This is a genomic window from Mesorhizobium qingshengii, assembly GCF_900103325.1.
GTDB lineage: Bacteria > Pseudomonadota > Alphaproteobacteria > Rhizobiales > Rhizobiaceae > Mesorhizobium > Mesorhizobium qingshengii.
In genome coordinates this window covers 115,344-158,630 of the sequence record NZ_FMXM01000016.1, presented here as the reverse complement: position 1 = coordinate 158,630, position 43,287 = coordinate 115,344, and the positions used below count along the sequence as shown (strand labels likewise).

The following is a 43,287-nucleotide window of genomic DNA, read 5'->3' as shown; positions in this document are numbered from 1 at the left end:
GGCCGGTGCGCTGTCGCCGTCGGCGTCGGTGACGACCACCGCGAAGCTGGCGTTGGTGTTGTCGCCGGAGGTGTTGTCGAGCAGCGTATAGGAGTAGCTGATGGTGCCGGCGCCGGTGGCCGCGTTGTAGACGTAGCTTGCCGTCAGCGAGCCGGTGGCGTCGGTGAAGGTCTGCGCGACGCCGGTCAGCACATGGCCGCCCAGCGAGACCGTCTGGATGCCGTCGGGCGAGGTGAAGCCGATCGTGCCCGATGTGGTCTCCGAGTTGGCTGCCTCGTTCGAGCCGGCGGACTCGCCGCCGCGTGCCGGCAGGCCGGCCTCATAGACCGTTGCCGAGCCTATGAGATCAATCGAGGGAGTGGAATCTTTCTCCAAAGGAGCGACCGTCAACTCACGCCGGTCCAACAACCCAAACTGCAAGTCCGTCGGGGGCAGGAGTGCCGACAGACCGAACCCGTCGCCGATGCCGCCGGGGGGGACGGAGAAGTCCCCGCCCGCACTGCTTGTCTGGCCTCCCGGGCCGGCCGAGATGGAACCGTCGGCGCCGAAGGCAACATCGACGTGGCTAGCCTCGAGCGCCGCCAGCAAGGCAACGCGCGGCACCTCGACGTCGCCGATGATGAAGGTCGGCACGTTCAAGGCGCCATCCTTGATCACGATCACCGAGCCGTCGGCCTGTTCGAGCAGAAGGTTGTGGCCCTCGACGCGGATGTTGTCGATGGAAACGTTGGACGGAAGCTTCACGACGTTGCTGGCGTCAGCCACATATTCATGCGGCACCGCGCCTGCCGGGGCGTTTGCTGCTGCCGGTGCCGCCGGCGCTTCCGGCTTGGCAGGTGCACTGCCGCCAACATCGACCGGAACTGGTTCGGACGCTGCTGGTGCGGGTTGCTGCGCCGAAGTTGCTTGCGCCACCTGGATCTCCGCCGGCGATGTCTGACCGTTGTGGTCACTGAACGCGGAATGCTCGTCCGCCGAACCCGAAAAACTGTCCAACTCGATATGCGTCGTCATTGCTGAAACCCCTTCCGGCATTTCCCGGCAAGAGACAGCGGGCAGTTCTGCTTTGCAACACTCCCGTAGTTCGTTTCATATATTCCGATATGCATGAATCGGCTTTTTTTACACGTGGTAAACCACGATAATATAACCAGATATGTATGCGCTTCCCTGTGCCCGACCTGGCGGAGGGCGGGTCCCGCCTTCTTGGTAAATAGAAGTATAAAATTGAATAAAATTTTATAGAAAATAGATAAAGCCAATTGTGAGAAACTTATCCACCTTCCTTTCCAATAATTTGAGACAAGATTGGTAGCGTCCACAGTCAAAGGTGGGCGTTATGAAAAAAGAAAAATCAGCCCTGGGAAAAACCGGGTTCAAGGTGCTCTTGCTGGCTATCGGTCTTGTCGGCCTGGCAGGACCATCATTCGCGAATGTCGTTTCCACGGATCTCGCCGCTGCCGCGCCTCTGGAGACGATCCAGACGCCGCCCTGCCTCGGCGGTGTTTCGCTAGCGAGGCCTCGGCCTTGGCAGCCTGCGGCGCCTTACCGGATCGGTATGGTTTTCGGGAGCTATGGCCCGGCGGTTGCCGATCGCGGCGACGGCTCGTCAGTGGCGCAAGGAGATGCCGGGATAGATCCGGTGCGGACGGCGTCGATTATTCCAGGCGTATTCGGATCGGTTGCCTTGTCCATGCGCAATTTTCCCGTCTCGGTTCGCTGGGCCCCTGTCTATCAGGCAATCACCAGCTGCTCGGCAGGCAGCGCCTGCGAGCGCAAGAGCGCGCCTTTTGCCAGCCTGGTCTCCGCCGCTCAAGGCAAGGGATTCAGCGAGAAACTGTCCTTCGTCAACAGCAGCGTAAATCGCCTGATCGCCTACAGGAAAGACATTATCGTCTACGGCAAGCTCGACTATTGGGCGAAGCCTTCGGAAATTCTCGAGCGGCGAGCCGGTGACTGCGAGGATTTTGCCATCCTCAAGATGACCGCTCTGCTTAGGGCCGGAATTCCGGCGCAGAGCATGGCTCTGGTTGTTCTCCAGGACCGCAAGAGAGGCTTCTTTCACGCAGTCCTTTCGGTGAGCACGGGCAGCGGCACCTTCATTCTCGACAGTCTCAGCAACACCGTCGTGCGCGATAGTGATCTGCCGGACTACGTTCCGCTCTATTCGTTCAGTACGGACCGGGCCTGGATCCACGGATCGAAATCGGGCGGAGCCCAGATGGCTGACATCAAGGGCGGTTTCGCCACCGTCGCGCCTGGCGAAGGCTTTTAGCCATGGGTTCCGGCAAGGCTGTGCGTTGCCTGCCGGAAGGGTAAACGCCTGTCCGCGGGCCTAGCCGCCGAAGACGAACGCCATCAGCAGCTCAGGCTCGACCACCGGGGCCCGCACCGCGTTCAACTGACCGCGATACCGACGGTCACCGGCGCCGATGACAAAACCGGTGGCCACCGGTGCTTCGCCATTGGCATCAAGACGCGCGAATATGTCCGCCACATTGAGGTCCAGCGCCAGCTTGAGGTCGTGCCGCGCATCATCGCTCGGTGCTATCGGCAATTGACGCTTGACCAACTGCTGGAACGGCGCATTGAACGTCAGGATCTTCTTCGACGATGCCAGGGCAAAGGCCGGTGACGGGCAGGCGACCAGAATGGCGTTGATGGTATTGAGCGAAGCAAGCCTTCGCAAGGTCAGGTTTTCGTCCGCCAATCCACGTATGCAGGCCACCCGGATGGCGGATGTCAAGTTGCCTGTCTGTGTCTGGCTTTCGGCGATCTCATCGATGAGCATGCCGATCGTGCACTTCCTGCTTTCAGCCATCTGCTTCAGCGCCATCCAGAATGCCCGCTCCAGACGGATGCCGCGCCGTATGCCGCCACGCGCCACCACCCGAAATTCGAGCCCGCAATCGTCGGTCGTGGCTGGAGGGAGCAGCCGCTCGCGATCAGGATGATAAGTACTGACGCTACCGTTCACTCATCGCCTCCTCACGTGCCTTATTGATAGGCTTCAAGAGATAGGTCAGGATCGTCTTGCGTCCGGTCTTGATGTCGACCGAGCAGATCATGCCCGGGATGATCGAATAGGCCTTGCCGTCTCTTTCAAGTGTCGATTTATCCGTCGACACGCGCACTTGGTAATAGGGTTCCCCCGTCTTCTGATCGACAAGGCTGTCGGCCGTAATATTGGAGACCTTGCCTTCGATGCCGCCGAAGATCGAAAAATCGTAGGCGGTGACTTTGATCAGTGCTTCCTGGTCGGGGCGGATGAACGCGACATCGCGTGGCGAAACCCGCGCCTCTACCAGCAAGGTCTCCGAGGTTGGCACGATGCCAGCCACGACGGCGCCAGGCTGGACGAAGGCGCCGACCGTGTTCAGTTCCAGCGTGTTGACAATCCCGTCCACCGGAGACCGGATATCGGTGCGCGCTACCTTGTCGGTTGCCCCGCGGATGGTTTCATCCACCACGGAAAGATCCGCCAGCGCCTGGGTAAGGTCGTCCAGCGCTTCCTGCTGCAGTTGCAGGCCAAGCTCTTCGACCTGAAGCTGGGCTTCGGTGATCGCCGACTTGGCTTTCTTTATGGTTTCGCCAGCAAGGTTCAGCTGCCCACGCAGTTCGGTCTGCTCCCGCTCGACCCGGATCTGCTCAGTTCTGGCCATCAATCCCTTTTTTACCATGGCCTCGACCAGCTTTGTTTCCTGGTCGCTGATGTCCAGATTCTTGGTAAGCCGATCGGAATTCGCCACCGCCTCGTCGAGCTCCTTCTCGCGCTGATCGAGGCGCGACTTGAGAACGGACAATTTGTTGTCGAAGTTTCCGCGCCGGGCAATGAGGAGCTTCTGTTCGTTGTCGCAGATTTGCGGGGCGATGGTCTGAATGTCTTCCGGGCAGGGAAAGGGCCCGGAGAGATTACCGCTTTGCTCGTATTTCAGCCGTGCAATGCGCACTTCCAATGCCCGCGCCTTGGCCTGCTGCTCGCCAAGGCTGGACGTGTTGAGCGTGTTGTCCAGGCGAATGATGAGATCATTCTTCTTGACGACCTGGCCAATCGTCACTGCAATCTCCTGGACGACCCCGGCCTCGCTAGCCTGGATGATCTGCGTCTTGGAAGCGGGTATGACCTTGCCGTCGCCCCGTGCGATCTCATCGACCTCCGCAAAGGATGCCCAAGCGACAAAAGCAACGAAGAGCGCTCCTATGATAAATATGGACGCCGACGCAAAGAGCGGCGGCCGATCTTCCTTGGTAAGCATTTACTCAACCCCATTATATTGATTCATATCAATATAATCTGTTTTTCAGGCGTTCGTTTTCTGCAGCGCCTGTATGACTTGTTCTTTTGGTCCATCGGCGACGATCTTGCCCTGTTCGATCACGATCAGGCGGTCGGCCAGTTCAAGCATGCTGAAGCGGTGTGTGGAGACGATCAGCGTGGTGTTGCGGTCAAAGGCGACTTTGAGCTGCTTTATCAGCTGGCGTTCCGACGCGAGATCCATCGAGCCCGATGGCTCATCGAGAAAGACGATTTTCGGTTTGGTCAGCAACAGGCGCGCGATCGCTACCGTTTGCCTCTGGCCGCCTGAAAGATTGGTGCCGCGCTCGCCGACATTCATGTCGTAGCCACGCGGGTGGCGTGAGACGAAATCATCGACGCCGGCTGCCTTTGCCGCTTCGATGATTTGCTCGTCGCTCGCCTCGGGACATGCCATCAGGAGATTTTCCTTGATGGTGCCCGAAAACAGATCGCCAGCCTGGGCGACGATGCCGACCGCGGCGCGAACCTCTGACGGGTGATACTGGCGAATATCGATCCCATCCAGCAGCAACTCACCGGAGGTCGGCAGGAAAAGCCTACCGATCAGCCGACCCATCGTCGTCTTCCCCGACCCGATGCGACCGATGATGCCGATCCGCTCACCCGGCTTCACCGAGAAATTCAGACCGGTCAAAACCTCGTTTTCCGAGCCTGGATAGACAAACCCGACGTTCCTGAACACCATGGCGCCGTTGCGAATGGGACGGTTGACGAAACCCACCGTATCCGGTCGGTCTTCCGGTTGAGCCATGATCGAGTTCACCATTCTCAACGAGAGCATGGCCTGGCGAAACCGGGACAGCGTGATGGCGATCTGGCCAAGCGGAGCCACGGCTCTGCTCGCCAGCATGACCGTGCCTATGATTGCTCCCGTCGAAACATGCCCTTCCGAGAAGGCGTAGGCACCGGCCACCACAAGGGCGACGGTCACCAACTGTTGTATGGATTGGGTTATGTTGCCGGCGGCCGCCGAAAGCTGCTTGATCTTCTCGGAAGTGTTGGCGGCGTTCTTGGAGTGCTCTCCCCATTTTCGCAGCAGATACGCTTCGGCGCGCAGCGACTTGATTGTCTCCAACGTGGAAATGGATTCCACCAACAGCGATTGGCGCTGGGAAGCTTCGTTCATCGAGGCCGCGACCCGCTTGCCGATGCGTCGCTGGGTGATCAGGCCGACGATGACGGACATCACGAAGGCCAGTGCCGGGATGATCACCAGCCAGCCCCCTATCGCATAGATGACAAGAAGAAAGACGAAGACAAATGCCGTGTCGATGAACACGCTTATGGTGTTCGAGGTGAAGAACTCTCTGACGAACTCATATTGCGTGACCCTGTTTGCGTATTCACCGGTCGAACCGGGACGCGCCGACAGCGACGAGTTCAGCACTTTCTCGAACAGCAGATACGATATTCGAAGATCCGCCTTGCGCCCGGCATAGTCGATGAGGGAAGCCCTGGCGGTCTTCAAAAGCAGATCGAAGAGGATGACGGCGCCAATGCCAATTGCCAGCACCCACAGTGTCGATATTGCCTTGTTCGGCAGGATCCTGTCGTAGACGTTCATCGTGAAGATGGGCGAGGCGATCGCCAGCACATTGATGAACACCGCCGCCAGAACGACCTTCGAATAGGTCCGCCAGAAAGCGCCCATCGTTCCCGTAAGCCAGTGTCTCCGCTCGATCTTGGCTGCCGAGCCGACCGTCATGCCCTCGGCGACGTTGGCGTAGGTTATCGAGAAGGACACGCCACCACTGATGTGGCTGGCAGCGAGTTCCGATCTGTCGATTGCAGTGCGGCCGTCTTCCTGGGGCGCGGTGACAAATGCACCGCCTTCGGTTTGAGCGAGCAGGGCGATTGGCAACTGGCTGACGCGAAAGACTATGGCGGGAAGGTCGATGCGTCCCTTCAGAAAGTCGCGGTGGCTGAACTCCGTGACTTCCAAGCCGATGCGCTCGGCAAGATGCCTGATGTCGTCGACCTCAATTCGGGTGTCAGAGAGCGGCACGCCAGCGAACAGCACGGTCTCCGCGCTCGGCCTTCCGAGATACCCGGCAACGGCTGAGAAGCAGGCCTTGAACGCCTCTTTTGGGGACAGGATGTTTGGTTGCTGGTTCACGATCTGCCCGCAAGGGATCTCGCTGGACCTTGCTCCGCTTTACTTCTTCCTGACCGGGGCGAGGATATCGAAAGGCAGATCATTCTTCTGCTCCGACGGCGTCCGCGCATAGGTTTCGGTGTCAGCCGTCTCCGGCGCCGCGAACTCGGTGCGGGCATAGGCCGTGGCCTGCTTTGCCGGCTGAAGGTTCATCGTTTTCAACAACTGTCCGGTCGCGGCCAGTAGCCGGTATTGGGCGAACAACGATGCGTAGGATGCGGTATCCGCCAGCGTCGCCGTGTTGAACCGCGTGTTTTGCGCATCGAGCACGTCGAGCAGCGAACGCTGGCCAACCTTGAACTGCTCGCGATAGGATGAAACGAGCTTTTCGTTCGCGGCGGCCTGCTGCTTCAGGGTCTTTGCCAGATCAGCTTGCCGGAAGCGGCGATCCCATGAAGTGCGAACGGCTTCCTCGATTTCCCGCAGCACCTGATGCATCGCAAGACGCTGTTCGCTGGTGCGGCGAATCTGCTCCTGCTCATTGGCCTTGTCGATGCCGCCTCGATACAGGTTCCAGCGCAGCACGAGCCGCGCCTGCATGTCGCTGGCGTCGCCATTGTCGCCATCGATGTCATATCCGGCCCGAGCGCGGCCCTCGGCGACAACGGACGGCCCGAATTTTGCCCGGGCGGCGTCCACCAGGGACGCGGCAGCGTCGATATCGCTGTTGGCCATGTGAACGCGCGGATTGTTTTCACGTGCCAGGCCAATTGCATCGTCAAGCGACCGCGGCAACGCGGCGGAAACATCGCCCGGCCTCGAGGCGTTGACCAGTGGCTTGCCCACGGTCTTGAAAAACCGGATCTTGGAGGCTTCCAGTTCCTCTGTGGCTTCCTGCATGCGGGCCTTGGCGGCAAACAGCCGTTCCTCGGCCTGTTGCCGATCGGCTTCGTTCAGCGCTCCGCCGGCAATGCCCTGCCGGATGTCGCCCAGAATCGCCTGATGGAAGCCCAGATTTTTCTTGGCTTCGGCAACGATCGAAGCCTGTAGCATATATTCGAGATAGTCCTGGACAACCGACAGCCCGATAAATTCCGACCGTTCCAACACCCGGAACGAGGCTCCGTCAACGCGCGACGCTTGGCGATTGAGCTCCGCCCGCCGAGCTCCGTTGTCATAAAGCGTCTGTGTAACAACGACATCGGCTTCCGCCGGATAGAGTGCGTCATCTTCTATGGAGAGCGCTCGCCGGGACGAATTGTCGAGGCGGCGAACTCCGGCCGATGCCTCGACATCGACGCTGGGAAGATAAAGGCCCTTGGCCTGCCGCAACTCGAATTCGATGGCTTCGCGGTTTTCAATCGCCTGGCCAATCTCGGGATTGGATTCAACCGCAACGGCCATCGCCTCCTTGAGGGTGAGCGCATGAGCACTCCCGCAAGTCAGCACCGTAGCAGCCATCAGAAGACCAAGGCGCTTACCTATGGTCGACACAGTAGTCGTGTTCATTTACCCCACCCCAACGTTTCCCGCGTCTTGTTAAACGCCAACCCGAGTTTGACACCCCGGCCACCAGAGTTTGACACCCAGCTTTGACCAATTATGCAATAATTTCACGGAATGCGTGTACTTTTATTGATTTGGCCCAATCTCAAGGTCGAATCCGGGCGATAAGTTTCCGCAATGTGCCAAAAATATCACATAAATAAAACCCGCCACGGCTGCGCGTAGGGCGGACGGCATAAAAAGATAAAATGCAACAGAATGGCCTATGCAAGCAGAATTGCGCCGAGCTTGAATCGGGTAACTGGAAAATAACGCCATGAACATGGGGCCATGGGGCAATGCCCGCCTTGATCACGGTTTCTTGGCTACAATCACCTGCGCGGCTTTCACGATTGGCTTTGCGCCGGGGAGTTCAATCATGAGGTGTCGGGGCTGCTTCCGTTAAGCCCCTCGCCACCTCTGCAATCTATCTAGAGGAATAGATTGTCGAGGATCATGAAGCGCAAGCCGATTTTGCTTCTCCTTTTTGACTCTGGCAGGAGAGCGCTCGTCGAAACTCCTGCCGCGAACGTAACCAACCAGCCCCGCCATGGGGGGAGGACTTGAGTGAAATAGGCTGTCCGCGATATGGACAGCATACTCCATCATATGCTCGAATGTTGAACAAATTTCCATACCCTAAATTAGCAGACAAGAACATAAACATGTGGACGCATGCAGTGGCGGACGACTGATAGAAAGGCGCCAATGGCATCGCCGAAGGCGCGACATTGTCTCGTTTGGCTATGTCACTCCTTGCTGGTCCCAGTGGCAATGACGGCGGGCATGGCAACGGCTGCTTCGATCCGATCTTCGCCCGCTTCCTGGCAAACGTGGATAGGGCGTAGGATCGTCGGAAAGCCTGCAAGTCTTGCGGCCAAACCGCACTGACGCCAAAGCGCCGCATGCTGGGTTGATATGTGCCTGATTCTCACCAAGTCCGATCGCGGCTCACGCCCTCCCACTAGCAGCCCTCCCACTAGCAAATGTCATCGCGTCGCATGGCATCATCAAGGCACGATGTGCCAATATCCGCGTCTGCGCTGGTTGTCCGCCCGTGATCCAAGGCGGCGATAAATCCCAGCCGTCCTTGCAGTTGGAGCGCTAGATGACCGTACTCACGCGCCGCGGACTTTTGAAAACTGCCGCGGTCGCCGGAGCGAGTGGGATCGGGCTCTCGGCAATGAAGTTTGGCGGCTGGGCTGCCGCCGGCCCTGAGCCGGTTATGCTGCGGACAGCGAAGATCCAGGCGAAGCTGATGGATGTCGGCCAGACCAGGGACGTGCTGACCTATGGCGACGCCGGAATGCCCCCTGTGCTCAGGATGAGAAAAGGCGAGCCCTTCGCCGCGCGCCTTGTCAACGCGATTGACGATCCGACGACGATCCACTGGCACGGTATTCGCGTACCAAACAAGATGGACGGCGTTCCGTTCCTGGTCCAGCCTTACGTCTACACCGGCGATCATTTCGACTATGCGTTCACGCCGCCCGACGCTGGCACCTTCTGGTACCACCCGCACTGCAACACGCTGACCCAGATCGGTCGCGGCCTTACAGGCGTGATCGTGGTCGAGCATCCGGGCGATCCGAAATTCGATTCCGAGGTGGTCCTCAATCTGCGCGACTGGCGTCTCGGCGACGACGGCCAGTTCATCGAGCAGTTCCGGCCGCGCGATGCCGCGAGAACCGGCACATACGGCACGGTGCGTACCGCCAACTGGCTCGATCAGCCGCAATATGACGCGCTGGCTGGCGGCCTGGTGCGGCTGCGGGTCGCCATCACCGACGTCACGAGGATCTATGCCTTTCGCGTCGACGGCGCTGAGGCGACAGTCATTGCGCTGGACGGCAATCCGGTGCCGCAGCGTTTTTCACCCGATGCCTTGCTGCTTGGGCCCGGCCAGCGCATGGAACTCGCCATACGCATGCCCGACGACGAGGGGGCTATCGTGAGCCTGCGAGATGTCAGGGGTACCAAGCCAAAGGTGCTTGCGACCCTGCGCGCGACTGGAAGCTCGCTCAAGCGGGACATTCGTGACGTTGCACCGCTGGAGGTCAATCCGGTGAAGGAGGTGGATCTCGCCGCTGCCGAGCATATTCCCCTGGCGCTCAGCGCCACGGCGGAAAACATCCCGAGCGACGGCATCTGTGGTTCACTTGGCTACAGCTTCTGGGCGATCAACAAGGTGCCGTGGTCAGGCGATACATCGGATCCGACCGCGCCACTGGCCGAGTTGAAGCTCGGAGGCAGCTATGTCATCGACATGGAGAACCTGACGCCGCAATCCCATCCGATGCACTTGCACGGCATTAGCTTCAAGGTGCTGTCGTCCTCGACGCGCCCGGTTCAGCCATTGATCTCCGATACCTATCTCATCCAGCCCAACGAGAAGGTGAGCCTGGGCTTCGTCGCCGACAGTCCCGGAGACTGGCTGCTGCACTGCCACATCATCGAGCACCAGAAATCGGGAATGACCAGCTACTTCAGAGTGGTGTAACGCCTCGCTCGACCAATCGTACGATTGGCATGGGTTCGTGCGCCCCCCACAGTCAGGGGCGTTTGCGCCTGCTTTGACTGGCGAGAAATTGCCACCGACTGCCGGTTTAGTTGGCAAAAGGAGGCGATTCCCTGCTATTGCCGCCTCCAAATCAAGAACCATGGACGCTCCCGCATGACCAATGTCGCCCTGACCGGGCTTGCCCGCGATCTCGCCAGGCGTGCGGCCGAGGGCCGCCCGGTGCGCATTGGCGTCATCGGTTCGGGCGAGATGGGCACCGACCTGGTCACGCAAGGCATGCTGATGCCTGGCATTTCGGTTTGCGCGGTCTCGACCCGTCGCCCGCACACCGCGCGCGCGGCCATCCGCATTGCCTATGGTGACGAAGCCATGGCGGTCGAAGCCGACACCGCATCGAAGGTCACCGGCGCCATCGAGAGCGGCAAGATCGCCATCACCTCCAACGAGATGCTGGTGACCAATCCGCTGATCGACGTCGTCATCGACGCCACCGGCAAGCCGGGCGTTGCCGCCGATTTCGACCTGATGGCGATGGAGCACGGCAAGCACCTGGTGATGATGAACGTCGAGGCCGACATCACCATCGGCTGCTATCTCAAGCAGCAGGCCGACCGGCTTGGCGTCGTCTATTCGGTCGGCGCCGGCGACGAACCGTCAAGCTGCATGGAACTGATCGAGTTCGCCTCCGCGCTTGGGCTGACCATCGTCTCGGCCGGCAAGGGCAAGAACAATCCACTCAACCACGATGCCGTGCCGGACGACTATCGCGAGGAAGCGCTACGCCGCAACATGAACCCGCGCATGCTGGTCGAATTCGTCGACGGCTCGAAAACCATGGTCGAGATGTGCGCCATCGCCAATGCCACCGGCCTGGTACCTGATGTGCCTGGCATGCACGGCCCGAAGGCCGACCGCGACGACCTTGCCAGGGTGCTGATTCCGCGCGAGGATGGCGGTCTGCTCACGAAGAAGGGCGTCGTCGATTACACGGTCGGCAAGGGCGTCGCGCCCGGTGTCTTCGTCATCGTCGAGGCGACGCATCCGCGCATCATCGAGCGCATGGACGATCTGCATATCGGCCACGGACCCTACTACAGCCTCTTCAGGCCCTATCATTTGACCTCGCTGGAAGTGCCGCTGACCGCCGCCCGTATCGTGCTTTTCGGAAAGCCCGACATGGTGCCGCTGCCGAGGCCGGTGGCCGAAGTGTGCGCGGTCGCCAAGCGCGATCTCGCCGCCGGCGAGACCTTCGATGCGATCGGCGAGACCTGCTATCGCTCCTGGACGATGACCGTCGGCGAAGCCCGCGCCCAGCGCGCCGTGCCGGTCGGCCTGCTCGAGGGCGGCACGGTGCTGAAACCGGTCAGGAAAGGCGAATTGCTGACTGCCGACAATGCCGCGCCCGACCAGACGACGAGGCTGTTCGCCCTGCGCCGGCTGCAGGACGCGATGCTGTACGGAGCGAACTGAGGTTCTATTTCCCCAGTTCGATCGACCGCAGCCGCGCCGCTTCGACCGCTTCGGTCAGCAGATTTGTCAGCCGGTCCTCGCCCATCAGCACGCCAAGGGCCGCTGCCGTCGTTCCGTTGGGGCTGGTCACCTGCTGGCGCAGGACACCTGGTTCCTCACCACTTTCGGCGGCGAGCGAGGCCGCGCCGTAGACCGTCTGCATAGCAAGCAGCTTGGCGGTCGCTGTCGGCAGCCCGGTCTTCTCGGCGGCGACGGTCAACGCTTCGATGAAATGGAAAATGTAGGCTGGCCCCGATCCCGACACGGCGGTGACCGCATCCATCAGGCCCTCGTCTTCGATGGTGGCCACTTGCCCGCTCGCCGAAAGCAGATCGGCGACGAAGCGCTTGGTGTCGTCGGAAACCAGCCTGTTGGAAAACACCACCATCATGCCCTTGCCGATCGCCGCGGGCGTGTTGGGCATGCAGCGCACGATCGGCGCGCGGTTGCCCAGGATCGCCTCGAAGGTGGCGACGGGCGTGCCGGCGGCGATACTGACGAAGGTGGTGCGGCCATCGCCGAAACGTTTGTAGCCGGCGGTGACGTCGCGGATCACCTGCGGCTTCACCGCGATGACGACGAGATCAGGCACGGCATCGGCTGGAATATCGCTGGCATCTGCGGCCGCGCCGCAGCCGAGCGCTGCCGCGCGATTGCGTAGTTCTGCATTGGGCTCGACCACGAAAACCGACGATGGATGAAGCTTGCCGGATTTCAGCCAGCCGGCAAGCATGGCGTAACCCATATTGCCGCAGCCGGCGAGAACAAGCCTGATCGTCATGGAAACCCCTCCGAAGGAAGGCCTTCACATAGACGCTCGCGCAACCGTGGGGAAGCCCCGTCAGGACGGAGAAAATCGCTCCCCGCGATCGGGGTTGCGCACCGCGATAGGCCGCAGCGACACTTGCCTGAGGCCAAGCACGCCGAGCACGAAGAATAGCCAGACCGGGTCGCCGCGATGAAAGAAGAAGCTTTCGAGGAAAGCGTTGAGCGCCGTGAACAGTACGACCATCATGAAGAAGTCGCCGAGATAGATGTTTTCCTTGCGCAACGGAATGCGCATGTAATCGCGCAGCGGCGCGATGAGGAAGGTATAGACCGCGACGCAAAGTGCCGGAATGCCCATCAGCACGGCGATGTCGAGATAGCCATCATGGCCGTGGACGATGGTTCGGATGTCCCAGGGCCGGTCGAAGGGCTGGTCCTGGTTGAGCAGCAGCGGCGTGCCCCAGAAGCTTTCATAGCCGTAACCGGTCCATGGCTTCTTCGCCAGCATACTGCCGGCGAACTCCCACAGCGTCGTGCGGCCGGTATAGGTGAGGTCGGGGAAATAGATCGCCGCCAGCTGTTTCACCGGCGCCAGGAAGACGATCCCCAGCGTGCCGACCGCCGTGGCCATGATCGCCAGCGCAAACAGGATCGGGGTGCCGAGCCGCATGCCCACCAGGCTCGGAAACATGACGATCAGGATCGAGAACGGCACTAGGCCGGCCGTCGTCTTGGAGCCGGTGTGCAGCATGAAGATCATCGCCGCGCAGAAGATCCCCGCGCCCCAGAACCGCTGCCCGCGCCGGTAGAGATAGAGCCCGGCGAAGCTGAAACAGGCCATGATCGGCCCGGCGATGTTCTTGTGGGTGAACACGCCGCGCCACAGGCCCGCATGCTCTGGTTCCTGTGAGTCGGCCGTGTGCATTGCCTCGTGCGGAAAGACGATGAGGCCGAGATAGGACAGTCCCATGACCACGACGGCAGTGAAGATAATGACTTTTGAGAAAGCTTCGGCGTCGCGCGGCAGCACCAGGATCGTCGCCATCGTCAAAATGCCGATCAATGTGAACGAAGCGGCGCGCATGGCCGACGGCGGATCGGTTGCCATCACCACCGACAGGAAGAAGAAGCCCAGCATCAGCATCCAGGACGGGCTGAGCAGCGAACGCATGATGCGCGGATCGGCGAAGGCCATCAGCGAGAAGATCGAAACAGCACCGAGTGAGCTGAAACCGAGCTGATTGACGATGTCGCCGCCTTGACCGGTCAGTTCGGCGCCGGCCGGCTGGAACGGCCGGAAGGACACCATGATGACGGTGAACAGAAGCGCCGCGATAGCGGTCGCCACGCCTTCGCGCGTGAACGCGGCGCTGAGCGGCGCGCGCTCAGTTTTTCTCAGGCTGGCGGTACTGCTCATTGGCATATCCGAATTCGGCCATCACGCGGCCCAGCGCCACATGGACGGGGTAGATGGCGATGGCCGGCGATCCCGTTCGCGCCAGCTGGGCCATGCCGCGAAACGGCGAGGCGGCAAGCAACGCCAGGCTCTTCAGCAACACCTTGGCGCTGGCCAGCGGCGTGCCGGCGCGCTTCTTCTTTTCGACCAGCGTCGAGATCACGCCGTTGCGCAGGCTGCGGGCACGGATCCAGTCGGCTTCCACCCGCCGGGCCGGAACGGTTTCCTGCACCTTGGCCTCGGCGCACCAGCCCAGCACAAAGCCCTTCTGCGCCGACCGGCTGAGAAAATCGGAATCGCCGCCACCCATGAAGTTGAATTTCAGGTCGAGAAAAGGCGGCCCCATGGCGGTGAGCACGTTGCGGCCGATCAGAAGATTGCCTGATGAATAGAGCGCCGGCACTCGTCCTGTCTCCCGGTAGGGAGGGGCGAAGACCGGATGCTCGGCCCATCTCGCATGGGCGGGGTCGGCAAACACAGGCACCTGCGGGCCGCCGACGATATCGGCGCCCAGCGCCTCCGCTGCCCCGCACATCCGTTCCAGCCACTGCGGATCGGCGATCTCGTCATCGTCGATGACCAGCAAATGCCTGAAGTTGGGGAATTGCAGGATCGCCGTCTGCCAGCCGGCATTGTACGCGCTGCAATTGCCGCGCTCATGCGCGATGATCACCAGACCTGACATCTCGCCGCGCTCGAACAGCGGCAGCGCCGCCTTGGCGCCTGCACGGGCCTCGGCTTCGTTCTCCACGACGATGACGGCAAAGCGCCTGGTGGTTTGCTGTGCTCGCAGCGACGCCAGCGTTTCCAGGACCTGCTCGGGGCGCTTGAAGGTCGGCAAGGTGACGACCGCTTCGACGGCCTCCACGTCAAGCCGGGGAGACCGTCCCGCGATCGATACCGAACCGTCCGATGGCAAAGGGATCATCCGCGTCCAGCCGCATGGTGAGTTGGGTTCTGGTAGCATCACGATGATAAGGTTTCGTTAATCACCTTGCACGGAGAAGCCCGCCAGGCAGGGGCTTTCGGCCGTTGATTGTGCTCGCTTAATCAAGGGTTCACCGCGCTTTGCTACCCGCTGCACCACAGGATAGGTGAGATGCATCTGCTGTTCGCCACATCGATCGTGCCCGACGGCGCACTCGCCTCGGGCTACGAGATCGCCAATGCCGCGATCATAGCCGCCTTGCGGCGCGCCGGCGCGCGCGTCACCGTCATCGGCTTCACCTGGCCGGGAAAAGCCGCGGCCGATCCCGAAAACACCGTGGTTCTGGGTGCCATCGACGTACGCACGGAAAATGCTTCTGCACGGCAAAAGCTTGCCTGGGTCGGCAAGGCGATGCTTTCGGGCCTCACTTTCGCGTCGGTCAAATTGCGCGCGGTGTCTGACAGCGATGTTCTCGCCGCCATCGAACGCGCCGGTCCCTTCGACGGCTACGTGCTGAATTCCGTGCAGTTCGCCGGTGCCTTCGAAAAGCTGTTCGGTGACCGGCCTTCGATCTTCGTCGCCCACAATGTCGAGCATCTTTCGGCGCGGGAGAACGCCGCTGCCGCGGGCAGTATCTTCCAGCGCCTGCTGTTTCGCCGCGAGGCGAGATTGCTCGAGACCATGGAAGAGCGGCTCTGCCGCCGCGCGCGCTTCGTCTTCACGCTGGCCGAGGAAGACCGCGCTGCACTCGGTGTCGCCTCTGACGACCGTTCGGCTGTGCTGCCATTGGTAACCGGCGCCAAAGCGCCAGCGCACGAAGGCGTGCGCGATATCGACTTCGACGCAGCCCTGATCGGCACCTGGACCTGGCAGCCGAACCGCATTGGCCTCGACTGGTTCCTGGGCAAGGTGGTGCCGCATCTGCGGCCCGGCTTCCGCATCCGCATCGCCGGCCGGATGCCATCGGGCGTCACCTCCACGCATCCGGGTGTCGAATTTGTCGGCCGCGTGCCGGATGCGCAGGCCTTCGTGCGCAGCGCCGCCGTCATCCCGCTGATCAGCACCGCCGGCAGCGGCGTCCAGTTGAAGACGATCGAGACCTTCGAGCTCGGCCTGCCTTCCGTCGCCACCAGCCGCTCGCTGCGCGGCATCGACCACCGTCCGGCCAATTGCGTCGTCACCGACGATCCGGTCGACTTTGCCAAGGCGCTGGAGGCCGCGGCGGCCGACATCCGCGACGTTGACGGCAGCACGTTCCACCGCCGGCAGGTCAAGGCGCTCGACGCCGCCATCCGGCTCGGTCTCGAAAAGCTTGCGCCTGTCAGGCAGGAGGCGTTTGCATGAACATGCATGCCGCCCGCGCCGCGTCCGGACCCGACACGCTGAAGACGATTCTCGGCATCCCGGTGCTCGCCATTCGTTGGGACGATGCGATCGCCTTGCTGAACCGCCTGATTGCCGAGCGGCGCTTCACCAAGGTCAGTTTCCTCAACGCCCACAATGCCAACCTTGCCTACACCGACCCGGTCTTTGCCCAGGCGCTCGACGATTTCCTGATCCTGCCGGATGGCATCGGCGTCGATCTCGCCGCGAAGCTGCTCTATGGCGCGCCGTTTCCGGACAATCTCAACGGCACCGATTTCGTGCCGGCCTTCCTGCAGGCCTCGACAAAGCCGCTGACCGTCGGGCTGCTCGGTGCGACGCGCGTCAACGCCGAAGCGGCGTCCAGGAAACTGGCGGCGATTGCCGTGCAGCACAATTTCGTGGTCATCCATGACGGCTATTTCTCGGCTGCCGAGGAGGCGGGAATAGTCGATCGGATCGAAGAATTGCGACCGGATGTGCTGCTTGTCGCCATGGGTGTACCGCGCCAGGAATTGTGGATCGCGCGCCACATCGACGCACGCCATTGCACGCTGCCGATCGCCGTCGGAGCATTGCTCGATTTCCTGAGCGGTGCCGTGCCACGGGCGCCCTTGTGGATGCGCCGGCTGCGCCTCGAATGGCTGTTTCGGTTGGCTGTCGAACCGGGTCGCCTGTGGCGCCGCTACATGGTCGGCAATCCCTTGTTCCTGTGGCGCGTTGCCAGGCAGAAATTCTCGCGTGCGCCTGCCGGAGGTGCCAGGTGAACAGCCGGTTCGTGCCAGGCGCCGCTATCACCCCCAGCCCGCTTCGCGAGACGCCGACGGCGGCGGTGGTGACGGCAAGCTATGCGCCGGATTTCGAGCGTTGCCGCCTGTTGTGCGAAACCGTCGACCGGCATGTTTCATGTGTCGCGCACCACTATATCCTGGTCGAACATCGCGACGTCGCGCTTTTCCGTCAGTTGGAGACCAACCGCCGCACCGTCGTCGATGAGCGCGAATTGCTGCCGCACTGGCTGCGTGCCTTCGACGATCCGCTCAGCCTGTTCCGGCGGCGCATCTGGCTCAGCCTGAAGACCCAGCCGTTGCGCGGCTGGCACGTGCAGCAGTTGCGTCGCATCGCCATCGCAGCACACGCCAGGGAAGACGTGCTGATCTTCTGCGATTCCGACGTCGCCTTCCTCAAGCCTTTCGATTGCGGCGCCTTCTGGCACGACGGCAAGGTGCGACTGTTCCGCCGCGACGGCGTGCTGGCGGACGAAGGTTATGAGGAGCATCGCATCTGGTCGCGCAACGCCGGGGCGGCACTCGGCATCGACCCGTCGCGGACATCGACCCACGATTACATTTCGACGTTGATCGCGTGGCGGCGCGACACCGTGCTGGCCATGTGCGGCCAGATCGAGAAGGTCCATGCGCGCTGCTGGGTCGAGGTCGTCGGTTCGGCGCGCAAATTCTCCGAATGCATGATCTACGGCCGCTACGTCGACGACTTGCTGTCGGGGGCTGGCCACTTCCACGGTTCGGAAGAGTTCTGCCGCGTCCACTGGACCGGCGAAGCGCTGTCGGATGACGAATTCCGCCGCTTCATTGCCGCCATGGCACCGGAGCAGGTAGCGATCGGCATGCAATCCTTCATCGGCACCGATATCGGCCGCATCCGCCGCCTGATCGGGCTCGACTAAAGCCTGATCCCGGAAAAGATCATGCTCAAATGACGGGTCCTAGACCGGTTTGGCCGGCTTGCGCATCGCCGAATAGGTGAGCAGCGTCGAGGCGAGATACAAAAGCAGGAAGACGGCGTTGAGCGACAGCACCAGGTTCGGCGTGTCGAGGATGGTCGTCAGCACATAGGTCAGCAACACCGCCTTGAGCCCGGCGAGCAGTCCGAGATTGAGCGCCCGCACCAGTGTCTGGCCGCGCGCGAACAGGAGCTCGGCCTGGTATTCGACCAGATTGCGCAAGCCCGGAACGCAGACCGCCAGTGCCACCAGCGGGGCGGCCTCGGCGACATTCTTGCCGAGCGCATTGGGGAAGAAATGCAGCACGATGCCAAGCGTCGCCAGCGCCAGTGTCGAGACCGCGAACACGCCGCCCTCGATGCCGCTCTTCACCGCCAGCCGTGACAGCAGTTCGGGCGCCCGCATCATGCGCTGCACCAGCATCATGGAGAAGGTGCGGATTGGAATCGCCGTTAGGTCGACCAGCCGCATGATGATGGCGTAGATGCCGGCCAGATGCGGTCCGCCGATTGCCAGAACCAGAAGTTTGTCGAACTCCATCTGCAGGTAGAACAGCACCTCGGCGCCGGCGACGTAGATCGAATCGGCCAGCCGCCGCAAATAGAGCTCGACGCGCAGCCGCAGCCGCTGGCGCGGATAGAAGAAACCGAAAGCAATCAGCAGCGAGGCGGCATTGGCGCCGATATAGAACCACGACCATATCCAGACGCTGTCTTGCGCCCAGAACATGAACAGCACCGCGCCAAGCGCCCGCAACGCCGTCGCCAGGATCGCCAGCAGGGCGGCACGGCCGAACTTGCCGAGGCCGTTGTTGACGATCAGCGCCACCTCCACCGGTCGCCACAACAGCGCCTCGGCAAAGACGATTGCCGCAAACACCGACAGCGGCACGGTATCGGCGAAGAAGATCAGGTAGACGCCGAACGAGGCCGCGGCCAGCAGCGGCAGCGACAGCGCGCCGAGCAGCAGGAAACCGGCGGTGAAGGTGCCGATCAGATTGGGGCGGATGGTGGCGGTGCGATAAAGCGCCGAGATGAAACCGAAGGCGAGGATGCGCGACAGCATGACGCCGGCCGCCGAGGCGGTGGCGAACATGCCGAATTCGGAAATCGACAGCGTGTTGGCGAGAGCAATGAAATAGGCAAGTGAAAAAACCAGTCGCCCGCCGGCGCCGCTGATCGCCGAGAAATAGTCGCGAAGCAGCCCCCGTCGTTCGGCCAAAAAGCTGCCTATCCGGGCGAGGAGCCGCCTTTGCGGTATGTCACTGGCCTGCGTCATGTGTCGCTGAAAAGCATAGGCGGGAAAGCTTAACGTGCCGTTTTGGAGCCTTTGGATGTGTTGAGAAAACCATGCAACCGAAGAGGGAAAGTGCACGTTCGACCGCGAAAAATTAACCTTTTGTTTTCCATGCCTGTTTAGCGTGACTTAACGAATGGCCAACCGCCGTTCGCAGGCCGCCAAGGGTAAAGCTCCAGGACAATGGTCGACAGGGAAAACCGCGAGGACTGGAAGCGCGAGCGATCGCTGCTCGCACTGGGTCAGGCTGTGCGTGGCGAGGATGATGCCGAGGCGTTCCTGGTCTCGATAGGGGACCGGGCAAACTCGTCATGGCGCGAGGATGCCGCCACGCGCCATCGTCTTGCCCGTTCACGGCGCGAGGCGCGCGCAAACCCGACACCGTCTGCTGCGGCTGGAGCAGAGCGGTTCCAGCCTGGCGAGCAGCCAGCTGCAGCCGCACAAGGTCACGCCAGGCGCTCGCAGGAGGAAGTCGACACCGGCGATTTGCCGACAGCCGCGTCGCGCGCAAGGACGGCCCCCGAAGAGCCTTCCGGCACCGGTCGCCCTCATGGCGCGCCCGGGTCTCGCTATGCGGACGAAGTGGATGCATCCGTCGGCAATGGTGCGGACAGCCAGCAATGGAAGCCGCTGATCGATCCGATGCAGGTGGTTCGCGGCGTTGCCAGGTCGAAGCTGCTGATCATCACGACGACGATATTGGGCGCAGGGCTCGGCGTCGCCATCGCGCTGTCGACACCAAAGAAATACGAAGCCACCACCGAACTGATCATCGAGCCGGGCGACCTGAAGCTTTCCGATCGCGATCTCACCCAATCGGTGGGTCAGCCCGATGCCGCGTTGGCTGTCGTCGAAACCCGGATCAAGATGCTTACGTCCGGCAATGTTCTCAACAAAGTCGTCGACAAGCTCAATCTCGTCAACGATCCCGAGTTCAACGGCCAGGGTTCCGGCGGTCTCGGCGTCATGTCACTTATCCGCTCGATACTGTCGCGCCATGATGGGCCGGGCGGCGTCGATCAAGTCCGCCGCCGGGCGCTGGCGGTTGGCAACCTGGCCGAGAGCCTGTCGGTCGAGCGCACCGGCAAGACCTTTGTCATCTCCGTCAGCGCCACCACCCAGAATGGCGAGAAGTCCGCTCTCATCGCCAATACGATGACGAGCGTCTTCCAGCAGGAGACGGGGCAGTACCAGTCCGACATGGCCGGCCGCGCGACGGGCGAACTGACGTCCAAGCTCGACGAACTGCGCAAGGGTGTCGAAGCGGCCGAGCGCAAGGTCGAGGATTTCAGGGCCACGCATGACCTTGTCGACGCGCAAGGCCATTTGATCAGTGACGACCAGATGCTGAAGCTTAGCGAGCAGCTTTCCGTCGCTCGCGCCCGCACGCTGGAACTCAATGCCCGGGCAGCGTCGGCGCGTTCGATAGACGTCAATTCGGTTCTCACCGGCACCTTGCCGGAAGAGATCAACTCCAACACCATGAGCGACCTGCGCTCGCAATATGCGGCGCTGAAGCAGGAGGCTGACCGCGCCGCGATCCGGCTCGGGCCACGTCATCCCGAACTCCAGGCTCTCGACGCCCAGCTTGCCGGCGCGCGCGAGCGCATCGCCGCCGAACTGCGCCGCATCGCCTCTTCGCTGCAGGTCGACCTGAAGCGCGCGGTCCAGCTCGAACAGGACCTCGCTTCTCGGCTGGCGCAGGCGAAGGTCCAAAGCGGCGACGTCAACAGCGACCTGGTTACTTTGCGCGAACTGGAGCGCGATGCCACCGCCAAGCGTTCCGTCTACGAACAATATCTTCTGCGCGCCAAGGAAACTGGCGAACAGAAGGACATCAACACCGCCAACATCAATGTGATCTCCCCCGCCCAACCCCCACTCGAGCCAAACGGGCCGTCGCGAGCCTTGGTCGCGTTGGCCGGCCTGCTGCTGGGCTTTGCTTCCGGTGTCGGCCTTGGCGCCATGCGCGGCGCCTATGAGAGCCTGCGCGAGACCGCCACGTCGCGTTCGCGTCGCGCCCCCAGGATCGACGAGCGCCGCACACCTTACGAAAACAAGGCGTATCAGGCAGCACCCCCGCCTGCGCCACCACCGCCCGTGGCGCCGCCGCCTGTTGATCAGGCTGAGACCGCGCCGGCCGAAGGTTCCGGTCGGATTGGTGCGTTGCTATCGAAGGTGCGCAAGGCTTTGTCCCGCAAACCGTCCTCGGAGGAGCTTGTAGATACCGGCGAGTGGGTCTTGCCCCTCGCTGAAAACGGCGAGCCCACGGAAGATCCGAGGTACCCCGTCTATCCCGAGCCGGCGGCTGCCTTTGCTCCTCGGCAACCAGGTTCGGCGGGCCATCCGCCGTCACCTTTCCAGCCCGGCGCCCATCTCCCCTATCCGCAGCAGATGGCGCAGCCACTGCCCTCTCACATGGTACCGCAGCAGCGGCCACACTCGGCCGCGCAGCCCTATCCCTATGCGCAGCCAATGGGCTACCCGCAAGCGCAGCCCTGGCAGCCGCAGCCGCCGGCTGGCTACCCCTATGCGCGGGCCATGGCGCCCTATGCCGGGCAGATGCCTTGTCCACCTCAGCCCGCCGCAGCGGCCTATCCCCAGCAGCCCGCTTCGCCGCAGCAGGTCGCGCAGCCATCGGCGGAGGCACCGCGCTCCCCAGAGGACGTCGAGCAGCAGGCTCCGATCGAGGAAATCCGCGCCAGCCTGCGCGAATTCCGCGAAGCGGTCCGCGAACTCACGGAAAGCCGTGCTCGCCGGCGCTATTTCTGAACATCGAATAAAAGTCGCCGGTTTCGAGTTAACGGCATGGGACGGCGCTTTGACGAGATTGCCCGGCCGAATTTTCGTGAAGATGCCGCGCTGGGAGAGATCCAGAGCGCTCCGCTTCCAGAAGCGACGCGCTTGGGCATTATGGTGTTGAAGGTGGTTCATGGCTGAAGTGATTGACGGAAAAAGCGTCGCCGAAGACGTGGTGCGGACGGTCAAGACCCTGACGGCCGAACTCATTGCCAAAGGCAAGGCCAAGCCCGGTCTTGCCGTGGTCATCGTCGGCGAGGATCCGGCGAGCCAGGTCTATGTCGCTTCCAAGTCGCGCACCGCCAAGGAATGCGGCTTTCACTCTGTCCAGCACACGCTGCCGGCCGAGACGTCCCAGGAAGCGTTGCTCAAGATCATCGGCGAGCTCAACGCCGATCCGGCCATCAACGGCATCCTGGTGCAGCTTCCGCTGCCTGCCCATATCGATGCCGGGAAGATTATCCAGGCGATTGCGCCGGAGAAGGATGTCGACGGCTTCCACTTCATCAATGTCGGCAAGCTGGGCACCGGCGAACTCGACACCGCCTTCGTTCCCTGCACGCCGGCCGGCTCGATGCTCTTGATCGAGCGCGTGCGCGGCAAGGATCTGTCCGGCCTCAACGCGGTCGTCGTCGGCCGTTCCAACATCGTCGGCAAGCCGATGGCCAATCTTCTGCTCGCCGCCAACTGCACCGTCACCATCGCTCACAGCCGCACCAAGGATCTGCCGGCACTCGCCCGCACGGCCGACATTCTTGTCGCCGCCGTCGGCCGGCCGGAGATGATCAGGGGTGATTGGGTCAAGCCAGGCGCCACCGTCATCGATGTCGGCATCAACCGCATTCCGGCACCGGAGAAAGGCGAGGGCAAGTCCCGCCTCGTCGGCGACGTCGCCTATGCCGAAGCGGCCAAGGCGGCCGGCGCCATTACGCCAGTGCCCGGTGGCGTCGGGCCGATGACCATTGCCATGCTGATGGCCAATACGTTAGCCTCGGCCTACCTTGCGGCCGGATTGAAACGGCCCTCCTTCTGACCTCCTTCTGAGAGCGCCAGCTTTGCCGAACCCTCCTGTTCCTGTAGAACGGCCGGTCATGAATGATCCCGTTCAAGGCGGCCGGCAGTTCGCTTTCCTGCTGGTCGACAAGTTCTCGATGTTCTCGCTGGCCGCCGCGATCGACACATTCCGGTCGGCAAACCGGTTGCTCGGCCGCGACTTCTACGGCTGGACCACGGTGTCGGCCGACGGCGATCCGGTGATGGCCTCCAACGGCCTGCCGCTCAAGATCGACTACGCTGTCGCCGACTTGCCGCCGGTCGACATCCTTTTCGTTTCGGTCGGTCTGACGACGGAATTTCCCGGCAAGAGCAAGGTGCTGGCGGCGCTGCGCAGCTGGGGCCGGCGCGGCAATGCGCTGGGTGCGCTTTCGGTCGGATCCTACCTGCTGGCCGAGGCCGGCCAGCTCGAAGGCTATCGCTGCACCATCCATTGGGAGAACCGCGCCGGCTTCGTCGAGCGCTTTCCCGACATCAACTGCACAGGCAACGTTTTCGAGATCGACCGCAAGCGCTACACCTGCGCCGGCGGCACCACCTCGATCGACCTGATGCTGGAGATCGTACGCGGCGATTTCGGCTCCAACCTCGCCAATGGCGTCGCCAACCAGTTCCAGCACGAGCGCATCCGCTCGGCCGGCGACCGCCAGCGCGTCGGCCCGGAACGCGACCTGACCGGCAAGTCGGAGAAGCTCAGGCGCATCGTCGAACTGATGGCCGACCACCTCGATGAGCCGTTGTCGGCGGTGCAGCTCGCCAAATCCGCCGGCCTGTCGGTGCGCCAGGTCGAGCGCCTGTTCCTGCGCCATCTCAGCGTCACGCCCGGCCGCTATTACATGCGGCTGAGGCTGGAGCGGGCGCGTGAATTGCTGCGCCAGACCAACATGCCGATCCTCGACGTGGCGATCGCGACGGGCTTCACCTCGCATTCCTATTTTGCCCAGAGCTACCGGTTGCAATTCGGCAGGCCGCCCTCGGAAGAGCGCCGCACGACATACTGAGCGGGTTTTCGCCCCCGCCGCTGATGCCTGTCCTTCCATGCTCCGTGTCCCGGCTTGTGTCCTGACGCAGCGTCAAATAGCTTGCCTCGCTAAACCAGGGCGGACTCAGGAGATTGCGATGGCGGGACTAGCACGGAGCGTCGCTGCGGCGATCCTCCTTTTGTCGATGACGACGTTCGGCTTCGCCGCGAACAAGGTCATCATCATTCTCGATGCCTCCGGCTCGATGTGGGCGCAGATCGACGGCAAGCCCAAGCTCGAAATCGCCCGCGAGTCGCTGAGAACCGTGCTTCAATCGACCCCCGCTGATGAGGAAATCGGCTTCATGGCCTATGGCCATCGCGAAAAAGGCAGCTGCGACGACATCCAGTTGATCGTGCCGCCCCAGGCTGGCTCGGCAAGCGCCATTTCGGCCGCCGCCGACAGTTTGAAGTTCCTCGGCAAGACGCCGCTGACGGCGGCTGTCAAGCAAGCCGCCGAAGCGTTGAAATACACCGAGGACAAGGCCACGGTCGTTCTCATCACCGACGGGCTGGAGACCTGCGGCGGTGACCCTTGCGCGCTCGGCAAGGAACTGGAAGCGTCCGGTGTCGATTTCACTGCCGACGTCGTCGGCTTTGGCCTTACCGCTGACGAAGGCAAGCAAATCGCCTGCCTTGCCGACAACACCGGCGGCAAATATATCCAGGCGTCCGACGAGAAGGCGCTGCAGGACGCGCTTGTCGAGACAGTGGCGGCTCCCGCGCCAGCACCCGAACCGGCGCCTGCTCCGGCCCCGGCACCCGCACCGGAAAAACCGGAATTCAATTTTCTGCCGACCGCGGTGCTGGCAGAGGGTGGCGATCCGCTCACCGACGGTAATGCCTGGGAAGTCTACAAGGCGAAATCCGACGGCACGCGTGGCGACAACGTCACCACCGAATACGGAGCCTACAAAGCCAATCTGGAACCGGGCGACTACATCATCGTGGCGCGCGACGGCGAGGCCAAGGTTGAGCAGACGATCAAGATCGAGGCAAGCCAGGTCTACAAGCCTCTCTTCATCTTGAACGCCGGCACGCTCATCATCCATCCGCGACCGAGCGAGGGGGCGGATGTTGTCGATGGCGCGTCCGTCGTGATTGATTATCCGGGCGCTGACATGCCCGCGACCTACTATGGGACCACGAAAGCCGTGTTGCCGGCAGGTGACGAGAAGGTGACTGTCACGATCGGGCAGGGCGTGGTCACCGAGACGATACCGCTCGCTGCCGGCAAGACCGTGGAAAAGGACATGATCGCCGGCGTCGGCCATGTCGTTGCCAATGCCTATTACACCGCCGGTGGCGACAAGGCGGACGGTTCGGGAATCGGCTTCAAGATCGTGAAGGCGAAAAAGAAGATCGACGGAACCAGGGACGAGGTGACCTATGCCTATGGGCCCGACAGCAAGTTCGATCTGCCGCCCGACGACTATGTGCTGATTGCGACGGTCGATCTCGCCGTCGTCGAGCAGCCGTTCACCGTCAAGGTCGGCGAATTTCAGGATGTGAAGATCGCCATGAATGCCGGCGTGCTGGCGATCACCGCGCCCGGAGCCTCGAAGATCGAGATCTTCGAGACCAAGAAGGACATCAACGGCAACCGAAAGTCGCTTGGCTACGCATACGACCAAAAGTATCAGGCGGCGATACCGGCGGGCGACTACGCCATCGTGTCGGAGAAATCGGACAACAGCTCGAAGGAAGGCACCGTGACGGTCAAGGCCGGCGAGCGAGCCGAGCTGACTGTGCAATAGAATCGTATGCATGACCGCAAAAGGGCGGCCATAAGCCGCCCTTTTTCATGAATTGCGCGAACTGCCGTCACGCCGTTCCAAACGCGCTGGCGCCATGGTCGGCACGGCCGACCAGCTGCCGGAACCCGGCGAACAGTTCGCGGCCGAAACCGAATTCATTGCCGATCAGATCGACTTCCGCCGTGCGGCGCAGCGCGAATTCCGGAGCCGGCACAAACACTTCCAGCGTACCTGCATCGGCGTCCAGCCGGATGATGTCGCCGTCATGGATCCTTGCGATCGGCCCGTCCTCGACCGCTTCCGGCGTCACATGGATCGCCGCCGGCACCTTGCCGGACGCACCCGACATGCGCCCGTCGGTGACCAGCGCCACGCGCTGGCCGCGATCCTGCAGGATGCCGAGCACAGTGGTCAGCTTGTGCAACTCCGGCATGCCGTTGGCCTTCGGACCCTGGAAGCGGATGACGGCGATGAAATCGCCTGTCAACGTGCCTGCCTTGAACGCCTCGTTCAGCCCTTGCTGGCTGTCGAACACCTTGGCCGGCGCCTCGATCATGCGCCGCTCCGGCTTCACGGCCGAGGTCTTGATCACGGCGTGGCCGAGATTGCCCGACAATACTTTCAGACCGCCGGTTGCCTGGAACGCCTTGTTGAATGGCGCCAGCACCTTTTCGTCTCCGCTTGTCCGCGGCGAGGCCTCGCGTACCACACCGCCGTCGGCGCCAAGCTTTGCCTCGACGGCATAGGGTCGCAATCCTTCGCCCCACACGGTCTGCACGTCCTCATGCAGGATGCCTTCGTCGAGCAGTTCGCGGATCAGGAATCCGAGTCCGCCGGCGGCGTGGAAATGGTTCACGTCGGCAAGACCGTTCGGGTAGACCCGGGCCAGCAGCGGCACCGCTTCCGAGAGATCCGAAATGTCCTGCCATGTGATCGCGATGCCGGCGGCAGCCGCCATGGCGATCAGGTGGATGGTGTGGTTGGTCGACCCACCGGTCGCGTGCAGGCCGACGATGCCATTGACGATCGAACGCTCGTCGATCATCCGGCCGACCGGCGTATAGGCGTTGCCGAGCGCGGTGATCGCCAGCGCCCGCTTGGTAGCTTCCCGGGTCAACGCTTCGCGTAGCGGCGTGCCGGGATTGACGAAGGAAGCGCCCGGCGTGTGCAGGCCCATGATCTCCATCAGCATCTGGTTGGAGTTCGCCGTGCCGTAGAAGGTGCAGGTCCCCGGCCCATGGTACGACTTGGACTCGGCCTCGAGCAGTTCGGCCCGCCCGGCCTTGCCTTCGGCATAGAGCTGGCGGACCTTGGCCTTTTCGTCGTTGGGCAGGCCGGTGGTCATCGGCCCGGCCGGAATGAACACCGCCGGCAGATGGCCGAAGGTCAATGCCGCGATCACCAGCCCCGGCACGATCTTGTCGCAGACGCCGAGATAGACGGCGGCATCGAACATGTTGTGCGAAAGGCCGATCGCGGCTGCCATGGCGATCACGTCGCGCGAAAACAGCGACAGCTCCATGCCGGGCTGGCCTTGCGTGACGCCGTCGCACATTGCCGGCACGCCGCCAGCCACCTGCGCGATACCGCCAGCCTCGCGCGCCGCGTCCTTGATCAGCGCCGGAAAGGTCTCGAACGGCTGATGCGCCGACAGCATGTCGTTGTAGGAGGTGATGATGCCAAGGTTCGGTACCTTGTCGGCGCCCAGCGCCAGCTTTTCCGAGGGACTGCACACCGCAAAGCCGTGGGCGAGGTTGCCGCAGGACAGCACGGCCCGGTTGGCGGTACGGTTCGACGCTTCGGCGATGCGGCTAAGATAGCGCTCGCGCCCCGGTCTGGAGCGCTGGCGGATGCGCTCGGTGATGGCTTCGATGTCGCGTCTGGCGGTCATGGTGTCGGTCCTTTCAGGCGAGGTCCCGGAACACAATCCGGCTGTCTGCCGGGACCCACAGCAAGTTCAAGTCAGGGGGCCCAGAAAACCTCTACGGGCTTCGGTGCGGCATCGAGCACGGCGCGAATTGGCTTTCGCGGTCCGGGCGCAACCGCGCCGTCGAAGGCGGTTCGCTTGTCGTCGCCCTCTATGTGAAGAGCGATGAAGCCGGCATCGACGATGCGCGCCAGCGACAGGGTCAGCCGCGGTTCGCCGGCGCTGGCCGCGTGAACCGGCAGCACGATCCGGTCGGAGGCTGGATCGAGCAGCTTCGGCAAATCGTCGGCGTCGGGAAAGAACGAGGCGGTGTGGCCATCCGGTCCCATGCCAAGCACGACGACATCGAGCGGCCAGGGCAACGACCGGAGCGCCGCATCGTCCGATGCGGCGGCATCCTCGATGCCGACGGCCTCATGGTATAGCGGCACGAAACGGGCTGCCTTGGCCGCGTTCTGCAACAGATTGGCGGCCACCAGGCCTGCGTTGGAGCGCGGTGAGGATGCCGGCACGAAACGCTCGTCGACCAGCGTCACGATCACCTTGTCCCAGGCGATCGGCAAGGCCGAAAGCGCTGCGAAGAATTTTGCCGGCGTCGTGCCGCCGGAAACCGCCAGCAGCGCCGTGGCGCGCTCGGCAATCGCCTTGCTCAGGCGATCGGCAACGCGGCCGGCCAGCGCAATGGCCAGTTCCGGGCGGCCGGAAAAGGCATGCCAATTGTAGGCGGCGCTGTTCAGTTGCTCTCGTGCCATGTCCGCCCGTCACGTTCGATCAGTGCAATGGAGGCCGAGGGCCCCCAGGTGCCGGCCGTGTAGCCCTGCGCCTCCTGCCTGGCGCTTTCCCAGGCGTGCTGGATGGGGTCGATCCACTTCCATGCCGCCTCGACCTCGTCGCGGCGCATGAACAGGGTCTGGTTGCCGCGGATGACATCCATGATCAGCCGCTCATAGGCGTCCGGCGCGCGGCCGTGGAAGGACTGCGCGAAACTCATGTCGAGCGGGATCTGGCGCAGTCGCATGCCGCCCGGGCCCGGGTCCTTGATCATGATGAACTGCTTGACGCCCTCGTCCGGCTGCAACCGGATGACCAGTTGGTTGGCGAAGATAGGTCCCGCGCTGTCACCGAAGATGGAATGCGGGATCGGCTTGAACTCGATGGCTATCTCCGAAACCCGGGTCGCCAGCCGCTTGCCGGTCCTGAGGTAGAACGGAACGCCCGACCAGCGCCAATTGCCGATCTCGGCCTTGATGGCGACGAAGGTCTCGGTGTTGCTGTCGTGGCCGAGTTCCTCGACATAGCCCTTGACCGGCCCACCTGCCGAGGCCCCGGCGCGATATTGCCCGCGCACAGTTTGCTTCGGCGCCTCGTTGCCATTGATACGCTTCAGCGCGCGCAGCACCTTCAGTTTCTCGTCGCGCACCGCGTCGGCGTCCATCGACGACGGCGCTTCCATGGCGACGAGGCACAAGAGCTGCAGCATGTGGTTCTGCACCATGTCGCGCAGCGCGCCGGCCTTGTCGTAATAGGTGACGCGGTCTTCCAGCCCCACGGTCTCGGCCACGGTGATCTGCACATGGTCGATATGGGCGGAGTTCCAAAGCGGCTCGTAGAGCGCGTTGGCAAAGCGCAGCGCCATCAGGTTCTGCACCGTCTCCTTGCCGAGATAGTGATCGATACGGAAGATCTGGCTTTCGTGGAAGTCGTCGCCGACCAGATCGTTGAGCGCACGCGCCGAGGCAAGGTCGCGGCCGATCGGCTTCTCCAGCACGATGCGCGAGTTCGGCGTGATCAGATTGTGCTCTTTCAGCTTGTGCGAAATGTCGCCGAACAGCGCCGGCGCCACCGCCAGATAGAAGGCACGAATGCGGTCGCTGTCGCCAATCTCTTTCTTGAGTTTGTCGAATCCAGCACCGCTCGTTGCGTCGGCCGAGACGTAGGAAAGCCGTGCCAGGAAGGTCTTCAGCTCCTGGGCGTCGATATCGGCCGCCTTGACGTGCTCGGAGATCGCCTGCTTGGCGAAAGCCTGGAATTCCTCGTCGCTCATTTTCGAGCGCGACGTGCCGATGATGCGCGTCGGTTCGGAGAATTGATGGTCGCGCTGGCGATGGTAGAGCGACGGCAGAAGCTTGCGTTCCGACAGATCGCCGGTGCCGCCGAAAATGATGAAGTCGAACGGGTCGACGGGGATGATCTGGCTGGTCATGGTCTGTCCGCTTTGACGCCGGTCGCAAGAACGCGGCTGATATAATCTAATCGATTTAAATATTCTAGTGCCATGGTGTCACATCTGAGTGTTTGCACCTGCCCCTTGACAGTCCGAGACCTCGGAGGCTTGTCGACAGCGCGGCTTCGGAAGCCTTCGCAGCTGCAGCATAGAGCGGGATCGAGGCGAAAGCCAAAGGAGAAATCGACGATGGCCGCACATCTTTCGACCGCCTTGGCCAGAAGCCGTGGCGTTGCGCCGGTGTGCGTCGCTGGCGCGCTGGACTATCCTCACCAATCATGAGCGGGAAAAACATGCGTCTGCAAAACAAGGTCGCCGTCGTCACCGGTGCCGCGTCGGGCTTCGGTGAGGGCATCGCCAGGTGCTTTGCCAAGGAAGGCGCAAGGGTCGTTGTCGCTGACTTGAACGCCAAGGGCGCCGAACGCGTTGCCAAGGAGATCGGCGAAGCGGCGATCTGGACCCAGACGGATGTTTCGCTGCGGTCCGAGTTCAACGAGATGGTCTATGCCGCGAAAAGCGCCTTTGGCCGCATCGACATCATGGTCAACAATGCCGGGTTTACCCATCGCAATGGCGACATGCTCGAGGTCGATGAGGAAACCTTCGACCTGATCACCGCTGTGAACATGAAGGCGATCTATCACGCAGCACTTGCCGTGGTGCCGATCATGGATCGGCAAGGCGGAGGCGTCATCCTGACCACGGCTTCCACCGCCGGCATCCGGCCCCGGCCCGGCCTCACCTGGTACAATGCGTCGAAGGGCTGGGCGATCACCGCCACCAAATCGATGGCGGTGGAACTGGCGCCGAAGAACATCCGCGTCAACTGCCTCTGTCCTGTCGCCGGCGAGACCGGCATGCTGGAAAAATTCATGGGCGCCGACACGCCGGAGATCCGTGAAAGGTTCCGCGCATCGATCCCGCTCGGCCGGCTTTCGACGCCGTTCGATATCGCCAACGCCGCACTCTGGCTGGCTTCGGACGAAGCCGCCTTCATCACCGGTGTAGCGCTGGAGGTCGACGGCGGACGCTGCATCTGAGAGCGCTTGCCATCCGGCGTCGATTTGACTTGGCCGATGGGCTGGCGGCATAAAGCCTTCTTCGGGCTTTAGGGACCGTGCCGTGAGGAACGCCAGACTGCGGAAAGTTCACGAAGACCTGCGGCAGTATGTCAGGGCCTTCAAGGCAAGACGCGCCCGATCCAAAAGCAAGGCGGTCTTCATCGGCGTCACCGGCAGTTCCGGCAAGTCGACGGTGACGGCATTGCTTGGCCACATACTGGCCGGTCATGGCTCGGTCTACCCGCAGATTCTCGCCAATACGATCAAGTCTCTGGTCGCCACGCTGTACAAGCGCATGAAGAAAAATGGTGAGGTCGACTACGTCATTTTCGAAGCTGGAGCTTCTGGCATCGGGTCGATCAAGCCGATGGCCGAAATGCTGCTGCCGCATGTGGCCGTCGTCACCATGGTTCGCCTCGAGCATTTTGGTGCATTCAAGACGCTGGAAAACGTAGCCCGGGAAAAGCGCGCCCTGGTCGATGCGCTGCAGCCGGGCGGCTTTGCTGTCCTCAACGCCGATGACCCTCACGTGCTTGGCATGGCTGCCGGCACTCGGCATCGTAGCGTTACCTTCGGCCTGTCGGAGCGGGCGGACTATCGTGCGAGCGATATCCGCGCCGCCTATCCGGACCGGCTCAAGCTTTCGATCCATTGGCGCGACGGCGTCCTTGAACTCGAGACGCCGTTTCCGGCGGAACATTTCTGGCTGCCGACCGCCGCGGCCGTGGCCACCGCGCTTGAGCTTGGCGTACCGGCAGAGACGATAGCGGCCAGGGTGGCGACGTTCCAACCGTTGGCCAGTCGCTGTGAGGTGCTGGTCATCGACGGTGGCCCGCAGTTCCTCGTCGACGCCGCCAAGGCGCCCTGGCATTCGATCAATCTTGCTCTCGACATGATGGCCAAGGCCACCGCCACGCGAAAACGGATCGTTCTCGGCCAGATTTCCGACTATGCGGGTTCAACCAGGAAGTACCACTACGCCTACAAGACGGCGCGCGAGATCGCCGATCAGGTCATCTATACCGGCGACAATGCGCATCGCTCGCGGGCCGGGCAGGCTGATCGCGACAGCGGCCGGTTTGTTGAGTTGCGCACTCCCCAGGAAGTCTCCGACCATATCAAGCGGACCGCCGTGGCCGGCGAGCTGATCCTGCTCAAGAGTTCTGCCAATCTGCACCTGGAGAGAGTGGCGCTTGCCTGGACGCACGATGTCAAATGTTGGGTACCCGTTTGCGGCAAGCGGGAGGGCTGCGGCACCTGCGGCCTGTATGAAGTGCCTTTTGAGCAGCATCGCGACTATGTCAGGCAACGCAGGCGCGCCAGAAGGTGGCGGCGTTTGCGACGCATTTTTGGCGGCAGGTCGCGGTAGAGCTTCTCAACACCTCCGACGCATCAGGCGCCGGTCTTGATGTAGGTCTTGTAGATCCAGCCGGTCTTTCCATTGTAGACGATCTGGCACCATTTCTGGCAGCTCATCACCTGCACCGAGGTTTTGGCGGGCACCGTGCTGATGGCGGCCGCGTTCTTCTTCGGGCCGCTGCGCATGGTCACGGCCCTCAGGATGCGGCCGGTACCGGCGGCCACCACTTTCGGTGGCTTCGCCTTGGCTTGACTGTTGTCATTCCGGGTTGCCTCGGGCTGCTGTTCCGACGCTTGCGGCTGCACCGCCGGGATGGCGGCGGTTTGCGCGCCATCGGGATCGCCGCCCGCCGCGCTGGTGGGTGCGGCAACCTTGGCAAGTTCGGTGGTGGCGTCGGTATCGGCTGCCGGCTGCGCGAACGCCGCCGGTTTGTCCGGCGCTTGTTCAGTCTGGCTCGCCACCTGGCTGGGGGCAGGGGCGGCCCTGGACTGCGAATTGGTCCAACGCGGATCATTGGCCGCGAGCGCTTGCATGGTGGCTTCCGCTCTCGCCACCGTCGGTGAAACCTTATTGGACTTGCGTGCCGCCTGCGGCACGGCGGCGGTGGCCACCGCAGCCCCCACAGGGGCGATTTTCGTCGTCTTCACCGGAATGGTCGGAATGGTCTGCTCGGGGCTCGCCGCCCCTTGCCTCTCACTGGCCGGCATTGCCAGCCACAACGCCACTGCGGCAACGCCAAGCAGTGCGGCGGTGCCGATCGCGGCGATCACCAGATGCGAGTTGGAACGGACTTCCTGCCAGAAGGACGGCCGCATGTCGTATCCGAACTGCATGGCAAAGCGCCGACGTTCCGGCGTACCGAAACTGAAGGGCTCTCTCACTCTTGCCACCTCCATAAGCGGGCCGATGTTCTTTCGATCGGTGCCGGAAGTCCGGCGTCTGATCGGCATCGGTCCCAAAATCAACGCGGGCAGGCCCGCAGCAATCCCCGAACAATCGCCCAGAACCGGCATCCTTCGCCCGCGATTGTGGCATCAGTGCGCCAATGCCAAGGATTCTGCCCCTTTGCCGAGTATTGCGCAATGCGTCGGCCGGGCAACAAATATTACAATATTACATCAGACCGGAGCGGCTAGATCCGATCCCGCAGCGCGAACCAGTTGAGAGCGAGGAAAAGCAGCGGCGCGCGGAAGCGACGGCCGCCGGGGAACGGCGGAATTTTCAGGTCCTCGATCAGTTTCAGCCGGTCGCGGTTGCCGGCAACGGTTTCGGCATAGAGCTTGCCGAAGAAGTTCGACAGCATGACACCGTGGCCGGAATAGCCGCCGGCCGAGATGACATTGGGCATCACTTCGCGCACGAACGGCTTTCTCGGCACCGTGATGCCGACGTAGCCGCCCCAGCCATGCGTGATCTCGACATCCCTGAGTGCCGGGTAGAGTTCCGTGATCTGACGGCGGATGTGGATGTGGATATCCTTTGGATCGTTGACGCCATAGATTTCACGTCCGCCGAACAGCAGTCGCCCGTCCTTCGATCTGCGAAAATAGCGCACGACGAAGCGGGAATCGTCGACGGCCTCGCCGCCTGGCAGCACTTTCGAATCCGCTCCCAGCGGCACTGTCGCACCGATGAACGAACCGATCGGCATGATGTGCGCGGCACTCACCGGCTCGAGCGCGCCGCCATGGGCGTTGACCGCGATCAGGCATTTCTGCGCCGACACCGTGCCTCTCGGCGTCGAGACCTTCACCTTGCCGCCGCTGGAAATGATGCCGGTCGATGGCGTCCCTTCGAACAGTTGCGCGCCGGCTTGCGCCGCCACCCGCGCCGTGCCGATCACCAGCTTCATCGGGTGTATGTGGCCGGTGCCAGTGTCGCGCGTTCCGCCGAAATAATGCGTCGACCCTAGCCGCTCCGCCGTCTCCTTCGCATCCATGAACGAGATATGTGGATAAGAAAACCGGCTCGCCATGATCTCGGCATGCGCCTTGTAGTCATCGACATAACGCGGCTTGTGCGCCACGGACATCTGGCCGGGCATATATTCGATATCGATCTGGTTGGCGGCGGCGAATTCGATGAGATGCGTCTTCGCCTCTTCGGCAAGATCGAACAGCGCCTTGGCGCGGGTGAAGCCGTACTCGGTTTCCAGTTCTTCGGCCCAGGCGCGCTGGCCGGTGCCGAGTTGGCCGCCATTGCGGCCCGATGCGCCATCACCGAAGCGGTGGGCCTCGATCAGCACCACATTGGTGCCTGCCTTGGCAAGGTGGGCGGCTGCCGACAGGCCGGTAAAGCCGCCGCCAATGATGACGACATCGCATGTCAGATCGCCGTCGAGCGTCGGGTATTCTGGCCGTGGGCCGACGGTGTCCTCGTACCAGGAACGGCCGGGGGAGATGGGGGATTGGTATGGCATGATCGGCAAAGACTCGGGGATTTGGAAGGGGGTACATAGCGAGTAGTGAGTAGGGAATAGGGAATAGGGAAGATTTGAAAGTGGAGTGTTGATCCGAGCGAGGTCACCTGCCTCATCATTTCTATTCGCTATTCGCTATTCGCTATTCGCTATTCGCTATTCGCTATTCGCTATTCGCTATTCGCTATTCGCTATTCGCTCCTGGCGTCACACATTCAGCAGCAGATATTCCCTCTCCCACGGGCTGATCACTTCCATGAACGTCTCGAATTCCGCCCGCTTGATCGCCGCATAGGTCGCGGCGAAGGACTTGCCCAGATGCGCGCGGAGTTCCGTATCGCCCTCGAACAGGTCGACGGCTTCGAGCAGGCCGCGCGGCAGGTCGATCTCGTCGGCATTGGCTGTGGTCAGGACGGGAGGCTCGGCCTTGATCTTGTTGGTGATGCCGATCAGCCCGCAGGCCAGCGATGCCGCCAGCGCCAGATAGGGATTGGCATCGGAGGAGGGGATGCGGTTTTCGACGCGCCGTGCCGCCGGATCCGAGCGTGGCACACGAAACGCAGTGGTGCGGTTGTCATAGCCCCATTTGTTGTTGACCGGAGCCGACGCCGCTTGCGTCAGCCGGCGGTAGGAATTGACATAGGGTGCGAACATCACCAGCGCGTTCGGCACATGCTTCTGCATGCCGCCGATAAAATGGAAAAAGTCCTCGGTTTCCGACCCGTCCTCCGCCGAAAAGATGTTCCTTCCGGTCTTCTTGTCGATGATCGACTGGTGGATATGCATGGCGGAGCCCGGCTGCCCCTGGATCGGCTTGGCCATGAACGTGGCGTAGATCTCGTGCTTGAGCGCCGCCTCGCGAATGGTGCGCTTGAACATGAAAACCTGGTCGGCCAGTTCGATCGGGTCGCCGTGCCGCAGATTGATCTCGAGCTGACCGGCGCCCTCTTCATGGATCAGCGTGTCGATCTCGAGGCCCTGGCTTTCGGAGAAATGGTAGATGTCGTCGATCAGTTCATCGAACTCGTTGACGCCGGCGATCGAATAGCCGGCACCACCGCCGATTGCGCGCCCCGAGCGTCCGACCGGCGGGGTCAAGGGATAGTCCGGATCCGGGTTCTTGCGGACCAGGTAGAATTCGATCTCGGGCGCCACCACCGGCTTCAGGCCACGCTTGTCGTAAGCGGCAACCACGCGCTTCAAGACGTTGCGTGGCGTGAACTCGACCGAGCGGCCATCCTGGTGGACGAGGTCGCAGATGACCGCGGCCGTCGGGTCCTCTTCCCAAGGCACAACCGTCAGTGTCGACAGATCGGGCATCAGCTTGAGGTCGCCGTCGTCCTCGGGATAGTGAAAGCCGTTGCCATCCTCGGGATAGCCGCCGGAAATCGTCGTCATGAAGACGGCCGACGGCAATGCCAGCGACGTGTTGGAGGTGAATTTCTTCGACGGCATCATCTTGCCGCGCGCGACGCCGGCCTGATCAGGTGTGATGCATTCGATATCCTCAATGCCGCGCCATTCCAGCCAGGCGCTGACTTCCTTCCAGTTCTTGACGCCGCGGTGGTTTTTCACGAAGGCAGGCGTACGGGCGCGTCCTCCGCGGCTCGACGGACGGACTTCCTTTTTTGCAGGCGGCATCATTCACCAGATTGGGTTGCGGATTTCGGAGTATAGCCGTGCCGGGTGATGGAAGGGAAGGGGAAGCGCCACGACAGAACCGTCAGAAGCGGTCGATAGCGATTGTATGAGTCATATGGGCTTCCCCGACAGGGTATCCAGCCACCGGTGCAAGGCTGCGGCATAGAGCCTGCGCCACCCGCGTTGCGGCGTGCTGAGAAACCAGGACCGACGCAGATCCCAGGTCTCGCCGCATAGGTCCCGGAGCCTGGTATTGATGATGCCTTTCCCGGACAGTGGATAGACGGAGAACTCGGAAAAGAAGATCTCGCCGTCCTTCTCGTAGAAATCACAGCGCATATGGTCGAATGGCGCCGTCAGCGTTTCGGCGATCTTGCGCATGTGCAGGAATGAGGCCGGCAGGTCGATCCGCACCCATTGTTTGCCGCTTCCAGCGGGCGGCGGAGCATAGGTGCCATCGCGGTCGAAGTGGCACTTCTGTTCGTTGCCATCCTCATCCCGGCGCGCGGCATAGACATAGGCCGTTGTCCCGTTTGAGACATGGAACTTGTATTCGAGGCGGATAGGCTGCCCCTCCTCAAGCAGCATCTCCTCCACCAAAATTCGTCGCACGGCGCCCTTGTAACCCCATTCTCCGAACTTCCGGCCGTAGCGGCTGCGCATCCAGCGCGATGTTCTCCGCAGCAGTCTGGCTTTGTCCACCGCACCGTTGCGGATCATCATGTTCCAGCGGCAGCCATGATTGGCCTTGACCACAACATTGCCGGCAAGCAGCTCAGCCGGTATCTCTCTCGCATCAAGCCCGGACCACAGGACCTTGGCGCTGACCAGCTCGGGGCACGCGGACAAGGCATACGCCTTGGAGGCGAGCTTGTCGCACGCTGTGGCGAAGAAAGGGTTGTGGTCGAAAATCTTGCGCCACAGGAATTTGTCGACATAGGATGCCGGTCTGGCCGGGTCGGGCACCATGCTGCTGTGATTGAAGGTACGCATGCAGATTGCAGGATGGCGCAGAAAGCACCATGCTCTCGCCAGGCTCAGTATCGCTCGGTCTCTCGCTCGCAATGACGGCATGCTTATCTCGAATGTCCGTGCATGGCCGCTGGCCGCCGTCTGACAAACACGTCTCGGGTCATGTTGCGCGAGATGCTTGTGCGGCCTGTGATTTCGAGGCGGGGGTCGAGCGTGCGCTCGGCGCTTTCCGCCCAAAGCCGGCCGAGCGAATAGGGCTCCCACAGGACGATCTGCACGTCATCGGGCGCGGTGTCGGCGATGCGCGATACCACTGCCGCCTTTGGCGACACCATGCTGGCGACATAGACGACCTGGGCTCCGCTGTAATCGTAGTCGCAGCCGTCGCGGAGTTCGGCGCGCAGCCGACTGTAGCCAAGCTTCGCGGCGAGCCTGTTGGCGGTCTCCACGGCTTCGGGGACAATGTCGAGGCCAACAATTTCGGGAACGGTCGTCTGGTCATGAATACGGAACATGGTGAATGGCCGTCCGCCGCAGCCGACCATGACGGCACGGCGGCAGTCGTTGAAATCGACATGGTCGAAAACCTCATCGAGGCGCTTGTAGGCATCTTTCGACGAAAGCACGCCAATATCGGTTTTGCCTGCCGCGATCTGTCCGAACGACGTCGGCCCCTTAATATCCTGATCCAGCATCTGCCTGATCTCGGCGACGTCTTGTGCATGCACCATCTGTGCGAAAACCCGCGTCAGGGCCGCTTGGTAGGCGAAGAATTCCGGATGGGTGTCTAGCAGCGCCTCGCCTGTATCATGCCCCATGGCAATGCCGAGGTCGCGGATGCTGTTGATCACTTCGGTCGGCGCGCGGTCTCGCGAGCCCTGCAAGAGCCGCTCCAGGTCTTCCCTCCAAGAACTCGTTTTTTGCATGTCCCCCCACGCGCTTCGTCATCTAGCTAGCAGTGCTTGGAAACAACGTCTACATGACACCTTCATTGCAGGAGGATGGTCTCGGTCATGCAATCTCTGACCACCATAGGCTTCGATGCCGACGACACGCTCTGGCAGAACGAACAGTTCTTCCGCATGACGGAGAAGCGCTTTGCCGCCATGCTTGCCGACCACGGCGAGGAGAAGCATATCTCAGCGCGATTGCTGGAGGCCGAAAGGCGCAACCTTGCCGTCTATGGCTTCGGCATCAAGGGGTTCACACTGTCGATGATCGAAACGGCGATCGAGGTCACGCAAGGCCGCGTGCCGGCCTCGGTCATATCAGGAATTCTCGATGCCGGCCGCGAGATGCTGAGCCATCCCATCGAACCCTTGCCGCATGCGCGCGAGACGGTGGAGAAACTCGCCGGCGCATTCCGCCTCGTGCTGATCACCAAGGGCGACCTCTTCGACCAGGAGCGCAAGTTGGCGCAGTCCGGGCTGGGAGATCTGTTCGACGCGGTCGAGATCGTCAGCGACAAGAATGCAGCTACTTATGCCCGCCTCTTCAGCCGTCACGGCGATGGTCCCGCGAAAAGCATGATGGTCGGCAATTCGCTGAAGTCGGACGTCGTGCCGGCCATCGAGGCCGGCGGTTGGGGTGTCCATGTGCCACATGAACTGACCTGGGTGCTGGAGCATGTCGAGGCTCCGGTTGCCGAGCCGAGGTTCCGCCTGATATCCGATCTCGGACAACTGCCCGGGCTGGTCGACAGCATCATGAACCCGGGCTGATCGTGGGCCTCAGCTATTTGTTTTGCGCAATTCCGGACGGAGAACCGCGACGCACTTTTCCTGGAATTACTCTACCGGCTGATCAGGCGATCGATCACCGGCTGCAACCGTTCGGGTGTAATCGGCTTGGCGACCACCGCGTCGATGACACTCGACAGCCCCAGGCTCTCCGGCGTGCCATTTTTGGTTGAAAGCAGGATCACCGGTGGAAGCGATTTGCCCGAGGCCCGCCGCAACGCATCGATGCCGGACATCAGGTTGTCGCAGTCCTTGTTGTCGGCGCCGCCATCAAGGACAACGGCGCCCGGAATAACGGACCGCAGGACCTTTGCCGCCGTGTCGGGAGATTCCGAGATTGGCTTGAGCCCGGATCGTTCGACGATCTTCGAGATCACCACCCGATTGATTGGCGATCTCCCGACGACAAGCACCTGCGACCGATCACGGATCGTCTCGGTCCTCGGGTCGCGGGTCACCAAATTCAGGCGTTTTGGAGTCTCATCCTCACGATTCACTGGGCACCCAAGTCAACCAAGAAGCTCGCCCCCATTTCAATGCAGAGTTGAAATCTGGAGCGCAATTGGCGTGAGATCGCGGCCCATGTCAAGGTGAAATAAAAGAGCTCGGAACCGTCTCCTGCGGCAGTTAATTCAAGCAACGCTACTGTACTGAGCTGTCCACACGGTGCGTTTCGTAAAAAGCAAATTCACCTGCGCAGAGACTGCGCAGGTGAAGGGCGGGTTGAGCGGATTTCGATCAGCCGTGGCTCTGCTGCGTGACGATCACCGGGATCAGCAGATCACCCCAGTTGCCGTCACCGCCGTGATGCCTGGCCGAGCGCACGAGCTCGACCGAGACGCCTGCCTCGACCGCCTTCATCACGGACTGGTTGAGGCGGTGCAGATCGTTGGCCAGCATGCGGATAGTCGCTTGCTGGTCGACGCTCATCGTGGTGGACTGCTCTTCGGCGCGTTCCTTGACGCGGCTTATCGATGCCATTGGTCTTCTCCTGTATCTCAGCCCTGCTGGGCGTTTCCTCGGTGTTCTCTTTCGTTATTCGGCGGCCGGCTTGAATTGCGCGTGCTCGGTCGATTCATGCATGGCGGTGGTCGACGACTGGCCGCCGGTGATCGCCATCGAGACGGCGTCGAAATAGCCGGTGCCGACCTCGCGCTGGTGCTTGGTCGCGGTGTAGCCGTTGGCTTCGGCCGCGAATTCCGCCTCCTGCAACTCGGAATAGGCCGCCATCTGCCGCGCCTTGTAGCCACGGGCGAGTTCGAACATGCCGTAGTTGAGCTGGTGAAAGCCGGCGAGCGTGATGAACTGGAACTTGTATCCCATGCTGCCGAGCTCCTTCTGGAACTTGGCGATCGTCGCATCGTCGAGATTCTTCTTCCAGTTGAACGATGGCGAGCAATTGTAGGCAAGCAGCTTGTCCGGGTGATGCTTGCGCACGCCCTCGGCGAATTTCTTGGCCTGCGCCAGGTCCGGCTTCGAGGTCTCGCACCAGATCAGGTCCGCGTGAGGCGCATAGGCGATGGCGCGGGCGATGCAGGGCTCGATGCCGTTCCTGACATGATAGAAGCCTTCCACGGTGCGCCCGGCGCCGTAGTCGACGAAAGGCTGGTCGCGTTCGTCGATGTCGGAGGTCAGCAGCTTGGCGGCTTCCGCGTCGGTGCGGGCGACGACCAGGGTCGGCGTGCCCATCACGTCCGCTGCCAGGCGCGCGGCGTTGAGGTTGCGGATATGCGCCGCCGTCGGGATCAGCACCTTGCCGCCGAGATGGCCGCACTTTTTTTCCGATGCCAGCTGATCCTCGTAGTGAACGCCGGCAGCGCCCGCCTCGATGAATGCCTTCATGATCTCGAAGGCGTTGAGCGGCCCGCCGAAGCCGGCTTCCGCATCGGCGACGATCGGCGCGAACCAGGTGTCGACCGAAAGCCCGTTGCCTTCGGAGGTTTCGATCTGGTCGGCGCGCTGCAGCGTGCGGTTGATGCGCTTGACCAGTTCCGGCGCCGCATTGGCCGGATAGAGCGACTGGTCCGGATACATCGCCGAGGCGGTGTTGGCGTCGGCCGCAACCTGCCAGCCCGACAGGTAGATCGCCTTCAGTCCGGCCCGCACCTGCTGCATCGCCTGGTTGCCGGACATGGCGCCGAGCGCGTTGACGAAGTCCTCCTCGTGGATGAGCTTCCACAGCCGGTTGGCGCCCATTTCGGCGAGGCTCTGGCGGATCTGCACCGAACCGCGCAGCCGCTTCACATCCTCCGGCGAGTAGGGGCGTTCGATGCCGTCGAAGCGACCTTCCGGTGCCGATGGGACGAGGTTGTAAAAATCAGTCATTGGTCACTCCGAAGGATTGCTGCGATGTCTTTGGGCACCAGTTATCTGGGGCCTTGGAATATGACTGAATTTACATTGCGGTGCGAAATGAGCCAGAGAATTCAAAGAAAGCGGCCGGATATAAGAGAAAACCTGTGTTGTGTTTGACAGGGAGCTGCTGTAAATCGGTCATAATTGTAAAGGGCGACGGAGCGAAATTGCCGCGAAAGTCGTGTAAATTCCTGTCAAGGGCAGTCGATGGCTGATCAGAAGATATTTGCCGGGCCGCGCATCCGCCGCATCCGCAACGCCAAGGGCCTGACCCAGACGGCGATGGCCGAGGGCCTTGGCATCTCGCCGTCCTATCTCAACCTGATCGAGCGCAACCAGCGGCCGTTGACCGTGCAGCTGATCCTCAAGCTGGCGTCCGTCTACAAGGTCGACCCGCACGAACTGCAGGGCGAGGCAAGGGGGTCTGTCGCCGCCCTGAAGGAAGTATTCACCGATCCCCTTTTGGTTGGCGAATTGCCGGGCGATCAGGAGCTGATCGAGCTTGCCGAGGCGGCGCCCAACGCGTCGGCGGCTGTGATAAAGCTGTTCCGTGCCTATCGCGAGCAGGCCGAGCGCCTGTCCGACCTCAACGAGCTGCTGGCGCGCGAGGGGCGGGCGACGGCACTTTCCGGTGCCCGCCTGCCGATCGACGAGGTGCACGAGATCTTCGAGCGGCGGCCGAACCATTTCGCGGCGCTTGAAGAGGAAGCCGCGGCGTTCACCTCGGTGCTGGATCCCGGCGACGACCTGTTCGGTGCGCTGAAAGCCTGGCTGAAGCGCGAATACGGCATCGTGGTCAAGGTGCTGCCTGTCGCCACCATGCCGAACTGGCGCCGTCGCTATGATCGCCATTCGCAGCGCCTGTTCCTGTCTGAACGCCTGTCGCCGTTCGACCAACTGCGCGAGGTCGCGATGGAAGCCTGCCTGATCCGCATGACGGTTGCCGTCGCCGGCGAGATCCAGGCGCTCAAGCTGAGCACCGACGAGGCCCGCCGTCTCGCCCGCTTCGAACTCGGCCGCTATGCCGCGCATGCGCTGATGATGCCCTACCAGGCCTTTCATGCGGCTGCCGTGCGCGCCCGCTACGACATCGACGTCCTGCGTTCGCGCTTCGGCGTCTCTTTCGAGCAGGCGGCGAACCGGCTGACCATGCTGCAGCGGCAAGGCGCGCTCGGTGTGCCGTTCTTCATGCTGGAGGTCGACAATGCCGGCAATCGCTTTCGCAAGGCCGGCAGCCAGGGCTTTCCGCAAAGCCGCTTCGGCGGCGGCTGTCCCAAGCTCCCCGTGCACGTCGCCTTCACCCAGCCCGGCCAGATTTTCGTCGAGGCGGTGGAAATGCCCGACGGCGCCGAGTTCCTGTGCATCGCCCGCACGCTGGAGGGACCGCAAGGCGCATTCTCCGAGCGCCCGCGCCGCA

Annotated in this window: 33 protein-coding genes and 1 pseudogene (1 of these 34 cut by a window edge); 14 read left to right on the top strand and 20 right to left on the bottom strand. The window is 62.3% G+C overall.

Annotation, left to right across the window (positions count from 1 at the left end; genetic code table 11):
- Positions 1-1,014 (bottom strand): annotated as a pseudogene (locus tag BLS48_RS23620) (hypothetical protein); the annotation flags it as partial.
- Positions 1,015-1,339: 325 nt separating this feature from the next.
- On the opposite strand from BLS48_RS23620, the gene BLS48_RS23615 reads away from it, so the two are divergent.
- Complete coding sequence (locus BLS48_RS23615; protein WP_091582863.1) at positions 1,340-2,275, top strand: transglutaminase-like cysteine peptidase; 936 nt, start codon at positions 1,340-1,342, stop codon at positions 2,273-2,275.
- A 60-nt stretch (positions 2,276-2,335) separates the two neighbouring features.
- On the opposite strand, the gene BLS48_RS23610 is transcribed toward BLS48_RS23615, so the two are convergent.
- From BLS48_RS23610 to BLS48_RS23595, 4 genes are read right to left on the bottom strand one after another with little or no spacing between them, the layout of a single operon-like run.
- Entirely contained in the window at positions 2,336-2,977 is a 642-nt protein-coding gene (locus BLS48_RS23610; protein ID WP_091582860.1) for a ribbon-helix-helix domain-containing protein, read from the bottom strand.
- A complete protein-coding gene (locus tag BLS48_RS23605; protein WP_091582857.1) occupies positions 2,967-4,256 on the bottom strand; it encodes an HlyD family type I secretion periplasmic adaptor subunit in 1,290 nt (429 codons plus the stop codon). The genes BLS48_RS23610 and BLS48_RS23605 overlap by 11 nt, the downstream gene beginning before the upstream one ends.
- Positions 4,257-4,301: 45 nt before the next feature.
- Positions 4,302-6,434 carry a type I secretion system permease/ATPase gene (locus BLS48_RS23600; protein ID WP_091582854.1) on the bottom strand — a complete coding sequence of 711 codons (2,133 nt, stop codon included), beginning with the start codon at positions 6,432-6,434 and terminating at the stop codon, positions 4,302-4,304.
- A gap of 39 nt (positions 6,435-6,473) precedes the next feature.
- Positions 6,474-7,922, bottom strand: coding sequence for a TolC family protein (locus tag BLS48_RS23595; RefSeq protein ID WP_091582851.1), 1,449 nt, complete (start codon positions 7,920-7,922; stop codon positions 6,474-6,476).
- 1,144 nt (positions 7,923-9,066) lie between these two features.
- Between BLS48_RS23595 and BLS48_RS23590 the strand changes: the two genes are divergently transcribed.
- The gene (locus BLS48_RS23590; RefSeq protein ID WP_091582849.1) at positions 9,067-10,458 is read left to right on the top strand and encodes a multicopper oxidase family protein; all 1,392 of its coding nucleotides are present in this window, start codon (positions 9,067-9,069) and stop codon (positions 10,456-10,458) included.
- Between the two features lie 174 nt (positions 10,459-10,632).
- On the top strand, positions 10,633-11,949 hold the full coding sequence (locus BLS48_RS23585) for an NAD(P)H-dependent oxidoreductase (RefSeq protein WP_091582846.1): 1,317 nt from the start codon (positions 10,633-10,635) through the stop codon (positions 11,947-11,949).
- 4 nt (positions 11,950-11,953) lie between these two features.
- Here the strand turns inward: BLS48_RS23585 and proC are convergent, their stop codons facing one another.
- The 3 genes from proC to BLS48_RS23570 are packed head-to-tail and all read right to left on the bottom strand — an operon-like array spanning position 11,954 to position 15,140.
- Positions 11,954-12,769 (bottom strand): pyrroline-5-carboxylate reductase, encoded by an 816-nt coding sequence (proC, locus tag BLS48_RS23580; protein ID WP_091582843.1) that lies wholly within the window; start codon positions 12,767-12,769, stop codon positions 11,954-11,956.
- Positions 12,770-12,829: 60 nt separating this feature from the next.
- On the bottom strand, positions 12,830-14,173 hold the full coding sequence (locus tag BLS48_RS23575) for an O-antigen ligase family protein (protein ID WP_091582840.1): 1,344 nt from the start codon (positions 14,171-14,173) through the stop codon (positions 12,830-12,832).
- Positions 14,142-15,140 carry a glycosyltransferase family 2 protein gene (locus tag BLS48_RS23570; protein ID WP_091582837.1) on the bottom strand — a complete coding sequence of 333 codons (999 nt, stop codon included), beginning with the start codon at positions 15,138-15,140 and terminating at the stop codon, positions 14,142-14,144. The genes BLS48_RS23575 and BLS48_RS23570 overlap by 32 nt, the downstream gene beginning before the upstream one ends.
- A gap of 171 nt (positions 15,141-15,311) precedes the next feature.
- Here BLS48_RS23570 and BLS48_RS23565 point away from each other — a divergent pair, with 171 nt between their 5' ends.
- The 3 genes from BLS48_RS23565 to BLS48_RS23555 are packed head-to-tail and all read left to right on the top strand — an operon-like array spanning position 15,312 to position 18,189.
- Complete coding sequence (locus BLS48_RS23565; protein ID WP_091582834.1) at positions 15,312-16,484, top strand: glycosyltransferase family 4 protein; 1,173 nt, start codon at positions 15,312-15,314, stop codon at positions 16,482-16,484.
- Entirely contained in the window at positions 16,481-17,269 is a 789-nt protein-coding gene (locus tag BLS48_RS23560) for a WecB/TagA/CpsF family glycosyltransferase (RefSeq protein WP_091582831.1), read from the top strand. The genes BLS48_RS23565 and BLS48_RS23560 overlap by 4 nt, the downstream gene beginning before the upstream one ends.
- Positions 17,266-18,189 carry a DUF6492 family protein gene (locus tag BLS48_RS23555; protein ID WP_091582829.1) on the top strand — a complete coding sequence of 308 codons (924 nt, stop codon included), beginning with the start codon at positions 17,266-17,268 and terminating at the stop codon, positions 18,187-18,189. Before BLS48_RS23560 ends, BLS48_RS23555 begins: the two co-directional genes overlap by 4 nt.
- Before the next feature lie 39 nt (positions 18,190-18,228).
- Here the strand turns inward: BLS48_RS23555 and BLS48_RS23550 are convergent, their stop codons facing one another.
- Positions 18,229-19,524, bottom strand: coding sequence for a lipopolysaccharide biosynthesis protein (locus tag BLS48_RS23550; protein ID WP_091582826.1), 1,296 nt, complete (start codon positions 19,522-19,524; stop codon positions 18,229-18,231).
- A 201-nt stretch (positions 19,525-19,725) separates the two neighbouring features.
- Here BLS48_RS23550 and BLS48_RS23545 point away from each other — a divergent pair, with 201 nt between their 5' ends.
- The 4 genes from BLS48_RS23545 to BLS48_RS23530 all read left to right on the top strand — a co-directional run bounded on the left by BLS48_RS23545 (position 19,726) and on the right by BLS48_RS23530 (position 26,172).
- Positions 19,726-22,314 carry a GumC family protein gene (locus tag BLS48_RS23545; RefSeq protein ID WP_091582824.1) on the top strand — a complete coding sequence of 863 codons (2,589 nt, stop codon included), beginning with the start codon at positions 19,726-19,728 and terminating at the stop codon, positions 22,312-22,314.
- A gap of 160 nt (positions 22,315-22,474) precedes the next feature.
- The gene (gene folD / locus BLS48_RS23540) at positions 22,475-23,374 is read left to right on the top strand and encodes a bifunctional methylenetetrahydrofolate dehydrogenase/methenyltetrahydrofolate cyclohydrolase FolD (RefSeq protein WP_091582821.1); all 900 of its coding nucleotides are present in this window, start codon (positions 22,475-22,477) and stop codon (positions 23,372-23,374) included.
- Positions 23,375-23,432: 58 nt separating this feature from the next.
- On the top strand, positions 23,433-24,395 hold the full coding sequence (locus BLS48_RS23535) for a GlxA family transcriptional regulator (RefSeq protein ID WP_091582818.1): 963 nt from the start codon (positions 23,433-23,435) through the stop codon (positions 24,393-24,395).
- Positions 24,396-24,513: 118 nt separating this feature from the next.
- Positions 24,514-26,172: a vWA domain-containing protein gene (locus BLS48_RS23530; RefSeq protein WP_091582816.1), complete on the top strand. Its 1,659-nt coding sequence runs from the start codon at positions 24,514-24,516 to the stop codon at positions 26,170-26,172.
- Positions 26,173-26,239: 67 nt separating this feature from the next.
- Here BLS48_RS23530 and edd read toward each other — a convergent pair whose 3' ends face one another.
- From edd to zwf, 3 genes are all read right to left on the bottom strand, one after another.
- Positions 26,240-28,063 (bottom strand): phosphogluconate dehydratase, encoded by a 1,824-nt coding sequence (gene edd / locus BLS48_RS23525; RefSeq protein ID WP_091582813.1) that lies wholly within the window; start codon positions 28,061-28,063, stop codon positions 26,240-26,242.
- 71 nt (positions 28,064-28,134) lie between these two features.
- Positions 28,135-28,851 (bottom strand): 6-phosphogluconolactonase, encoded by a 717-nt coding sequence (gene pgl / locus BLS48_RS23520; protein ID WP_091582810.1) that lies wholly within the window; start codon positions 28,849-28,851, stop codon positions 28,135-28,137.
- Positions 28,833-30,302, bottom strand: a complete 1,470-nt coding sequence (gene zwf, locus BLS48_RS23515; RefSeq protein WP_091582808.1) for a glucose-6-phosphate dehydrogenase — start codon at positions 30,300-30,302, stop codon at positions 28,833-28,835. The genes pgl and zwf overlap by 19 nt, the downstream gene beginning before the upstream one ends.
- Positions 30,303-30,616: 314 nt before the next feature.
- Here zwf and BLS48_RS23510 point away from each other — a divergent pair, with 314 nt between their 5' ends.
- Together BLS48_RS23510 and BLS48_RS23505 are read left to right on the top strand one after the other, a co-directional pair.
- Positions 30,617-31,363 carry an SDR family oxidoreductase gene (locus tag BLS48_RS23510; RefSeq protein WP_091582805.1) on the top strand — a complete coding sequence of 249 codons (747 nt, stop codon included), beginning with the start codon at positions 30,617-30,619 and terminating at the stop codon, positions 31,361-31,363.
- Between the two features lie 82 nt (positions 31,364-31,445).
- The gene (locus BLS48_RS23505) at positions 31,446-32,753 is read left to right on the top strand and encodes a Mur ligase family protein (protein ID WP_091582802.1); all 1,308 of its coding nucleotides are present in this window, start codon (positions 31,446-31,448) and stop codon (positions 32,751-32,753) included.
- Positions 32,754-32,776: 23 nt separating this feature from the next.
- Here BLS48_RS23505 and BLS48_RS23500 read toward each other — a convergent pair whose 3' ends face one another.
- The 5 genes from BLS48_RS23500 to BLS48_RS23475 form a co-directional block, all read right to left on the bottom strand.
- Entirely contained in the window at positions 32,777-33,625 is an 849-nt protein-coding gene (locus tag BLS48_RS23500) for an SH3 domain-containing protein (protein ID WP_244529808.1), read from the bottom strand.
- A 251-nt stretch (positions 33,626-33,876) separates the two neighbouring features.
- Positions 33,877-35,163, bottom strand: coding sequence for an NAD(P)/FAD-dependent oxidoreductase (locus tag BLS48_RS23495; protein ID WP_091582797.1), 1,287 nt, complete (start codon positions 35,161-35,163; stop codon positions 33,877-33,879).
- 207 nt (positions 35,164-35,370) lie between these two features.
- The gene (locus BLS48_RS23485; RefSeq protein ID WP_167365221.1) at positions 35,371-36,807 is read right to left on the bottom strand and encodes a glutamine synthetase family protein; all 1,437 of its coding nucleotides are present in this window, start codon (positions 36,805-36,807) and stop codon (positions 35,371-35,373) included.
- Between the two features lie 108 nt (positions 36,808-36,915).
- Positions 36,916-37,797, bottom strand: coding sequence for an ATP-grasp fold amidoligase family protein (locus BLS48_RS23480; protein WP_167365220.1), 882 nt, complete (start codon positions 37,795-37,797; stop codon positions 36,916-36,918).
- A gap of 83 nt (positions 37,798-37,880) precedes the next feature.
- Positions 37,881-38,660, bottom strand: a complete 780-nt coding sequence (locus BLS48_RS23475; RefSeq protein ID WP_091582789.1) for a class I SAM-dependent methyltransferase — start codon at positions 38,658-38,660, stop codon at positions 37,881-37,883.
- 129 nt (positions 38,661-38,789) lie between these two features.
- Here BLS48_RS23475 and BLS48_RS23470 point away from each other — a divergent pair, with 129 nt between their 5' ends.
- Positions 38,790-39,497 carry an HAD family hydrolase gene (locus tag BLS48_RS23470; RefSeq protein ID WP_091582883.1) on the top strand — a complete coding sequence of 236 codons (708 nt, stop codon included), beginning with the start codon at positions 38,790-38,792 and terminating at the stop codon, positions 39,495-39,497.
- A 71-nt stretch (positions 39,498-39,568) separates the two neighbouring features.
- Here BLS48_RS23470 and BLS48_RS23465 read toward each other — a convergent pair whose 3' ends face one another.
- The 3 genes from BLS48_RS23465 to aceA all read right to left on the bottom strand — a co-directional run bounded on the left by BLS48_RS23465 (position 39,569) and on the right by aceA (position 41,840).
- Entirely contained in the window at positions 39,569-39,973 is a 405-nt protein-coding gene (locus BLS48_RS23465; RefSeq protein ID WP_244529803.1) for an ANTAR domain-containing protein, read from the bottom strand.
- Between the two features lie 280 nt (positions 39,974-40,253).
- Positions 40,254-40,496, bottom strand: a complete 243-nt coding sequence (locus tag BLS48_RS23460) for an SMc00767 family acetate metabolism repressor (protein ID WP_006202762.1) — start codon at positions 40,494-40,496, stop codon at positions 40,254-40,256.
- Positions 40,497-40,550: 54 nt separating this feature from the next.
- Positions 40,551-41,840, bottom strand: a complete 1,290-nt coding sequence (aceA, locus tag BLS48_RS23455) for an isocitrate lyase (RefSeq protein ID WP_091582784.1) — start codon at positions 41,838-41,840, stop codon at positions 40,551-40,553.
- Positions 41,841-42,077: 237 nt separating this feature from the next.
- Here aceA and BLS48_RS23450 point away from each other — a divergent pair, with 237 nt between their 5' ends.
- On the top strand, positions 42,078-43,287 hold the 5' portion of the coding sequence (locus BLS48_RS23450; RefSeq protein ID WP_091582782.1) for a helix-turn-helix domain-containing protein. It continues 233 nt past the right edge of the window; 1,210 of the gene's 1,443 nt are visible here — the first part of the coding sequence; its start codon is at positions 42,078-42,080; the stop codon falls past the right edge of the window.

Coding starts and splice junctions, on each gene's coding strand:
- BLS48_RS23470 (WP_091582883.1), top strand. CDS start 38,790: ATGCAATCTCTGACCACCATAGGCTTCGATGCCGACGACACGCTCTGG.
- BLS48_RS23530 (WP_091582816.1), top strand. CDS start 24,514: ATGGCGGGACTAGCACGGAGCGTCGCTGCGGCGATCCTCCTTTTGTCG.
- pgl (WP_091582810.1), bottom strand. CDS start 28,851: ATGGCACGAGAGCAACTGAACAGCGCCGCCTACAATTGGCATGCCTTT.
- edd (WP_091582813.1), bottom strand. CDS start 28,063: ATGACCGCCAGACGCGACATCGAAGCCATCACCGAGCGCATCCGCCAG.
- BLS48_RS23615 (WP_091582863.1), top strand. CDS start 1,340: ATGAAAAAAGAAAAATCAGCCCTGGGAAAAACCGGGTTCAAGGTGCTC.
- BLS48_RS23575 (WP_091582840.1), bottom strand. CDS start 14,173: ATGAGCAGTACCGCCAGCCTGAGAAAAACTGAGCGCGCGCCGCTCAGC.
- BLS48_RS23460 (WP_006202762.1), bottom strand. CDS start 40,496: ATGGCATCGATAAGCCGCGTCAAGGAACGCGCCGAAGAGCAGTCCACC.
- BLS48_RS23480 (WP_167365220.1), bottom strand. CDS start 37,797: ATGCGTACCTTCAATCACAGCAGCATGGTGCCCGACCCGGCCAGACCG.
- BLS48_RS23495 (WP_091582797.1), bottom strand. CDS start 35,163: ATGCCATACCAATCCCCCATCTCCCCCGGCCGTTCCTGGTACGAGGAC.
- BLS48_RS23545 (WP_091582824.1), top strand. CDS start 19,726: ATGGTCGACAGGGAAAACCGCGAGGACTGGAAGCGCGAGCGATCGCTG.
- zwf (WP_091582808.1), bottom strand. CDS start 30,302: ATGACCAGCCAGATCATCCCCGTCGACCCGTTCGACTTCATCATTTTC.
- BLS48_RS23590 (WP_091582849.1), top strand. CDS start 9,067: ATGACCGTACTCACGCGCCGCGGACTTTTGAAAACTGCCGCGGTCGCC.
- BLS48_RS23570 (WP_091582837.1), bottom strand. CDS start 15,140: ATGATCCCTTTGCCATCGGACGGTTCGGTATCGATCGCGGGACGGTCT.
- aceA (WP_091582784.1), bottom strand. CDS start 41,840: ATGACTGATTTTTACAACCTCGTCCCATCGGCACCGGAAGGTCGCTTC.
- folD (WP_091582821.1), top strand. CDS start 22,475: ATGGCTGAAGTGATTGACGGAAAAAGCGTCGCCGAAGACGTGGTGCGG.
- proC (WP_091582843.1), bottom strand. CDS start 12,769: ATGACGATCAGGCTTGTTCTCGCCGGCTGCGGCAATATGGGTTACGCC.
- BLS48_RS23535 (WP_091582818.1), top strand. CDS start 23,433: ATGAATGATCCCGTTCAAGGCGGCCGGCAGTTCGCTTTCCTGCTGGTC.
- BLS48_RS23485 (WP_167365221.1), bottom strand. CDS start 36,807: ATGATGCCGCCTGCAAAAAAGGAAGTCCGTCCGTCGAGCCGCGGAGGA.
- BLS48_RS23595 (WP_091582851.1), bottom strand. CDS start 7,922: ATGAACACGACTACTGTGTCGACCATAGGTAAGCGCCTTGGTCTTCTG.
- BLS48_RS23550 (WP_091582826.1), bottom strand. CDS start 19,524: ATGACGCAGGCCAGTGACATACCGCAAAGGCGGCTCCTCGCCCGGATA.
- BLS48_RS23585 (WP_091582846.1), top strand. CDS start 10,633: ATGACCAATGTCGCCCTGACCGGGCTTGCCCGCGATCTCGCCAGGCGT.
- BLS48_RS23510 (WP_091582805.1), top strand. CDS start 30,617: ATGCGTCTGCAAAACAAGGTCGCCGTCGTCACCGGTGCCGCGTCGGGC.
- BLS48_RS23560 (WP_091582831.1), top strand. CDS start 16,481: ATGAACATGCATGCCGCCCGCGCCGCGTCCGGACCCGACACGCTGAAG.
- BLS48_RS23605 (WP_091582857.1), bottom strand. CDS start 4,256: ATGCTTACCAAGGAAGATCGGCCGCCGCTCTTTGCGTCGGCGTCCATA.
- BLS48_RS23565 (WP_091582834.1), top strand. CDS start 15,312: ATGCATCTGCTGTTCGCCACATCGATCGTGCCCGACGGCGCACTCGCC.